The sequence below is a fragment of the Stenotrophomonas sp. FR012 genome (assembly GCF_047520565.2).
Lineage (GTDB): Bacteria > Pseudomonadota > Gammaproteobacteria > Xanthomonadales > Xanthomonadaceae > Stenotrophomonas > Stenotrophomonas sepilia.
This window is the reverse complement of the sequence record NZ_JAXBQL020000001.1, coordinates 464,828-521,140: the sequence shown is the minus strand read 5'-3', so window position 1 is coordinate 521,140 and position 56,313 is coordinate 464,828. Positions and strand designations below refer to the sequence as shown.

The 56,313-nt window shown below is 67.6% G+C and carries 50 protein-coding genes and 2 tRNA genes (2 of these 52 only partly in view); 23 read left to right on the top strand and 29 right to left on the bottom strand.

Going from position 1 to position 56,313, the window contains the following annotated elements:
• Window positions 1-824 carry the beginning of a thiol reductant ABC exporter subunit CydC gene (gene cydC, locus ACM0O9_RS02535; protein WP_065196625.1) on the bottom strand. The gene continues 850 nt to the left of window position 1, outside the view, so the window shows 824 of its 1,674 coding nt (coding positions 1-824); its start codon is at window positions 822-824; the stop codon falls past the left edge of the window.
• Complete coding sequence (gene cydD / locus ACM0O9_RS02530) at window positions 821-2,566, bottom strand: thiol reductant ABC exporter subunit CydD (protein WP_065178265.1); 1,746 nt, start codon at window positions 2,564-2,566, stop codon at window positions 821-823. Before cydD ends, cydC begins: the two co-directional genes overlap by 4 nt.
• A 228-nt stretch (window positions 2,567-2,794) precedes the next feature.
• Here cydD and ACM0O9_RS02525 point away from each other — a divergent pair, with 228 nt between their 5' ends.
• The 10 genes from ACM0O9_RS02525 (at window position 2,795) to pgaD (ending at window position 13,483) form a co-directional block, all read left to right on the top strand.
• Entirely contained in the window at window positions 2,795-4,384 is a 1,590-nt protein-coding gene (locus tag ACM0O9_RS02525) for a cytochrome ubiquinol oxidase subunit I (protein ID WP_053501033.1), read from the top strand.
• 15 nt (window positions 4,385-4,399) lie between these two features.
• Window positions 4,400-5,551, top strand: coding sequence for a cytochrome d ubiquinol oxidase subunit II (gene cydB, locus ACM0O9_RS02520; protein ID WP_069139781.1), 1,152 nt, complete (start codon window positions 4,400-4,402; stop codon window positions 5,549-5,551).
• Between the two features lie 53 nt (window positions 5,552-5,604).
• Complete coding sequence (cydX, locus tag ACM0O9_RS02515; protein WP_005410354.1) at window positions 5,605-5,721, top strand: cytochrome bd-I oxidase subunit CydX; 117 nt, start codon at window positions 5,605-5,607, stop codon at window positions 5,719-5,721.
• A gap of 55 nt (window positions 5,722-5,776) precedes the next feature.
• Window positions 5,777-5,853: transfer RNA gene (locus tag ACM0O9_RS02510), tRNA-Pro, on the top strand.
• A gap of 140 nt (window positions 5,854-5,993) precedes the next feature.
• A tRNA-Pro gene (locus ACM0O9_RS02505) sits at window positions 5,994-6,070 on the top strand.
• Between the two features lie 224 nt (window positions 6,071-6,294).
• Window positions 6,295-7,500, top strand: a complete 1,206-nt coding sequence (locus tag ACM0O9_RS02500) for a CynX/NimT family MFS transporter (RefSeq protein WP_235649384.1) — start codon at window positions 6,295-6,297, stop codon at window positions 7,498-7,500.
• A 342-nt stretch (window positions 7,501-7,842) separates the two neighbouring features.
• Entirely contained in the window at window positions 7,843-9,870 is a 2,028-nt protein-coding gene (gene pgaA, locus ACM0O9_RS02495) for a poly-beta-1,6 N-acetyl-D-glucosamine export porin PgaA (RefSeq protein WP_414604117.1), read from the top strand.
• A gap of 1 nt (window position 9,871) precedes the next feature.
• Window positions 9,872-11,758 (top strand): poly-beta-1,6-N-acetyl-D-glucosamine N-deacetylase PgaB, encoded by a 1,887-nt coding sequence (gene pgaB / locus ACM0O9_RS02490; protein WP_065186045.1) that lies wholly within the window; start codon window positions 9,872-9,874, stop codon window positions 11,756-11,758.
• Between the two features lies 1 nt (window position 11,759).
• On the top strand, window positions 11,760-13,016 hold the full coding sequence (pgaC, locus tag ACM0O9_RS02485) for a poly-beta-1,6-N-acetyl-D-glucosamine synthase (RefSeq protein WP_065178259.1): 1,257 nt from the start codon (window positions 11,760-11,762) through the stop codon (window positions 13,014-13,016).
• Complete coding sequence (gene pgaD / locus ACM0O9_RS02480) at window positions 13,013-13,483, top strand: poly-beta-1,6-N-acetyl-D-glucosamine biosynthesis protein PgaD (RefSeq protein ID WP_065186043.1); 471 nt, start codon at window positions 13,013-13,015, stop codon at window positions 13,481-13,483. Before pgaC ends, pgaD begins: the two co-directional genes overlap by 4 nt.
• A gap of 113 nt (window positions 13,484-13,596) precedes the next feature.
• On the opposite strand, the gene ACM0O9_RS02475 is transcribed toward pgaD, so the two are convergent.
• The 11 genes from ACM0O9_RS02475 to ACM0O9_RS02425 form a co-directional block, all read right to left on the bottom strand.
• Window positions 13,597-14,868: a glutamate-5-semialdehyde dehydrogenase gene (locus tag ACM0O9_RS02475; protein WP_065196623.1), complete on the bottom strand. Its 1,272-nt coding sequence runs from the start codon at window positions 14,866-14,868 to the stop codon at window positions 13,597-13,599.
• Window positions 14,865-16,022: a glutamate 5-kinase gene (gene proB, locus ACM0O9_RS02470; RefSeq protein WP_346607893.1), complete on the bottom strand. Its 1,158-nt coding sequence runs from the start codon at window positions 16,020-16,022 to the stop codon at window positions 14,865-14,867. Before proB ends, ACM0O9_RS02475 begins: the two co-directional genes overlap by 4 nt.
• 11 nt (window positions 16,023-16,033) lie before the next feature.
• The gene (locus ACM0O9_RS02465) at window positions 16,034-16,297 is read right to left on the bottom strand and encodes a YciI family protein (RefSeq protein WP_414604118.1); all 264 of its coding nucleotides are present in this window, start codon (window positions 16,295-16,297) and stop codon (window positions 16,034-16,036) included.
• A complete protein-coding gene (argH, locus tag ACM0O9_RS02460) occupies window positions 16,297-17,592 on the bottom strand; it encodes an argininosuccinate lyase (RefSeq protein ID WP_053499972.1) in 1,296 nt (431 codons plus the stop codon). The genes ACM0O9_RS02465 and argH overlap by 1 nt, the downstream gene beginning before the upstream one ends.
• A gap of 20 nt (window positions 17,593-17,612) precedes the next feature.
• Window positions 17,613-18,566, bottom strand: coding sequence for an N-acetyl-gamma-glutamyl-phosphate reductase (argC, locus tag ACM0O9_RS02455; protein ID WP_005417695.1), 954 nt, complete (start codon window positions 18,564-18,566; stop codon window positions 17,613-17,615).
• Complete coding sequence (locus ACM0O9_RS02450) at window positions 18,563-19,165, bottom strand: GNAT family N-acetyltransferase (RefSeq protein WP_065186041.1); 603 nt, start codon at window positions 19,163-19,165, stop codon at window positions 18,563-18,565. The genes argC and ACM0O9_RS02450 overlap by 4 nt, the downstream gene beginning before the upstream one ends.
• Window positions 19,166-19,168: 3 nt before the next feature.
• On the bottom strand, window positions 19,169-20,497 hold the full coding sequence (locus tag ACM0O9_RS02445; RefSeq protein WP_414604119.1) for an acetylglutamate kinase: 1,329 nt from the start codon (window positions 20,495-20,497) through the stop codon (window positions 19,169-19,171).
• A 76-nt stretch (window positions 20,498-20,573) separates the two neighbouring features.
• Window positions 20,574-21,662 carry an acetylornithine deacetylase gene (locus ACM0O9_RS02440; RefSeq protein ID WP_065186040.1) on the bottom strand — a complete coding sequence of 363 codons (1,089 nt, stop codon included), beginning with the start codon at window positions 21,660-21,662 and terminating at the stop codon, window positions 20,574-20,576.
• 160 nt (window positions 21,663-21,822) lie between these two features.
• Window positions 21,823-23,016: an argininosuccinate synthase gene (locus ACM0O9_RS02435; protein WP_414604120.1), complete on the bottom strand. Its 1,194-nt coding sequence runs from the start codon at window positions 23,014-23,016 to the stop codon at window positions 21,823-21,825.
• A gap of 67 nt (window positions 23,017-23,083) precedes the next feature.
• Window positions 23,084-24,094: an N-acetylornithine carbamoyltransferase gene (locus ACM0O9_RS02430; protein WP_005417714.1), complete on the bottom strand. Its 1,011-nt coding sequence runs from the start codon at window positions 24,092-24,094 to the stop codon at window positions 23,084-23,086.
• Between the two features lie 318 nt (window positions 24,095-24,412).
• The gene (locus tag ACM0O9_RS02425) at window positions 24,413-24,976 is read right to left on the bottom strand and encodes a glycine zipper 2TM domain-containing protein (RefSeq protein WP_053499984.1); all 564 of its coding nucleotides are present in this window, start codon (window positions 24,974-24,976) and stop codon (window positions 24,413-24,415) included.
• 186 nt (window positions 24,977-25,162) lie between these two features.
• Here ACM0O9_RS02425 and cysS point away from each other — a divergent pair, with 186 nt between their 5' ends.
• The 3 genes from cysS to ACM0O9_RS02410 are packed head-to-tail and all read left to right on the top strand — an operon-like array spanning window position 25,163 to window position 28,290.
• Complete coding sequence (cysS, locus tag ACM0O9_RS02420) at window positions 25,163-26,539, top strand: cysteine--tRNA ligase (RefSeq protein WP_005417716.1); 1,377 nt, start codon at window positions 25,163-25,165, stop codon at window positions 26,537-26,539.
• Between the two features lie 54 nt (window positions 26,540-26,593).
• Window positions 26,594-27,046: a SufE family protein gene (locus ACM0O9_RS02415; RefSeq protein WP_005417717.1), complete on the top strand. Its 453-nt coding sequence runs from the start codon at window positions 26,594-26,596 to the stop codon at window positions 27,044-27,046.
• Complete coding sequence (locus ACM0O9_RS02410) at window positions 27,043-28,290, top strand: MFS transporter (RefSeq protein WP_005417718.1); 1,248 nt, start codon at window positions 27,043-27,045, stop codon at window positions 28,288-28,290. The genes ACM0O9_RS02415 and ACM0O9_RS02410 overlap by 4 nt, the downstream gene beginning before the upstream one ends.
• 556 nt (window positions 28,291-28,846) lie before the next feature.
• On the opposite strand, the gene dksA is transcribed toward ACM0O9_RS02410, so the two are convergent.
• Window positions 28,847-30,073: an RNA polymerase-binding protein DksA gene (gene dksA / locus ACM0O9_RS02405; protein ID WP_065186037.1), complete on the bottom strand. Its 1,227-nt coding sequence runs from the start codon at window positions 30,071-30,073 to the stop codon at window positions 28,847-28,849.
• Window positions 30,074-30,344: 271 nt separating this feature from the next.
• Between dksA and yidD the strand changes: the two genes are divergently transcribed.
• Genes yidD through ACM0O9_RS02390 form a run of 3 tightly spaced genes read left to right on the top strand, consistent with a single transcriptional unit; the run spans window position 30,345 to window position 32,795 of the window.
• Window positions 30,345-30,599 carry a membrane protein insertion efficiency factor YidD gene (gene yidD / locus ACM0O9_RS02400; protein WP_005417723.1) on the top strand — a complete coding sequence of 85 codons (255 nt, stop codon included), beginning with the start codon at window positions 30,345-30,347 and terminating at the stop codon, window positions 30,597-30,599.
• 1 nt (window position 30,600) lies between these two features.
• On the top strand, window positions 30,601-31,947 hold the full coding sequence (locus ACM0O9_RS02395) for a dihydroorotase (RefSeq protein ID WP_065178246.1): 1,347 nt from the start codon (window positions 30,601-30,603) through the stop codon (window positions 31,945-31,947).
• Window positions 31,947-32,795 (top strand): M23 family metallopeptidase, encoded by an 849-nt coding sequence (locus ACM0O9_RS02390; protein WP_414604121.1) that lies wholly within the window; start codon window positions 31,947-31,949, stop codon window positions 32,793-32,795. The genes ACM0O9_RS02395 and ACM0O9_RS02390 overlap by 1 nt, the downstream gene beginning before the upstream one ends.
• 87 nt (window positions 32,796-32,882) lie before the next feature.
• On the opposite strand, the gene ACM0O9_RS02385 is transcribed toward ACM0O9_RS02390, so the two are convergent.
• The 5 genes from ACM0O9_RS02385 to efp all read right to left on the bottom strand — a co-directional run bounded on the left by ACM0O9_RS02385 (window position 32,883) and on the right by efp (window position 37,147).
• Complete coding sequence (locus ACM0O9_RS02385; RefSeq protein ID WP_065196619.1) at window positions 32,883-33,587, bottom strand: squalene/phytoene synthase family protein; 705 nt, start codon at window positions 33,585-33,587, stop codon at window positions 32,883-32,885.
• 11 nt (window positions 33,588-33,598) lie between these two features.
• Window positions 33,599-34,294 (bottom strand): phosphoglycolate phosphatase, encoded by a 696-nt coding sequence (locus ACM0O9_RS02380; RefSeq protein WP_005417733.1) that lies wholly within the window; start codon window positions 34,292-34,294, stop codon window positions 33,599-33,601.
• On the bottom strand, window positions 34,291-35,007 hold the full coding sequence (ubiG, locus tag ACM0O9_RS02375; RefSeq protein ID WP_005417734.1) for a bifunctional 2-polyprenyl-6-hydroxyphenol methylase/3-demethylubiquinol 3-O-methyltransferase UbiG: 717 nt from the start codon (window positions 35,005-35,007) through the stop codon (window positions 34,291-34,293). The genes ACM0O9_RS02380 and ubiG overlap by 4 nt, the downstream gene beginning before the upstream one ends.
• A gap of 24 nt (window positions 35,008-35,031) precedes the next feature.
• Window positions 35,032-36,375, bottom strand: coding sequence for a TRZ/ATZ family hydrolase (locus ACM0O9_RS02370; protein WP_171955566.1), 1,344 nt, complete (start codon window positions 36,373-36,375; stop codon window positions 35,032-35,034).
• A 205-nt stretch (window positions 36,376-36,580) separates the two neighbouring features.
• Entirely contained in the window at window positions 36,581-37,147 is a 567-nt protein-coding gene (efp, locus tag ACM0O9_RS02365; protein WP_005410381.1) for an elongation factor P, read from the bottom strand.
• Window positions 37,148-37,243: 96 nt separating this feature from the next.
• Here efp and epmB point away from each other — a divergent pair, with 96 nt between their 5' ends.
• Window positions 37,244-38,284, top strand: a complete 1,041-nt coding sequence (gene epmB, locus ACM0O9_RS02360; protein WP_155760286.1) for an EF-P beta-lysylation protein EpmB — start codon at window positions 37,244-37,246, stop codon at window positions 38,282-38,284.
• Window positions 38,285-38,352: 68 nt separating this feature from the next.
• Here the strand turns inward: epmB and ACM0O9_RS02355 are convergent, their stop codons facing one another.
• The 3 genes from ACM0O9_RS02355 to ACM0O9_RS02345 all read right to left on the bottom strand — a co-directional run bounded on the left by ACM0O9_RS02355 (window position 38,353) and on the right by ACM0O9_RS02345 (window position 42,225).
• A complete protein-coding gene (locus ACM0O9_RS02355; protein ID WP_005417742.1) occupies window positions 38,353-40,479 on the bottom strand; it encodes a putative bifunctional diguanylate cyclase/phosphodiesterase in 2,127 nt (708 codons plus the stop codon).
• Window positions 40,476-41,351: a phosphate/phosphite/phosphonate ABC transporter substrate-binding protein gene (locus tag ACM0O9_RS02350; RefSeq protein ID WP_005417743.1), complete on the bottom strand. Its 876-nt coding sequence runs from the start codon at window positions 41,349-41,351 to the stop codon at window positions 40,476-40,478. Before ACM0O9_RS02350 ends, ACM0O9_RS02355 begins: the two co-directional genes overlap by 4 nt.
• Window positions 41,352-41,454: 103 nt before the next feature.
• On the bottom strand, window positions 41,455-42,225 hold the full coding sequence (locus tag ACM0O9_RS02345; RefSeq protein WP_065178241.1) for an RNA methyltransferase: 771 nt from the start codon (window positions 42,223-42,225) through the stop codon (window positions 41,455-41,457).
• Between the two features lie 120 nt (window positions 42,226-42,345).
• Between ACM0O9_RS02345 and ACM0O9_RS02340 the strand changes: the two genes are divergently transcribed.
• Entirely contained in the window at window positions 42,346-43,173 is an 828-nt protein-coding gene (locus tag ACM0O9_RS02340) for an inositol monophosphatase family protein (RefSeq protein ID WP_005417749.1), read from the top strand.
• A 237-nt stretch (window positions 43,174-43,410) separates the two neighbouring features.
• Here ACM0O9_RS02340 and htpX read toward each other — a convergent pair whose 3' ends face one another.
• Window positions 43,411-44,277: a protease HtpX gene (htpX, locus tag ACM0O9_RS02335; protein ID WP_049415827.1), complete on the bottom strand. Its 867-nt coding sequence runs from the start codon at window positions 44,275-44,277 to the stop codon at window positions 43,411-43,413.
• 93 nt (window positions 44,278-44,370) lie between these two features.
• On the opposite strand from htpX, the gene gluQRS reads away from it, so the two are divergent.
• The 3 genes from gluQRS to phaR all read left to right on the top strand — a co-directional run bounded on the left by gluQRS (window position 44,371) and on the right by phaR (window position 46,765).
• The gene (gene gluQRS, locus ACM0O9_RS02330; protein WP_065178239.1) at window positions 44,371-45,291 is read left to right on the top strand and encodes a tRNA glutamyl-Q(34) synthetase GluQRS; all 921 of its coding nucleotides are present in this window, start codon (window positions 44,371-44,373) and stop codon (window positions 45,289-45,291) included.
• 17 nt (window positions 45,292-45,308) lie between these two features.
• The gene (gene phbB / locus ACM0O9_RS02325) at window positions 45,309-46,049 is read left to right on the top strand and encodes an acetoacetyl-CoA reductase (protein WP_005417754.1); all 741 of its coding nucleotides are present in this window, start codon (window positions 45,309-45,311) and stop codon (window positions 46,047-46,049) included.
• A gap of 182 nt (window positions 46,050-46,231) precedes the next feature.
• The gene (gene phaR / locus ACM0O9_RS02320; protein WP_005417756.1) at window positions 46,232-46,765 is read left to right on the top strand and encodes a polyhydroxyalkanoate synthesis repressor PhaR; all 534 of its coding nucleotides are present in this window, start codon (window positions 46,232-46,234) and stop codon (window positions 46,763-46,765) included.
• Between the two features lie 74 nt (window positions 46,766-46,839).
• Here phaR and ACM0O9_RS02315 read toward each other — a convergent pair whose 3' ends face one another.
• The 6 genes from ACM0O9_RS02315 to ACM0O9_RS02290 all read right to left on the bottom strand — a co-directional run bounded on the left by ACM0O9_RS02315 (window position 46,840) and on the right by ACM0O9_RS02290 (window position 54,383).
• Window positions 46,840-47,784 (bottom strand): TraB/GumN family protein, encoded by a 945-nt coding sequence (locus ACM0O9_RS02315; protein ID WP_414604122.1) that lies wholly within the window; start codon window positions 47,782-47,784, stop codon window positions 46,840-46,842.
• A gap of 2 nt (window positions 47,785-47,786) precedes the next feature.
• Window positions 47,787-48,716, bottom strand: coding sequence for a DUF1684 domain-containing protein (locus ACM0O9_RS02310; protein ID WP_065178237.1), 930 nt, complete (start codon window positions 48,714-48,716; stop codon window positions 47,787-47,789).
• 11 nt (window positions 48,717-48,727) lie between these two features.
• Window positions 48,728-50,629: a DNA mismatch repair endonuclease MutL gene (gene mutL, locus ACM0O9_RS02305; RefSeq protein WP_414604123.1), complete on the bottom strand. Its 1,902-nt coding sequence runs from the start codon at window positions 50,627-50,629 to the stop codon at window positions 48,728-48,730.
• Between the two features lie 139 nt (window positions 50,630-50,768).
• Window positions 50,769-52,337, bottom strand: coding sequence for an N-acetylmuramoyl-L-alanine amidase (locus ACM0O9_RS02300; protein ID WP_053500617.1), 1,569 nt, complete (start codon window positions 52,335-52,337; stop codon window positions 50,769-50,771).
• An 82-nt stretch (window positions 52,338-52,419) separates the two neighbouring features.
• Entirely contained in the window at window positions 52,420-52,902 is a 483-nt protein-coding gene (gene tsaE, locus ACM0O9_RS02295) for a tRNA (adenosine(37)-N6)-threonylcarbamoyltransferase complex ATPase subunit type 1 TsaE (RefSeq protein ID WP_053500618.1), read from the bottom strand.
• The gene (locus ACM0O9_RS02290) at window positions 52,899-54,383 is read right to left on the bottom strand and encodes a bifunctional ADP-dependent NAD(P)H-hydrate dehydratase/NAD(P)H-hydrate epimerase (protein ID WP_065186030.1); all 1,485 of its coding nucleotides are present in this window, start codon (window positions 54,381-54,383) and stop codon (window positions 52,899-52,901) included. Before ACM0O9_RS02290 ends, tsaE begins: the two co-directional genes overlap by 4 nt.
• A 23-nt stretch (window positions 54,384-54,406) precedes the next feature.
• Between ACM0O9_RS02290 and queG the strand changes: the two genes are divergently transcribed.
• Window positions 54,407-55,477: a tRNA epoxyqueuosine(34) reductase QueG gene (gene queG, locus ACM0O9_RS02285; RefSeq protein WP_005417785.1), complete on the top strand. Its 1,071-nt coding sequence runs from the start codon at window positions 54,407-54,409 to the stop codon at window positions 55,475-55,477.
• Between the two features lie 44 nt (window positions 55,478-55,521).
• Window positions 55,522-56,313, top strand: the 5' portion of a protein-coding gene (xseA, locus tag ACM0O9_RS02280; RefSeq protein ID WP_414604124.1) for an exodeoxyribonuclease VII large subunit. The gene runs 540 nt beyond the window's last position; the window shows 792 of its 1,332 coding nt (coding positions 1-792); its start codon is at window positions 55,522-55,524; its stop codon lies beyond the right edge, outside the window.

The window sequence follows — 56,313 nt, the reverse complement described above, 5'->3', positions numbered from 1 at the left end:
TGCCGTTCGGCGGCGTGCAGGGCCAACGCCAGCATCGCCACCAGGCCCAGCCCGGCCACCAGGCCGTGCAGGGTCGAGGCCGCGACCAGGCGCCAGCGACGGCGGCGGTCACGCGAGGCCAACTGCTTGGCTGCCACGCGCACCTTCAGCTGCCACGCGGCATCGGCATGCAGCGCGGCCAGATCTCCCGCCCCTTCCAACCCTTCAAAGGCCGCGGTGCGCAATGCGGCGCGATGCGCGGCGCGGTCGGCTTCTTCCTCATCGTGGCCACGCACGCCCAGCCACGGCACACCGAAGGCGATCAGCAGCGCCAGCACCGCCAGCAGCACTGCCGCCGACGGCAGGATCAGCGCCGCCGATGCAACCGCCACCACCGACAGCGCACCCAGTGCCACCAGCGGCCCGATCGCCCGTACCAGCAGGCCATCCACCTCGCCGATGTCGCCCAGCAGTCGCGCCAGCAGCTCGCCGGTGCGCGTAGCGCCCAGCCGTGCCGGCGCCAGTGGCAGCGCGCGGCGGAAGAACCAGACGCGCAGATCGCGGGCGATGCGCAGGGTGGCATCGTGGCCCACCAGCTTTTCGAAGTAGCGCGACACGATGCGCGCCAGGGTCAAGCCACGGATACCCGCAGACGGCGAGAAGAAATTGAATCCCTGCCCCAGGCCTGCGGCACCGGCCAGCGCGGCCGCGGTGAGGAAACCACCGGACAGGCCCAGCAATGCAGTGCCGGCCAGCATCGTGGTCCACAACAACAGGATCGTCAGCAACAGGCGCGGACGATGGCGCAGGAACACCGCGCGCAGCGAATCGGGCGAACGGCTCATGCGCGCACCGCCTGTGCCGGTTCCACCAGGCGGCCTTCCGGCAGCAGCAGGCAACGATCGGCCCAGGCGATCACCGCCGGGCTGTGGGTGGCGACCACCACGCTGCGGCCACGTGCATATGCGGCCAGGCTGCGCAGCAATGCCGCTTCGGTATCGGCATCCAGGAACGCGGTGGGTTCGTCCAGCAGCAGCACCTGCGGATCACGCAGCAGGAGGCGGGCCAGGCCGATGCGACGCGCCTCACCACCGGACAGGCCGAAGCCACGTTCGCCGATCACCGTATCCAGCCCCTGCGGCAGGCGCTGCGCAAACTGCAGTACCTGCGAAGCCTCGGCCACCGCGCGCAGGCGCGCATCGCTGGCGCCGGGATCGGCCAGGCGCAGGTTGTCGGCGATGCTGCCGTGGAACAGGTACGGACGCTGGCTGGCATAGGCCACCTGCACGCCGGGACGCACCTGCAGCTTGCCGGCACGCGGCGGCAGCCAACCGGCCAGCGCCTCCAGCAACGTACTCTTGCCGGACCCGCTGGGACCGACCAGGGCCAGGCGCTGGCCCGGTTCCAGCAGCACGTCCAGATCCTGCAGCACATCGTGCGGCGCGCCCAGCGGACGCAGCACCAGACCCTGTGCCCGCAGCGGCGGCAGCGCGGCCTCGGCCGGCTCCACCGCCAGCGGCGCGGCTTCGTTCTCGATCAGGCCCTGCTCACCGGGCAGCGACTGCAGCAGGCGCTCCACCTCAGCAGCGGCAGCCAGCGCATTGGCACGGTCGTGGTAGTGCGCGGCCAGCCGTCGCAGCGGCGCATAGAATTCCGGCGCCAGCAGCAGGCAGAACAGGCCCGCCCCCAGCGTCGGTACCGCTGCATGCAGCGACATCATGCCCAGATAGCTCAGCCCGAGGTACAGGGCGACCATCGCCACGCTGACCGAGGCGAAGAACTCCAGCACCGTGGACGAAAGGAAAGCGATGCGCAGAACCTTCAGGGTGCGCACGCGCACGCCTTCGGCAGCTGCCTCGATCCCCTCCAGCTCAGCCTCGCCGCGGCCATACAGGCGCAGCAGGCCCAGGCCCTTGATGCGGTCGGCGAAATGGCCGCTCATCCGCGCCAGCTCACCCAGCTGCGCGCGGCCGGCCGCTTCGGCCCCCCAGCCCACCAGCATCATGAAGAACGGTACCAACGGTGCAGTGAACAGCAGGATCAGCGCCACCACCCAGTCGACCCAGGCTACGGCGGCCAGGATCAGCAGCGGCACCACCACCACTTCGGTGCGTACCGGCAGGAAACCGCTGTAATAGCTCTCGATCGCATCAGCGTGATGCAGCATCAGTTCGCCCAGTTCGCCGGTGCGGCGCTGGCGCAGCCACAGCGGCCCCAGGCCAAGCAGGCGTCCGAACACGCGTTCACGCAGGGCCAACCGCGCGGCATCGGCCACATCACCGGCGGCGGCCTGGGTGGCGCTGCCCAGCAGCGTGCGCGCCACCAGGATCGCCGCCAGACCGCCCAGCACCGGCAACCCCGAGGCCAGCGGCGCGCGCTCTACCAGCACCTGCTGCACCAGCCAGGCGATGGCGGCCGCCTGGCCGATCAACAGGGCACCGGACAGGCTGATGCACAGTGCCGCCAGCCGCTGGCGGCCTCGAGCAGGCCGCGCCAGATCGGCCAGCCACGCGCTGCGGGCGCGCCGCTGGCGGGTCGTTTCGGCGTCCTGGGACAGGGCGACGGAGGAGGTTTCGGCAGCGCTCAAGGGGTCTTCACGGGCAACGGGGGAGACACGGCATTGTAGGCGCAGGCAATGGCCGGCCTCTGCGGCCAGCAGTCGCAGTCTTCATCAGGTTGGCATACGATCAACCGGGGCACCTGTTCATACATTGATCTGGATCAAGGCTGTTTGAAGTAGTCGGTCACATCATTCACGTCGTAGACCACCCTTCCCGCCACCTGCAACGGCACTATCCAACGAGGTAGCCAGGCCATGATTGATCAGACAGTCGTAGAACTGTCGCGGCTGCAATTCGCGCTGACCGCGATGTACCACTTCCTATTCGTACCGCTCACCCTCGGCCTGTCCTTCATGGTGGCCATCATGGAGAGCGTGTACGTGATGACCGGCAAGGAGATCTGGCGCAGGATGACCCTGTTCTGGGGCGTCCTGTTCGGCATCAACTTCGCCATGGGCGTCGCCACCGGCATCGTCATGGAATTCCAGTTCGGCATGAACTGGTCCTACTACAGCCACTACGTCGGTGACATCTTCGGTGCGCCGCTGGCCATCGAAGGCCTGATGGCCTTCTTCCTGGAAGCCACCTTCGTCGGCCTGTTCTTCTTCGGCTGGAACCGCCTGACCAAGGTCAAGCACCTGATGGTGACCTGGCTGATGGCGCTGGGTACCAACCTGTCGGCGATCTGGATCCTGGTCGCCAACGGCTGGATGCAGAACCCGACCGGTGCGGTGTTCAACCCGGAAACCATGCGCATGGAAGTGGTCGACTTCATGGCGGTGGTGTTCAACCCGGTGGCGCAGGCCAAGTTCGTGCACACCGTCAGCGCCGGTTATGTGACCGGTGCGGTGTTCGTGATGGCGATCAGCGCCCTGTTCCTGCTGCGCAACAAGCACAAGGACCTGGCCCGTCGTTCGTTCGCGGTGGCCGCAGCGTTCGGCCTGCTGTCATCGCTGTCGGTGGTGGTGCTGGGTGACGAGAGCGGTTACGCCGCCAGTGAACACCAGAAGATGAAGCTGGCCGCGATCGAAGCGATGTGGGAGACCGAGCGTGCGCCGGCCGACTTCACCGCCTTCGGCATCCCGAACCAGGACACCCACCAGAACGACTACGCGGTGAAGATCCCGTACCTGATGGGCCTGATCGCCACCCGTTCGTTGAACCAGCCGATTCCGGGCATCCTGGAACTGGTCGAGCGCGCCGAACACCGCGTGCGCGGTGGCCAGCTCGCCTACGGCGCGCTGGAACGCCTGCGTGCGAACAAGAACGACGTGGAAGCGCGCGAGATGTTCGACCGCCACTGGCAGGACCTGGGACACGGCCTGCTGCTCAAGCGCTATCGCGATGACATCCTCAACGCCACCCCGCAGGAAATCTCGCAGGCGGCGATGGACACGGTGCCGCGCGTGATGCCGCTGTTCTGGACCTTCCGCGTGATGGCCGGCCTGGGGTTCTACCTGATCGCCTTCTTCGCGCTGGCCTTCTACTACTCGTGCCGCAACAACTTCCAGGACAAGCGCTGGTTCCTCAAGCTGGCCCTGTGGACGCTGCCGGCACCGTGGATCGCGATCGAGTGCGGCTGGTTCGTCGCCGAATACGGCCGCCAGCCGTGGGCGGTCGATGGCGTGCTGCCGACCTTCTATGCGGCATCGGGCCTGGCCCTGCATGAAATCGTGCTGACCCTGGCCGGCTTCACCGCGATCTACACCGCGCTGATCGTGGTCGAGATCAAGCTGATGCTCAAGGCGATCCGCAAGGGGCCGGACGAACTGCTGCCGTCGCTGCAGTCGCCCCAGCCGCATGCTTCCCACAATGCCTCGGCGCCGGCCGCCGGCCAGGCCTGAGGCAGGAGAACCAAGATGGATTTCATTCTTCTGGACTACACCACGCTGCGCGTGATCTGGTGGCTGCTGCTCGGCATCCTGCTGATCGGCTTCGCCGTGATGGATGGTTTCGACCTGGGCGTGGGCACCCTGCTGCCCTTCGTCGCCCGCACTGATGCCGAGCGCCGCCGGGTGATCAACACCATCGGCCCGGTCTGGGAAGGCAACCAGGTGTGGCTGATCCTGGGTGGCGGCGCGATCTTCGCCGCCTGGCCGCCGCTGTATGCGGTCAGCTTCTCCGGGTTCTACCTGGCGATGTTCGTGATCCTGTTCGCCCTGATCCTGCGTCCGGTCGGCTTCAAGTTCCGCAGCAAGATGCCCAGCGAACGCTGGCGCAACACCTGGGACTGGGCGCTGTTCATTGGTGGCTTCATTCCCGCACTGATCATGGGCGTGGCCGTGGGCAACGTGCTGTTGGGCGTTCCGTTCCATTTCGATGACAGCATGCGCATCTTCTACACCGGCTCGTTCTTCGGCCTGCTGATGCCCTTCGCGCTGCTGGCCGGCCTGCTCAGCGTGTCGATGCTGGTCGCCCACGGTGCGGCCATGCTGGTGATCAAGACCGACGGCCCGGTGGCCGATCGTGCTGCCCGCTTCGGCAGCATCGCGGCAATCATCGCCTTCGTGCTGTTCGCAGTGGGTGGCGCCTGGGTGGCCTTCGGCCTGCCGGGTTACCAGATCACCTCGCAGGTGGTTACCGATGGCGCCACCAATCCGCTGCTGAAGACCGCCGAACTCGGCGCCGCCGGTGGCTGGATGCGCAACTACAGCGCGATGCCGGCCACGATCCTGGCCCCGCTGCTCGGCCTGGCGGGCCTGCTGGCCAGTGCGGTGCTGCTGCGTGCCCGTCGTGGTGGCCTGGCCTTCATCGCCTCCGGTGCGGCCATCGCCGGCATCATCCTGACCGTCGGCTTCGCCATCTTCCCGTTCCTGCTGCCGTCCTCGAGCCAGCCCACCTCCAGCCTGACCGTGTGGGATGCCTCGTCCAGCCACCTGACCCTGTGGATCATGCTGCTGGCCACGGCGGTGTTCCTGCCGATCATCCTCGCCTACACCACCTGGGTGTACCGCGTGCTGAAGGGCAAGACCACCACCGAAGAGATGGGCAACAACCCGAACGCCTACTGATTGCCGGTGTGCCGGCCGACGGTCGGCACACTCTTGAACAAAGGAGATTGACCATGTGGTACTTCGCCTGGATTCTCGGTGCCGGCCTCGCCTCGACGGTGGCCATCCTCAACGGCATGTGGTTCGAAGCCCGCGAGCAGAACCGCATCGAGAAAGAAAATCGTCGCTGAGCTGTAAAAAAACCTTGCCGCCCTGGCCTTCACACGGTATCTTAGGCGGCTCCTTCGGGGTGTAGCTCAGTCTGGTAGAGCGCTACGTTCGGGACGTAGAGGTCGCAGGTTCGAATCCTGTCTCCCCGACCACTCACGTGGTCGCATTGAAGCCTGGTGAAGTCATCCAGGCTTTTTTGTTCCCTGAGGTGGCACTGCTTCGGCAGTGTGAAGAAAACAGCATTCACCCCTTGCCGCCATCGGGGTGAATCGCTAGAATAGGCGGCTCCCTTCGGGGTGTAGCTCAGTCTGGTAGAGCGCTACGTTCGGGACGTAGAGGTCGCAGGTTCGAATCCTGTCTCCCCGACCACTTCGGTGGTCACCAAGAAGCCTGGAAGACATCACTGTCCTCCGGGTTTTTTTGTACCCGGCGCCAGGCCGCCCGCATGACGGGACCTTGCCGGAGCGCACACGTACAATGGCCGCGCTGCCGGCCCACCTGCAGCCACCACTCCCCCACCTGCCGCTTCGGCGTAGACCGATGCCGGCGCTGCATGCCATTGCCGCGGCGTGCGACACCTGCAAGGACCACCGATGAGTTCCTCCACTTCCGATTCGCCGTCGCTGCTGCACGGGCGCGTGCTGGCTTTCGCCGCCATCCTGCTGGCAGCGATCAACCTGCGCACCGCAGTAACGTCGATCACGCCCCTGCTGGACGTGCTCGGCCAGCAGTTCGGCTTCGGTACCACCATGACCGGCGTACTGGGCATGCTGCCGACCGCCTCGTTCGCGCTGTTCGGCGTGGCCACGCCGGCACTGGCGCGGCGCCTGGGCCTGGAACGCACTACGCTGCTGGCAATGCTGATGGCGATGGCCGGCCTGCTGCTGCGCTCCAGCGCCGGCAACGTCGGCACGCTGCTGCTGGGCTCGGTAATCGCGCTGGCCGGCATGGGCATCGGCAACGTGGTGGTGCCGCCGCTGGTGAAGCGTTACTTCGCCAACAAGGTCGGCACCATGAGCACGCTCTACATCAGCGTGCTGCAGCTGGGCACGATGCTGCCGGCGCTACTGGCAGTACCGGTGGCCAACGCTGCAGGCTGGCGCGTGTCGCTGGGCATGTGGGCGCTGCTTGCACTGGCCGCCGCGCTGCCGTGGCTGGTGCTGGCCAGGCGCGCACCGAAGCCGCTGGCCGACGCCGCCGATCCCACCGCGCAGCCGCACGGAAAGGTCTGGCGCACGTCGCTGGGCTGGAGCATGACGCTGATGTTCGGCATGACCTCACTGATGACCTATTCGATGTTCACCTGGCTGCCGCGCATCGTGGTCGAGGCCGGTGGCACGCCTGCATTCGGTGGCGTGATGGTAGCGGTGTTCTCGGCACTGGGCCTGCTGCCGTCACTGGTCATTCCGTCGATGGCGGTACGCATGCAGAACCCGTTCCCGCTGGTGCTGATCGGCTTCTTCTCGTTCGTGATCGCCTTCACCGGGCTGCTGCTGGCGCCGATGAAGGCTACCCTGCTGTGGGCCTGCCTGCTCGGCGTCGGCCCGTCCACCTTCCCGCTGGCGCTGACCCTGATCAACCTGCGCACCCGCACCCCGGCCGGCTCGGCCGCGCTGTCGGGCTTCATGCAGGGCGTGGGCTACAGCTTCAGCTGCCTGGGCCCGTTCCTGGTCGGCTGGCTGCATACCGTCAGCAATGGCTGGACGCTCCCGTTCAGCTTCCTGTTCGGCTGCGCCACCCTGATGCTGTGCGCCTCGTGGGTCGCCTGCAAGCCCCGCAAGCTGGAAGATCTCTGGTAGCCCGGCCGGGGCCGCCAGACGGCCCCGCCTACCGCTCGTCAGACACCGGGCAATCTTGACGCCGAACTGACAATTCCGGGCGGATAGTGCCCACGAATGCCCTTCCTTGCCGCGTGCCGGCATCGGGCATGGGGGCGGCAGCGCCGCCCAGGCCACCACTCGGTGTGCGGGGGACTCTCGTTTCAGACAAGACATTGCAGGTCGCTGTCCGGGTTGTATCCGTCTTCAATGGGCGGGAACGCACGAAGGGAGTGACGCGGGCCACGACCACGCCAAATACTGGCATGTGACTTGCGTCACATTTTCGCAGGTTGTCTGGTTCGGAAGCCAAGGGGGTCCCCAATGGTTGTCCACCGCCGGCTGGCGCTCTGCGTCGGCCTCGCATGCACCGCTCTGGCCTGGACCAGCGGCGCGGCTCCGTCCGACCGCGACGCGGCCCTGGCCGAGATCGGCCGCTACCGCGACCAGGCCCGCTGGCTGGATGCGCTCGGCGCAATCGAGCGCGCCAGCCAGCAGCAGCCCAACGACGATCTGCTGTTCAAGCTGCGCGTGCTGACCCTGGGCGACATCGGCAATGCCTGGCGCGCCTGGGAGCTGTACCAGCAGCGGCCGCAGCTGTTCGACGACGCCCAGAAGCAGCGCCTGGAAGGCGACTACCTGGCCAAACTCGTGGTCTGGAGCCTGGCCTACAGCAGCAGCGAGGACAGCCGCCTGGAAGAAGCCGAGTCGACCCTGGCGCGCATGCAGCGCTACGTCGGCGGCGAAGGCACCCCACCCTCGCAGGCCCCACTGCGCATCCGCATGGACCGGCTGATCCTGCTCAACCGGCTGGGCCGCCATGTACAGGTGCGTGAGGAAGCACGAGCCCTGCAGGCCGAAGGCCACACCCTGCCCGACTACGTGCTGCCTGCCGTGGGCGATTCGTTGATGGGCACCCTGCACCCGGAAGAAGCCATTCCGGTACTGCAGGCGGCCGTCGCTGGCGATCCGGCGCGCGACGCCTCGCATTCGGAACTGGCCTACGCCTACCTGGAAAGCGAGCAGCAGGAAAAGGCGATCGACCTGCTGCAGGCATGGCGCGACAAGGAGCCGGCGTGGCGCTGGAGCAACGGCAAATCACCGTACGCGAACTGGTCACGCTACGAGGCCGATCTCAACCTGGCAATGGTGCGCGCTTACAGCGGCGACCTGGTCACCGCGCAGCACGACCTGGAGTCGATGGTGGACATCGCACCCGGCAACGGAGGCCTGCAGAGTGCGCTGGGCAGCGTCTACATGATGCGCGGCTGGCCACGCAGGGCGCTGCAGCGGCAGCAGATGGCACACGCGCTGGACCCGCGTGACATCGAACCGCGGCTGGGCATGGAAGAGGCCTACGTCGCCCTGCAGCGCGACGACCTGGCGCGGCCGCTGCACGATGACCTGGTCGCACGCTATCCCACCCAACCGGCTGTCGAACGCATGGACCAGGCCTGGCGTGCGCATCGCGGCTGGCAGCTGAAGGCATGGACCGACATCGGCCGCAGCTCCGGTGGCGGTGGCACCTCGCCACTGGGCAACAACGATCGCCGCTATGGTGTGGAAGTGGAGACACCGATCCTTGATGACCGCTGGCGTTTGTTCGCCCTGGCCGACCGGCGCTCGACCGATTTCCAGGACCAGCGCATCGATCCCCTGTGGCTGGGTGCGGGCGTGCGCTACCGCTTCGGGCAGCTGGATGCGGAAGCGGCCGTCCTGCGCGCCAACGACCACATCGGCGATACCGGCCTGCGGGTCGGCGTCGGCTGGCAGTTCAACGATTACTGGCACGCCGGCCTGGTGGCCGCGCGCAATGATCCAGACGCCTCGATGCAGGCACGCGCGGCCGGCATCAGCGCCGACAGCGTGAGCGCACAGGTGGACTACCGGCGCAGCGAGCTCACCCATTGGATGCTCGGTGCCAGCCGCTTCCGCTACGACGACGGCAACCATCGCGAACTGTTCAGCACCAGCATTGAACAGCGCCTGTTGACCCGCCCGCGCTGGCTGCTCGATGGCCTGGCCAGTGCCTATACCAGCCGCGGCAGCCGCGACGACGCGCCCTACTTCAATCCGAAGCGCGACCGCATGGTCGAGATCGGCCTGCGCATCGACCAGCAGCTGTGGCGCCACTACGAGCGCCACTTCCGGCACCGGCTGACCGTCTCGCTGGGTGACTACTGGCAGGACGGGTTCGGCAGTGCGCTGGTGCCGACGGTGTCCTACATGCACGAGTGGCAGCTGGGCCCGGGCCGCGTGCTCGAATACGGCGTGCGCTGGTCGCGGCCGGTCTACGACGGCCACCGCGAGCGTCATATCGGCTTCGAAGCCGCACTGCGCTGGGGAGACTGACATGGCCTGCTTCCTGCGACTGATCGTGCTCCTGCTGCTGGCCGCCATGCCGCCGGCGTTCGCGCAGCAGGCCGCGCATCTCGATGCGATCGACAATGGCCTGCTGATCCTCAGCTACCACGACATCCGCGACCAGGTCGCGGCCAAGGGCGATGCCGATACCTATGCGGTGAGCACGCAGAACTTCGCCGCACACCTGGACTGGCTCGGCGCGCATGGTTATCACCCGGTCTCGCTGTCGCAGGTGATCGATGCCTCGCAGGGGCGGGCCACGCTGCCGCCCAAGCCTGTGCTGCTGACCTTCGATGACGGCCTGCGCAGCGTCTACGACAAGGCCTTCCCATTGCTGCAGGCCTACCGCTACCCGGCACTGGTGGCGGTAATCACCGACTACGTGGACATGGCTCCGGGACGCACCATCGACTACGGGTACCGGCCGTTCGGCCGCGATGACTTCGTCACCTGGGCGCAGCTGAAGCAGATGCACGACAGTGGCCTGATCGAAGTGGCCAGCCACACCGACGACCTGCACCACGGCGTGCTCGCCAATCCACAGGGCAATTCCACGCCCGCCGTGGTCACCCGCATCTACAGCCCGGCCACGCACAGCTACGAGACTGAAGCGCAGTATGGGCAGCGCCTGCGCACCGACCTCGCGCGCAGCGTGCAGCGCATCGAGCAGCACCTGGGCGTGCGCCCGCGCGCCATCGTCTGGCCGTACGCGGCCTACAACCAGTTGAGCAATGACATCGCCGAACAGCTGGGCATGCCGGTGTCCTTCGATCTGGAGGGCCGCAGCACGCCGGTGGCCAGCGACCTGCATGGCCTGGCGCGCTTCCTGGTCAGCGACAACCCGACCGTGGAAGGCCTGGCCTACGAGCTGCGCCGCGATGTCGCGCTCGATGGCATCCGTGCCCTGCAGATCGACCTGGATGATGTCTACGACGCTGACCCGGCGCAGCAGGCACGCAACCTCGATGCGCTGGTCGAACGGGTCAAGCGCATCGCGCCGACGCACGTCTACCTGCAGGCGTTCGCCGATCCGGACGGCAACAACACGGCCGATGCGCTGTACTTCCCCAACCGTCACATGCCGATGCGGGCGGACCTGTTCAGCCGCGTCGCCTGGCAACTGAAATCCCGCGCCGGCGTGAAGGTCTACGCATGGCTGCCGGTGCTTGGCTTCGAGCTGCCCGACCCGGCGCAGCGCAAGGCGCTGGCGATCCGCAACGGCGATGCCGACGGCATGTACCGGCTCGACTTCACCAACCCGAAGGCCCGCCAGATCATGCTCGACATCTACGAGGATCTGGCGGTCAATTCCTACTTTGAAGGCCTGCTGTTCCATGACGACGGCTACCTGCGCGACACCGAGCTGCCGGCACTGGCAGCCGGCGGCGATGGCAGTGCGCGCACGCAGGCGCTGATCAGCTTCACCCTGGCGCTGCGCGACAGCGCGCAACGCTGGCGCCCGAAACTGGCCACCGTGCGCAACCTGTACGCTGAGCCGGTACTCCGCCCGCAGAGCGAGGCCTGGTTCGCGCAGCGCCTGGACCTGTTCAACAAGGCCTATGACCAGACCGCGCTGATGGCGATGCCGTGGATGGAAGGCAGCAAGCACCCCGAGCGCTGGCTGGACCAGCTGCTGGCCGCAGTACGCGCACACGACCCGCAGCTGCAGCACACCCTGTTCGAGCTGCAGACCGTCGATTGGCGCAACGGGCAACCGATTCCCGCCGAGCGCCTGCGCGCACAGATCCGCCAGTTGCAGGCACAGGGCGTGCACCACTTCGCCTGGTACCCGGACGATTTCATCGCCGACCAGCCCTCCACCCGCGATGCCCGCGCGGCGATGTCCGCCGGCACCTTCCCGTACCCGGAGAAGTGACATGGACATGCATCCGCTGCTGCAGGTCCTGTTCCAGTTCGCTTTCTACTACCCGATGGTGATGGCGTTCTTCTGGATGTCCGGCGGCCTCTACTACTACTACCGGCGCGAACGCCACTCGCGCCCGCGCAACGACCCTCCATTGATGGTCGAGCCCCCCTTCGCGAGCCTGCTGGTGCCCTGCCACAACGAGGCAGAGAATCTGGATGACACACTCACTGCGGCGCTGGCCCAGCGTTACCCCGCCGACTACGAAGTGATCGCCATCGATGATGGCAGCAGCGATGACACCGGCGCGCGGCTGGATGTGCTGGCGGCAAGGCACCCGCGGCTGCGCGTATTGCACCTGGATCGTAACCTGGGCAAGGCCAATGCGCTGCGCATGGGCGCACTGGCCGCTCGCTCGGAGTACCTGGTGTGCATCGACGGCGATGCAATGCTGGAGGAACATGCGCTGCACTGGATGATCTGGCACCTGGTCAGCGGCAACCGGGTCGGTGCGGTCACCGGCAACCCGCGCATCCGCAACCGCTCCACCCTGCTCGGCCGCCTGCAGGTGGCCGAGTTTTCCTCGATCATCGGCATGATCAAGCGCGCGCAGCGCGTATACGGGCGCATCTTCACCATCTCCGGGGTGATCGCCGGCTTCCGCCGTACCGCCCTGCATCAGGTCGGCTGGTGGTCGGATGACATGGTGACCGAGGACATCGACATCAGCTGGCGCCTGCAGCGCGCGCACTGGGACATCCGCTACGAACCCAATGCGCTGTGCTTCATCCTGATGCCGGAGACCCTCAAGGGCCTGTGGCGGCAGCGCCTGCGCTGGGCCCAGGGCGGCGTGGAGGTGATGCTGCGTCACGCGCGCTCGCTGCTGCACTGGAAAGAGCGGCGCATGTGGGGCGTGCTGCTGGAGTACGTGCTGAGCGTGATCTGGGCCTACACCATGTTGTTCATCGTGCTGCTGTGGGCACTGGGCAAGTTCATCGAGCTGCCGCCGCAGCTGCATATCGCCAGCCTGCTGCCGCAGTGGCATGGCGTGATCCTGGCGCTGGTCTGCCTGCTGCAGTTCGCCAGCAGCCTGATCATCGACCGACGTTACGAAACACAGATTGGACGCAACTATTTCTGGGTCATCTGGTACCCGATGGCGTACTGGCTGATCAGCCTTTCCACCACCCTGGTGGCGTTGCCGAAGACACTGCTGCGCCGTCGCAGCAAGCGCGCCACCTGGACCAGCCCTGACCGGGGGATCCGATGAACGCGCAACGCCCGTCCAACCGCTTCGACTCACGGATGATCCGCAAGCCACACCGCCAGCCGCGCTTCCAGCGCACCGCCTGGGGATTCGTCACGCTGGCGTTCTGGGGCTTCTACTTCTACCTGTGGGCGCCCCTGGTGACCCTGTTCTCGTGGTTGGTTGGCGGCCAGCTGGCCTGGCAGCAGCTGTACGAACGGCAAAGCCAGTTCGATCCCTACGTGCTGGTGGCATTGCCGCTGATGCTGCTGGGCGCCAGCGTGCTGCTGATCGGCTGGGCCGAGTACAACCGCGCCCGCTTCCGTGGCCACGAACGCCGCCTGCCGCGGCCACTGGCCAGCCTCAACGAAGTGGCCGCCGATCTGGGTGCCAGCACGGGGCTGGCCGAACGCCTGATGGGCTGCAAGGCCGCCACGTTGCACATGGATGATCACGCACGTCCGGTCGGCATCCGCCGCGAGGTGGTGTAGCCCGACAACCCGGTGGGGTGCCGACCCTGGTCGGCGCTTGTGCCTGGTGGGTGCCGATCATGGTCGGCACCGGGGTCTGCCGCGAAGAACACCCACGCATGGCGTGGTTCCACTTATGTGCGCGTCTGCCCTTCGCCACGCACCACGAAACGTTCGACGGTGAGCGCTTCCAGACCCATCGGGCCATAGGCATGCAGGCGCGTGGTGGAAATGCCGATTTCGCTGCCCAGGCCCAGCTGGCCACCATCGGAGAAGCGCGATGAGGCATTGACCATCACCACCGCCGAGCGCAGCGCAGTGACGAAGCGCTCGGCATGGTCGGCGTCTGCGGTCGCGATCACTTCGGTGTGGTCGGAGGTATAGCGGCGGATGTGCGCGATGGCCGCATCGAGGTCGTCCACCACGCGCACGGCCAGCACAAGGTCGAGGAACTCGGCGGCGTAGTCCTCCTCGGTCGCCGCCGTGCTGCCCGGCAGCAGCGGCTGCGCCTGCGCATCGGCGCGCAGCTGAACGCCACGCTGGCCAAGCGCCTGCGCCACGCGCGGCAGGAAGGAATCGGCTACGTCACGGTGTACCAGCAGTGTCTCCAGAGAATTGCAGGCGGCTGGCCGGCTGCACTTGCCATCCACCAGCAGGTCGATAGCCTTGCCCAGGTCGGCGCTGGCATCCACGAACAGATGACAGACACCCTTGTAGTGCTTGATCACCGGTACCCGCGCATGCTCGGCAACGAAACGGATCAGGCCTTCGCCACCCCGTGGAATCGCCAGGTCGATCAGCTCATGCAGCTGCAGCAGTTCCAGCATCGCCTCGCGGCGCAGGTCGGTCAGCACGGTCACGGCGGCCGGCGGCACGCCATTGGCCTTCAATGCACCGGCGAGTGCCTGCGCGATCGCGGTGTTGGAGTGAATTGCCTCGGAACCACCGCGCAGGATCACGCCGTTACCCGCCTTCAGGCACAGCGCCGCGGCTTCGGCGGTCACGTTCGGGCGCGCCTCGTAGATCATCGCGATCACGCCCAGCGGCACGCGCACCTTCTGCACACGGATGCCATTCGGGCGCACGTCATCGCGGGTGACCTCGCCGACAGGATCTGGCAATCCGGCCACTTCGCGCACGGCTTCGGCCATCGCGAACAGGCGCGGCGGGTCCAGTGCCAGACGATCGAGCATGGCGCTGCCCACGCCCTTCTCGCGCGCGGCGGCGAGGTCACGTGCATTGCCGGCCAGGATCAACCCTGCATTCACTTCCAGCGCCTGCGCCATCGCCAGCAGCAGCGTGCGTCGTGCCGCGCCGTCGAGGCCGGCAACGATCTGCGCCGCATCACGGCAGGCACGCGCCTGCGCTTCGATCTCGCTCATCGGTGTCTCCTTCAATCCGGTCATGGCAGCACCAGGTCGTCGCGATGGACGACGCTGCCGCCGTAGTTGTAGCCGAGCACGGCCTGGATGTCGCGCGAATGGTGGCCGGCAATCCGGCGTACGTCGTCGGCAGCATACTGACTGACGCCACGGGCCACGCAGACTCGGCCCTGCGGCGCGTTCCAGCACACCTGTACCATATCGCCGCGGCGGAACACGCCCTCTGCACCGGTGATGCCACCGGGCAGCAGCGAGGCGCCCTTCTCGCGCATCGCCTGTGCCGCACCGGCATCGATGACGATCACACCCTCGGCCAGCGGTGCATGCCGCAGCCAGTGCTTGCGGGCGGCCTCGCGGCTGCGTGCGGCATGGATGCGGGTGCCGAACAGGCGGTCCTGCGCCAGCGCGCGCACCACGTCACCGCTGCGGCCATTGAACAGATAGGTTTCGATGCCCAGGCGTCCGGCCTTCGCCGCCGCCTCCAGCTTGGTGCGCATGCCGCCGGTACCGGCGCGCGAGCCGGCGCCGCCCGCCATCGCCAGCACCTCGTCACCCAGCTCCGGCACGTCGTGCAACGGCCGCGCATCGGCCACGGTGCGCGGGTCGGCGCTGTACAGGCCATCGATGTCGGTGGCGATGAACAGCGCATCGGCGTCGACCAGCGCCGCCACGGTGGCAGCGAGGTTGTCGTTGTCGCCGAGCTTGAGCTCATCCACCGACACGGTGTCGTTCTCGTTGACCACCGGCAACGCGCCCAGGCGCAACAGTTCACTCAACGTGGCGCGTGCATTGAGGTAGCGGCGGCGGTTGCGCAGGTCGTCATGGGTCAGCAGCACCTGCGCCACCGGGCGCTCGAAGAAGCGCTGCCAGAGCCCGATCAGCTGGGCCTGGCCAAGCGCCGCCAGGGCCTGCCGCGCCGCCATCGCTGCGCCCGGTTCATCGGCGCGCGGCAGGATCGCGCGCCCGGCAGCGACCGCGCCGGAAGACACGATCACCACCTCGCGCCCGGCCAGGAGATTGGCCGAGACGAACTGCGCCAGGCCCAGCGCGTGGCGTGGCGACAGGCCGCCGCCATCGGCTGCCAGCAGGCTGCTGCCGACCTTGAGCACCGCACGCCGCCACGGCGGCAGCACCTGTTCGGGGAACGGCGAGGCGACATGGGCAGCGTGCTGGATCATCGGTCAGGCTCTCAGCGGGTGTTCCATTCGTGCACGGTCAGGTCGGAGGCCTGCATCGTCACCAGTGGATCGGTGGCGACGATGGCCCGCGCCTGCGCCAGGCTGTCCACGTTGCACAGCACGTAGGCGCCACCGCTGCCATCGGCGAAGCCACTGGTCAGCTGCAGCTTGCCCTGCGCCTGCAACGCATCGAGGAAATCGCAGTGCGGCTGCACCGCTGCATCGTTGAAGTCCGGCCGGCGCATCGCCAGGACCAGGTAGACAGTGCCCGCCATCAGGACAGCGCCTGCCAGCGCGCGCGCAGTTCGTCCAGGCGCAGGTCAGCGGCTGCGCCCGGCGATACACGCGCGGCCAGGCTGCCTTCCGGCGTGCGTCCCTGCCCTGCACTGTCGGCACCGGCCGCAGCGGCCTTGTAGGCCTCGCGGAACGGTACGCCAGCCACGGCCGCCTCCACGGCGACGTCGGTGGCATACATGCCCGAATCAATCGCCGCGCGCAGCCTGTCCTCACGCCATTCCAGATTGGCCAGCAGCGCCGGCAGCAGTTCCAGCGCGGCCAGGCCACGGCCGAAGCCGTGGAAGATGGCACCCTTGGACGACTGCAGGTCGCGATGGTAGCCGGACGGCAGCGACAGCAGCTGCTCGATCTCGGTGCGCGCAGCGGCGACGCTGGCGTGGGTGGCGCGCATCAGCTCGATCACATCCGGATTGCGCTTGTTGGGCATGATCGAACTGCCGGTGGTGTACTGCGCCGGCAGCGCGACGAAGCCGAACTCGGCGCTGGTGAACAGCGACAGGTCCCACGCAATGCGGCGCAGGTCCAGCGTGGCGCCACCGAGCGCTTCCAGTGCAGCCAGCTCGAACTTGCCACGCGACAGCTGCGCGTAGATCGGCGAGATCTGCATGCGCGCGAAGCCCAGCGCGGCGGTGGTGTGCTTGCGGTCCAGCGGCAGGTTCACGCCGTAGCCGGCGGCGGTGCCGAGCGGATTGGCATCGACCAGTGCATGGGTGTCACGGGCGCGGATGGCGTTGTCGATGAAGGCCTCGGCCCAGCCCGCCCACCACATGCCGGCCGAGGACACCACGGCACGCTGGATGTGGGTGTAGCCGGGAATCGGCAGATCCTTCTCAGCCTGCGCGCGGTCCAGCGCGACCTTGGCCACGTCGGCGCTGAGCTGGGCCACGCGCAGCAGCTTCTCCTTCAGCCACAGGCGCGTGGCGACCAGGATCTGGTCATTGCGGCTGCGGCCGGTGTGGATCTTGCGACCCGCATCGCCAAGGCGTTCGGTCAGGCGCGCTTCGATCGCCGAGTGGCCATCCTCGTACTGCGTATCCAGCACGAAGCGGCCTTCGCGGAAGTCCTGCGCCAGGATCTCCAGTTCGCGCAGAAGTCCGGCAAGCTCATCGGCACTGAGGATGCCGATGTGCTGCAGGCCCTGCGCATGCGCGGCGCTGGCAGCGATGTCATGCAGGAAGAACTCGCGGTCAAGGATCACGTCGTCGCCGGCGAGGAAGGTCTGGATCTGGGCGTCGACGGCGACGCCGGGCTTCTGCCAAAGAAGGTCTGCCATGGGGGCTCCGGAATGCGTGTTCAGTGCGGGATCGACGTCAGTTCGTCGATGCCCAGCGCGAGGTTGAGGTTCTGCATGGCCTGGGTGGCCGCGCCCTTCAGCAGGTTGTCCAGCGTCGCCACCACGACCACGCGCTTGCCGCCCGGCGCGAGCGTGAAGCCACCGACCTGGGCACCGTGGCGGCCGGCGATGCGGCTGACCCACGGCGCTTCGTCCAGCACTTCGATCAAGGGTTCACCGGCATAGGCCTGCTGGAAGCGCTCGACGATCTGCTCACGGGTCTGCACGCGGTTCAGCCACAGGTTGGCGGTCAGCGTGATGCCACGGAAGTGCGGCGCGACGTGTGGCATGAACTCGACGGCCACGCCCAGCTGCACGGACACTTCGCGCTCGTGCACATGGTTGGTCAGCGCATACGGCATCAGGTTGTCGGCCAGCAGTTCGACGTTGTTCTTGTCCGACGGCGTAGTGCCGGCACCGGAGTAGCCGGACACACCGAAGCACTGCGGCGGGCCGGCCAGCAGGTCCAGCAGCGGATGCACCGCCAGCTGCATCGCCGTGGCATAGCAGCCCGGGTTGCTGATGTGCTTCTGGCCGTTGTACCGGCCGCGGGTCAGCTCCGGCAGGCCGTAGTACCAGCTGTTGTCGAAGCGGTAGTCGGCCGACAGGTCGACGATGACGGTGTCGGGCTTCGCCGCTTCCAATGCGGCCACGAACGGAGCGGCCAGGCCGTTGGGCAGGGCCAGGATCACCGCGTCCACCCCCTTGGCCGCCACTGCGTCGGCGTCCAGGTTTTCGTACTGCAGCTCGCCCTGGAATTCCGGGTGGTGGTCGGACAGGCGCTGCCCGGCGCGCTCGCGCGAGGAGACGAAGGCCAGTTCCAGCCGTGGGTGGGCGGCCACCAGCTTGATCAGCTCGGCGCCGGTATGGCCGCGGGCACCGACGATGCCCAGGGTGAAGGTCGAATCGTTCATGCGTGGCTGTCCAGACGGTATTGCAGGTGGCGCTTCACGCCCTGCCATTCGGCATCGATGATGGAAAAGATGACGGTGTCGCGCGGCGTGCCGTCGGCGTGCCGCTTGTGGTTGCGCAGCACGCCATCCTGCTTGGCGCCCAGGCGGGCGATGGCGGTGCGCGAGGTGACGTTGAACCAACTGGTTTCCAGCACCACACTGATGCAGCCCATGGCCTCGAAGGCGTGCTGCAGCAGCAACAGCTTGGCTTCGGTGTTGGCGCCGGTGCGCTGCACGCGCGGCGTGTACCAGGTGTAGCCGAGGCTGAGCTTGGGCACGCTGGCATCCATGTCGTAGAAGCGCGTGCTGCCGATGATGTCACCGGCGGCGTCGCGGATCACGAACGGCAGCACCTTGCCTTCGGCGTGCGCCTGCAGCGCGGCCTGTACATAGTGCTCGACCTGCTGCGGTGACGGCACCTGGGTGTACCAGAGCTGGTCCAGGCCGCTGCCTTCGAGGGCAGCGCGCAGGCCGGGGACATGCTCAAGCTGCAGCGGCTGCAGCGCCACGTGCTGGCCGCGCAGGGTAGGCACCGTGTTCCAAACGTCAGGATTGGTCATCGCTCAGCCCTGCAGGCTCGGTGCGCGCTGCGCGCAATGATCGACATAGGTCTTGATCCGGTCGATGCCATCGACGCCGAACCAGAACACTTTCCAATGGTCCTGCTTGTAGCAGCCATCGGACTCGGCGTAGTAGAAGTGGTTGATCGGGTTGCCGTGGCGCGAGCGCCAGAACAGCTGCGGGGTCTCCTCCAGCATCACGTTCCAGACCGCGCGGCCCAGGCCTTCGCCCTGCGCGTCGTCGAGCACGGCGAACTTGTCCAGGTACACGCCTTCGGCCTCGTCGGTGAGGATCACCGCAGTGCGGTAGTTCTCGCTGACATAGGCACGCAGCAGCCTGGTCTTTTCGAAGTAGTCCGGCACCAGGGTGCGGCCGAAGCTGGATTCGATCAGGCCCTTCAGCCGCGGCAGGTCGAGCTCGCTCCAGGCGGTGGCGCGCAGTACTTTCTCACCCTTGCGCACCAGCGTGCCCGAGCCCTTGTGGGTGAACAGTTCCTTGGCCAGGTCGGCCGGACGCGTGATCGACACCGACGATTCCAGCGGCAGGCGGTCGAGCAGGTCCTTGATCTGTTCGATCTTCACCTTCATGCCACCGTGGATCCACGGCTGCGCGATCAGGTGGTCGTATTCGGTGGACAGGTTGATCGAATCGATCACGTTGCCCGCCTCGTCCAGCAGGCCACCGGTGCCGGTCAGGAAGATGATCTTGTACGGCTGCAGCTCCTGCACCAGCTCGTTGGCGGCGAAGTCGGCGTTGACGTTGAGGATCTGGCCACCGGCGGTTTCACCCAGGCTGGTGATGACCGGGATCGAGCCGGCACGCAGGCTGGCCTCGATCGGTGCCAGGTTGACCTTCTTCACCTCGCCGACCAGGCCGTAGGTGTCCACGTCCAGGTACTCGGCCTCGAACACGCCACCGGTGATCGAGGTGGCACGTGCGCCGTTCTGCTGCAGCGCCTCGACCAGGCGCAGGTTGGACTGCTGGAACACCCGGCGCACGATCGCCAATGCTTCCGGCGAAGTCACGCGCAGGCCGTTCACGGTCTGCTTCTCGATGCCGGCCGCCGACAGCTCGGCATCCAGCTGCGGGCCGGCGCCGTGCAGCACGATCGGGGTCAGCCCGACTTCCTGCAGGAACGACAGCGAAGAGGTCAGCGCGTCGAGATCGTCGCGCAGCACCGCGCCGCCGACCTTGACCACGGCGAAGCGCTTGGCGTCCAGCTGCGAGAAACGCTTGAGGTACTGGCTGATCTCCTTCGCGCTGGCCATGCTGGAAAGCAGGCGCACGATGGTCTGGCGGGTCTGGCGGTGGGGCTGGAGGGCAGGAGACATTTCGGTTTCGTCACAGGCGGCGGTCGCCGCGTTGCAGTTCCGCCATGCCCGGGGCATGGCGGCGTTGTAGGGTCGATCAGGCGCCGGCGGCGATGATCCGGTGCACGGCGTGGGTATAGCGCTGCAATTGGTCCAGCGTCACGAACTCATCGGCGGTGTGTGCCTGGGCGATGTCACCCGGGCCGAATACCAGTGTGGTATAGCCAGCGGCCGAGAACAGCGACGCCTCGGTCCAGAAATCCACGGCATTGCCGATCGGCAGCTCAAGCGCGTCGGCCACATCGCGCGCCAGCAGGCGGCGGTTCTCGGCCTCGGCGATGTCACCGGCGGGCAGGCTGGGACCACGGAACGTCTCGGTGAACACGGCGGCTTCCGGCTCGGCGAAACCGGCGAAGGTCGCCAGAAGGCCATCGATGTCCATCGACGGCAGCGGGCGGAACCCGAAGCGCACCTCAGCAGCCGGTGCGATCATGTTGGCCTTGATGCCGCCTTCGACGCGGCCGATATTGAAGCGCAGGCCGGTCAGTCCGCCAAAGCGCGCCGAAGCCAGCGATTCCACATGATCCAGCGCGCGGTTTCCCCAGCGCATGGCCTGGTGCAATGCGCTGGCGGCCGCATCCTGCTTGCCCGAGGCGTGCCCTGCCCGCCCGGCGAACTGCATCAGCACCGAGCTGATGCCACGATGCGCCAGCACCGCTTCGCTCATGGTCGGTTCGGCCACGAGTACGGCTTCATACGGCAGGCCACGGGCCAGGAATGCAGCGATGCAGCGCGGGTCGTTGGCTTCCTCGTCGCTGGAGAACAGGAACGCGGCGTCGCCATCGCTGGCGTTGGCCGCCGCCACCAGTGCAGCGGCGGCGCCCTTGATGTCACACACGCCCAGGCCGACCACACGGTCGTCCAGGCGCCGCATCACGTGCGGGTCGGCACTCCAGTGCGGCGAATCCGGCACGGTATCCAGGTGCACGTTGAACAGGTACTTCGGCGTCCCACGCACGGCATACAGGCTCACCGCACCGGCGCCATGGTCGATCACCTCGACGTTGAAGCCGGGCAGGTTGTCGCGCAGGTAATCGAAGATGCCACCGGTGGTGATCGCACGCGGCGGGTTGCGGGTGTCGAACGACACCAGGGCCTGCAGGTGATCGAGCGTCTGTTCAAGCATGTGTCTGAATATCCGTAGGGTTTGAGATCGGTAGTGCCGGCCGCTGGCCGGCTGCGCAATGATCCAGCCGTGCCACGAGCCGGCCAGCGGCCGGCACTACCCTCCATTGACGCTGCGAAGCGCCGGCCAGCGGCCGGCGCCCCCGTCACAGGTGAACCGCTCAGCGGTTCACCTGTGCGAACAGCGTCGAACTCATGCCGAACAGCTTGATGAAGCCCTCAGCCTCCTCCACGCCCCAGTCGGCCGATTGCGCGTAGGTGGCGCCCTTGGCGTTGAGCAGGTGCGGCGACTTCACCGCCACTGCATCGACGCGGCCGCCGCGGGTTTCCAGCACCACTTCGCCGTTGACCTTGGCCTGCGAGGACTTCAGGAAGGCCTCGATGTCGGTCTTCAGCGGGTCGTGGTAGAAGCCTTCGTACACCAACTCCACCCACTTGCGTGCGACGTCCGGCTTGAAGCGGTTCTGCTGCTTGGTCAGCACGGCATCTTCCAGCGCGCGGTGCGCGGCCAGCAGCGAAACCAGGCCCGGGGCCTCGAACACGATGCGACCCTTCAGGCCGATCACGGTGTCGCCGGTGTAGACGCCGCGGCCAACGCCGTACGGGGCGAACAGCTTGTTGAGCTGGGCCAGGATCTGGTCGCCCGGCAGCGCCTTGCCGTCCAGTTCCACGGCTTCGCCTTCAACGAACTTCAGGGTCACGGTCAGCGCCTGTTCCGGCCATTCGCTGCGCGGCGAGCACCAGCCACGCGCGCCTTCACCCGGGGCTTCCCAACGGTCGATCTCACCGCCGGACATGGTCACGCCCAGCAGGTTCTCGTTGATGGTGTAGGCCTGCTGCTTGGCGCGCACGCCGAAGCCGCGCTCTTCCAGGTACTTCTGCTCGTAGGCGCGGGTCTGGGTGTGTTCCTTCTGGATCTCGCGGATCGGCGCGATGATCTGGTAGTCGCCCAGTGCCTTCACAGCCAGGTCGAAGCGGACCTGGTCGTTGCCCATGCCGGTGCAGCCGTGGGCGATGATGTGGGTACCCAGCTCGGCAGCACGCTTCAGCGCGGCATCGACGATCAGGTAGCGGTCCGAAACCAGCAGCGGGTACTGGCCCTGGTAGCCTTCGCCGGCCCACACGAACGGCTTGACGAAGCCTTCCCAGATGGCCGGGCCACCATTGACGGTGACGTGGCTGGTCACGCCCAGTTCGGCGGCGCGCTTCTCGATGAAATCGCGCTCTTCATCATCCACGCCACCGGTGTCGGCGAACACGGTGTGCACGTTGTAGCCACGCTCCTGCAGGTACGGCACGCAGAAGCTGGTATCCAGGCCGCCGGAGAAGGCGAGAACGACGTCTTTGTTGCTCATGGGGGTCAGGTCCACTTGGGGGATGGGAATTCGGTAGAGCCGACCGCTGGTCGGCTGAAGTGTTGGATCAGCGCCCGGCAACCGCGGCCATGATCGCCTTCTGCACGTGCAGGCGGTTCTCGGCTTCGTTGATGGCGATGCACTGCGGCGAATCCATCACCGCATCGGTGGCCTTCACGTTGCGGCGCAACGGCAGGCAGTGGCTGAACACCCCGTTGTTGGTCAGCGCCATCTTCCGCTCGTCCACGATGAAGTGCTTGAACTGGTCGCGGATCGGCTTTTCCGGTTCCCAGTTGCCGAAGAACGGCAGCGCGCCCCAGCTCTTGGCGTAGACCACGTCGGCGCCTGCGTAGGCGCTGTCGATGTCATGGCTGATCTTCAGCGAACCGCCGCTCTCGGCCACGTTCTGCTCGGCCCAGCCCATGTAGCGGTCGTCGAGGATGTAGTCGGCGGTCGGGCACAGCAGGGTCACGTCCATGCCCATGCGGGTGGCGATGGTCAGCGCCGAATTGGCAACGGCAGTGTTCAGCGGCTTGGGGTGGTAGGTCCAGGTCAGCACGTACTTCTTGCCGCGCAGGTCCTGGGTGCCGAAGTGCTCCTGCAGCGCCATGATGTGGGCCAGCTCCTGGCACGGATGGGTGATGGTCTCCATGTTGATGACCGGCACCGGCGAGTACTTGGCGAAGCTGTTGAGGACGATGTCCTGGCGGTCGTAGGCCCAGTCGACGAACTTGGGGAACGCACGCACCGCGATGATGTCGCAGTAACGGCCCAGCACCTTGGCCACTTCAGCGATGTGCTCTTCGGTATCGCCGTCCATCACCGTGCCGAGGTTGAACTCGATCGGCCACGCATCCTTGCCCGGCTGCAGCACCACCGCGTGGGCACCGAGCTGGAATGCGCCCAGTTCGAAGCTGGTGCGGGTACGCATGGAAGGGTTGAAGAACACCAGCGCGATCGACTTGCCCTTGAGCTGGTCGCCGAGCTTGTTGCGCTTGAACAGCGCGGCCTGGGTCAGCAGCGCGTCGAGATCGCTGCGGCTCCAGTCCTGGGTGTTCAGGAAGTGCTTGGGGGACATCATCTTTCCTTGCGTGGCGGCGCCGGGTTCGACGCGGTGGAAGGGAAAACAGGAAGCAAAGGTGAAACGAAAAGGTTGCAGTTGCAGCTTTCAGAACGCGGAAACGAAAAAACCCAGCCGGCGGGCTGGGTTTTTTTCGGACGAACAGCAAAAAGCTCCGGTTACCCAGCGAGAATGTGGGGTTCCGGTCGACGTGCACGCGAGGTCATGCCCGACGCCTGTCGGGCTGCGCTGCTGTCGTGCTGGAAGTCGGCGAGCTTCATGGTCAGCCATCTTTGCATGCGGCCGGGGCCGGCGCAAGGGGCCGCGGTCGCAGAATCAGGGATTGCCGGCCGCACCCTGCTCGGGGCCGACCCAGGGGGTGATCGACACCCGGATCTTGAGCCGGTTGCCGGGGTCTTCCGGTAGCCGCGAGCGGTACTTGGTGCCCTTGTAGACGTAATCCACGTCGTAGGCGATGGGCCGGCGGAATTCACGCCCCACCGGCACGATGCGGCAGTCGCGGGTCAGCATCGGACCGGTGTTGGCCGGCGCCGGGGCCGGCGACTCGGTTCCGACCTCCTCAACGGCCTCCTCGTCACTGCGCTTGAACATCGAGCGCACCGAGTCCCAGAAGCGGCTGATCCGGCCCTTGTCCTCGACCGGCTCCTCGCCGGTCACGTTCACCGGGGCCAGGGTCCGGGTCGACACCGGCTCGCAGTGCTCTTCGGTGCGGGTCGCACGCAGGGTCTGGAACACGGGTTCGACGTTCAGCACCTGCGCGTAGTCGAACTTCACGTTCTCCACGATCACCACCCGGTTGCGGGGCTCGGCCTCCTGGGCCAGCACCACGGCGGGCAGCGCCGACAGGTAGGCCAGGGTCAGCAACGCGGTGGATTTCATTGGCGACGGGAGCAAGGACACGGCAATAGTGTAGGCAGTGGCGAGCGCAAGGGGCTGAACATTACCCGTCCACGCTGCTCCTGCCCACCCCACCCGGAGGAACCGGCGTCCACCGGTGGCAGCCAGTGCCCCCAAAGGGGGCCGACACGTTCTAAAATCACAGGCTTGTCCCCCAGCCACAGCCCCATGACCCTGCGCCTGCACAACAACCTGACTCGCCAGCTCGAACCGTTCACTCCGCTCGACCCGGCCTGTCCGACCCTGTATGTGTGCGGCCCCACGGTCTACAACTACGTGCACATCGGCAACGCCCGTGGCCCGGTGGTGTTCGGGGTGCTGGCCGATCTGCTGCGGCGCCGTTTCGGCGCGCTGCGCTACGCCCGCAACATCACCGACGTGGACGACAAGATCAACACCGCCGCGCGCGAGCAGGGCGTGCCGATCAGCACGATCACCGGCAAGTTCGCCGCCGCATACCGTGAAGACATGGCCGCGCTGGGCGTGGTACCGCCGGACATCGAACCGGAGGTGACCGCGCACATTCCGCAGATCATCACCATGATCGAGCAGCTGATCGCCAGCGGGCATGCCTATGCCGCCGAGGGCCACGTACTGTTCGCAGTGGCCAGCTTCGACGGCTACGGCAAGCTCTCGCGCCGCGATCCCGACGAAATGCTGGCCGGCGCCCGCGTCGACGTGGCCCCGTACAAGCGCGACCCGGGTGATTTCGTGCTGTGGAAGCCGTCCAGCGACGACCTGCCCGGCTGGGCGTCGCCCTGGGGCCGTGGCCGCCCGGGCTGGCACATCGAGTGCTCGGCGATGGCCGCGGCTCACCTGGGTGAGACCATCGACATCCATGCCGGCGGCGTCGACCTGCAGTTCCCGCACCACGAGAACGAGCTTGCGCAGAGCGAATGCGCCCACGGCGGCAAGATCTTCGCCCGCTTCTGGCTGCACAACGGCATGCTCAACTTCGGCGGCGCCAAGATGAGCAAGTCGCTGGGCAACATCGAGCGCGTGCATGATCTGGTGCGCCAGCATCCGCCAGAAGCGCTGCGCCTGGCCCTGCTGTCGGCCCACTACCGGCAGCCGCTGGACTGGTCCGATGCGCTGATCGAACAATCGGTGCGCACCCTGGACCGCCTGTACGGCACCCTGCGCGAACTGGCGTCGATCGAGGCCACGGCAGTGATTCCGGCCACGGTCGAGGCGACCCTGGACGACGATCTCAACACCCCACAGGCGCTGGCCGAAGTGGCCCGCATCGCCGCCGATGCGCGTCGTGCCACCGACCCGGCCGAGCAGGCGCGCCTGAAGGGTGAACTGCTCGGCGCCGGCCTGGCACTGGGCCTGCTGCAGGCCGATCCGGCGCAGTGGTTCGGCACCGCGGCCAGCGATGACGGCGACGATGCCCGCATCCAGGGCCTGATCGACGAGCGCGCCGCGGCCAAGAAGGCACGCGACTTCGCCCGTGCCGACTCCATCCGCGACCAGCTGGCCGCCGAAGGCATCGTGCTGGATGACACCCCGCAGGGCGTTCGCTGGTCGCGCAAGCGCAGCTGACCTGCCCTGCCCCGTGGCCGGTCCGCCGGCCAGGCCCCCACCGTAGAGACTGTTGTGACCGACTCCCCGTTCCCGCTTGAATCCACCGCCGCCGAGGCCCAGACCGCCATCGCCGAGGAATTCGGCTTCTTCGGCGACTGGTCCGAGCGCTACCAGTACCTGATCGACCTCGGCCGCAAGCTGCCGGCCTTCCCGGAAGAATGGAAGACCGAAGAGCATCGCCTGCTCGGCTGCCAGTCGATGGTCTGGATCGTGCCGGAAGGCAACGCGCAGTCGCTGCGCTTCCATGCCATCAGCGATTCGGCGATTGTCTCCGGCCTGATCTTCCTGGCCCTGCGCGTGTACTCCGGGCGCTCGGCGCAGGAGATCCTGGCCACCGAACCGAGCTACATCCAGGACATCGGCCTGGCCCGCCACCTCTCGCCCACCCGCAGCAACGGCGTGGCGGCGATGCTGGCGTTCATCCGTGAGACGGCGCAGGCGCAGCTGCAGCGCGACCCGTCGTGAGCGAGCCCGCCACGGCCGAAGACAGTGCACTGGGCCTGCTGTCCCGGCCCGGTTTCGCCAGGCTGCTGGCCTACCGCATCTTTGCGATGCTGTCCTACCAGGTGGTCGCGGTCACTGTCGGCTGGCACATCTACGAAGTCACCCGCAATCCGTTCTCGCTGGGCCTGATCGGCCTGGCCGAGGTCGTGCCGTTCTTCTGCGTGGCTCCGTTCGCCGGTTACCTGGTGGATCACCTGCCGCGCCGTCGGCTGGGCATGGTCGCCTGTTGCGGGCTGATCGCCACTGCACTGGTATTGACCAGCGTGGCCATGGGCTGGTTGCCGATTGACGGCGTGTGGCCGATCTACGCGGCCATCGCGCTGACCGGCATGGTCCGCGCCTTCCTGTCGCCGATCTACAACGCCTTGTTCGCCCGCGTGCTGGCCCGTGACCAGTTCGCGCGTGGCGCCGGCCTGGGCGCGGTGGTGTTCCAGGCCGGCATGATCGCCGGCCCGGCACTGGGTGGCGTGCTGGTCGGCTTCGGTGGCAAGGGCCTGTCCTACGCAGTGGCCACCGCTTTTGCGCTGGTGGCGATGGCCTGCCTGGCCACGCTGAAGGTGGAAGAACCGGTGCATACCGGTCCGGCCGCCCCGATCTTCAAGAGCATCGCTGAAGGCGCGCGCTTCGTGGTCGGCAACCGGATCATGGTCGGCGCGATGGCGCTGGACATGTTCTCGGTGCTGCTGGGCGGCGTGGTGGCGATGCTGCCGGCGTTCCTGCACGAGATCCTGCACCACGGCCCGGAAGGCCTGGGCATCCTGCGCGCGATGCCTGCGCTGGGCTCGGTGTGCGTAGGCCTGTGGCTGGCGCGCCACCCGCTGCACCGCAATGCTGGCCGCGTGCTGTTGTTCGCGGTGGCCGGCTTCGGCCTGTGCGTGATCAGCTTCGGGTTGTCGCAGCACTTCTGGCTGTCGGCGCTGATCCTGCTGTTCTACGGCGCGTTCGATGGTGTCTCGGTGGTGATCCGCTCGACCATCCTGCAGTTGGCTACGCCGGAAGAGATGCGCGGTCGCGTATCGTCGATCAACGGCATCTTCATCAGTTCGTCCAACGAGCTGGGCGCGTTCTATGCCGGCACGATGGCGAAGCTGCTCGGCCTGGTGCCGGCGGTGGTGCTGGGCGGATTCGCGGTGCTGAGCGTGGCCGGGATCACCGCGTGGAAGAACCCAACGCTGCGGAAACTGAATCTTCGCGACCTGCAGTGACGCTGCTAACAGCGGATTCGGCGGCGCCGGGTGTTTGGCTGGGGCCGTTGCTCTCCCTCGATGATTGGGCTTGTCACTTTCTTTTCGCGAAAAGAAAGTAACCAAAGAAACGCTCCGCCATCCGCGAGCCGGCGCTGCGCGCCGGTGCCCTGTGCTCCTCGGTGAATCAGGGGACGGCGCCGAACTCGCTGCGCTCAAACAGCGGCGCCTCTTCGCCCCGGATTCCCCTGCGGTGCTCGGCTCGCTACAAGGCGGACTCAACAGCCGCGAGCACGCATGACCGCTCCTGTCGGCCTGAGCAGAGCGTGGACTCGGCTCTACATCGGCCGCGCACGCAGGAAACCGTCGAGAGCCTGGGGGTGGGTCCGGGCGGGACCGTCCGCGGCATGGATGCCGCGGCCGAGCTTACAGGGATGTACTTGCAGCGTGTCCTGCCCGGACCCACCCGCAGGCTCCACCCGATACCCGGAAGGCGCTGCTCTACACAGCCAACTCGAACCCAACAAAAAACCCGGCCAAGGCCGGGTTTTTCGCATGACCAGACAACGAACTGGAATCAGTCGCCCTGCTGCTTCTGCAGGTGCTCCCAACGCTCCTGGGCGTCGATGGTACGCTCGGCGGTCAGGCGCGCTTCCAGGCGCTCCAGGCCGATTTCTTCGCCGGTGTCGACGCAGTACCCGTAGTCGCCGGCTTCCAGGCGCTTCAGGGTGCTGTCGATCTTGCCGATCAGCTTGCGGTAGCGGTCGCGGGTACGCAGTTCCAGCGAGTTCTCGGTCTCGCGGGTCGCACGCTCGGCTTCGTCGCCGATGTCACGCACTTCCTCGCGCAGGTTCTCGATGGTCTGCTTGGACTCTTCCACCAGGTCCGCGCGCCAGTTCTGCAGGCGCTGGCGGAAATACTCCTGCTGCAGCGAGCTCATGTATTCCTCTTCCGAGGACGGCTTGTAGCCAGCCGGCAGGATCGGGCGGCCAGTGGCCTCGTCGGTCTTGTACTCGACGACCTTGTACTTGCTGCGCGGGGCCGGTGCTGCCGAGCGGGCGGCGACGGCCACGGCAACCTTGCCGACAGGGCGCGACACGGTCTTCGGGGCGGAATCGGATTTCACGGCGGTTTTGGCAGGCGATTTCGAAACGGGCACGGGATTCTTGGATTGCGGGGCCTTCGAAGCGACAGGAGCGGCGGCCGGGGCCGGCGTTGAGGCCGGCTGGGCTGCCGCCACTGCCACGGTCTTGGCCGGGACAGGCTTGGCCGGAGCCGGCTTGGCAGCAGGCTTCGGTGCGGACTTCACTACTGGGGCCGGGGTCGGCTTTGTGGCCGGCGCGGCAACGTTCTTGGCAACCTTCTTTACAGCGGCGGGCGTGGCGGCCGGTTTGGCCGCAGCGACCTTCTTTGCTACGGGCTTGGCGACCGGCTTGGCTGCAGCCTTCTTCACCACCGCCTTCGGCGCTGGCTTGGCGGCTGCCTTCCTGGCCACCGGCTTGGCGGCGGCCTTCTTCACCGGCGCAGCCTTGCTGACGGTCTTCTTCACCGGCGCCTTCTTGCTGGCAGCGGCTGGCTTGGCCTTGGCGGGCGCAGCGGCCTTCTTCGCCACCGGCTTGGTTGCCTTGACCGGCGTTTTCTTTGCGGTGGCCTTCCTGGCCGCCGGTTGCGAGGACGCTGCCTTGGTCGCCGGCTTGCTGGCCGGCTTCTTGGCAACGGGCTTTGCCGCCAACTTCTTCACAACAGGCTTGGCGGTTTTCTTGGCGGCCGTTGCGGCCTTCTTTGCAGTTTTTTTAGCAGCCACGAAACGCTCTTCCTTGGATTCCCCGGGGCCCGGGAAAGCGGGCCTTTATAGCCTACCCGACCCGCAGCAGCAACCTTGGCACCCTGCTCCATTCAGTCCTGGAGTCAAGGTGCCCAAGTGGCAGTCCGACGAACACGGACCGCCTTGCGCGGTACGGAACCTGGCCAACACCCGCGGGTGCTGGTACCGGTCGCAGGCCATCGGCGACATGCGACCAACGGCCCATCCTGCACAAATGCGGCCTTCATGCCAACTGGCATAAGATGACTGGGTGATCTCGCGCCTGCTCATTGCCCTGCTGCGCTTCTACAAGCGCTTCATCAGCCCCCTGCTGGGGCCGCGCTGCCGTTTCGTGCCGAGCTGTTCTGAATACGCGATGGATGCCATCTCCCGGCACGGGCCGCTGCGCGGCAGCTGGCTGGCTGCGCGCAGGCTGGGCCGCTGCCATCCGTTCCACCCCGGCGGCTTCGATCCGGTGCCCGAATCCACCCACGCCCCCTCTTGCCGTTGCACAGGAAAACACTGACATGTCCTCCACCCTCATCACCAACGCCCGGATGGTCAACGAAGGCCGCACCTTCGACGGCGACCTGCGCATCGAGAACGGCCGCATTGCGCAGATCGGCAACGGGCTGGCGCCGCGCGACGGCGAGCAGGTGGTGGACGCCGCCGGGCGCTGGCTGCTGCCCGGCATGATCGACGACCAGGTGCATTTCCGCGAACCGGGCCTGACCCACAAGGGCGACATCGCCAGCGAATCGGCCGCGGCCGTGGCCGGTGGCCTGACCAGCTTCATGGACATGCCCAACACCAACCCGCCGACGCTGGATTCAACCATCCTGGAAGCCAAGTACGAGCTCGCGCGCGGCCGCGCCTGGGCCAACTACGGCTTCTACCACGGTGCCAGCAATGACAACCTGGACGCGATCCGTGCGCTGGACCCGAAGAAAGCGCCGGGCGTGAAGGTGTTCATGGGTGCTTCGACCGGCAACATGCTGGTCGACAACCCGGAAACGCTGGACGCGATCTTCCGCGAATGCCCGACCCCGATCATCACGCACTGCGAAGACACGCCGATGATCGATGCCAACCTCAAGGCCTTCCAGGAAAAGTACGGCGATGCGCTGACCCCGGACATGCACCCGGACATCCGTTCGCGCGAAGCCTGCATCAAGTCGACGCGCCTGGCGATGTCGCTGGCACGCAAGCACGGCACCCGCCTGCATGTGCTGCACATCTCCACCGCCGATGAGCTGGCGCTGTTCGAGAAGGGCCCGCTGATCCGCGCCGATGGCAGCCGCAAGCAGATCACCGCCGAAACCTGCGTGCACTTCCTGCACTTCGCGCGTCCGGACTACGCGACCAAGGGCAACCTGATCAAGTGCAACCCGGCGATCAAGGAAGTGTCCGACCGCGAGGCAATCACCGCTGCGTTGGCCGATGACGTGCTGGACGTGCTGGCCACCGACCACGCGCCGCACACCTGGGAAGAGAAGCAGAAGCCCTACGCGCAGGCACCGTCGGGCCTGCCGCTGGTGCAGTACGCGCTGGTGGCCGCGCTGGAGCGGGTGCACGAAGGCAAGCTGACCCGCGAGCAGGTGGTGCAGAAATTCGCACATGCGCCGGCGCAGCTGTTCGACGTGGAAGAACGCGGCTTCCTGCGCGAAGGCTACTTTGCCGACCTGGTGCTGGTGGAGGACGTGCCGTTCACCGTCAAGCGCGAGGACGTGCTGTCCAAGTGCGGCTGGTCGCCGTTCGAGGGCACCACTTTCCGCTCGCGCATCGCCTCCACCTGGGTCAACGGCCAGCAGGTGTGGGACGGCAGCAAGCTGGTGGGTGAACCCGCCGGCCAGCGCATGACCTACGACCGCTGATGCGTTCGGCACTGATGCTCGGGGCGCTGTTGCTGGCCGCGCCCCTGTTTTCCACTTCCGGGGCGCAGGCGCAGGATGGCATCGGCAGCCTGATCGACAGCCGCGTGGTGTTCCCGGCCAGTGCGTCGCAGGGCGCGCTGGTGATCGGCAAGGTACCCGCCGGCAGTCGCGTGCAGTATGCCGGCCGCCAGCTGCGGGTAAGCGGCTACGGCAGCGTGGTGTTCGGCATCGGCCGCGACGAGAAGGGTCCGCTGCGCGTACAGGTGCAACGCCCCGATGGTGGCAGCGAGACCGCGACCATTGCGGTGACGCCGCGCGACTGGCCCACCGAGCGGGTCAACGGGGTGCCACCGAAGACGGTCAATCCGCCGGCGGCGATCGCCGAGCGGATCAAGCGCGAACAGGCGCAGGTGACCGCCGCACGTGCCCGCGATGACGACCGCACCGACTTCACCCAGACCTTCATCTGGCCGGTACAGGGCCGCATCAGCGGCCGCTTCGGCAATGCACGCGTCTACAACGGGCAGCCGGGGGCCGGTCACTCCGGCATGGACATCGCGGTGCCGACCGGCACCCCGGTGAAGGCGCCGGCGGCCGGCATCGTGACCTTCGCCGGTCCGGACCTGTACCTGACCGGTGGCACGCTGCTGCTCGACCACGGCTTCGGGATCAGCTCCAACTTCCTGCACCTTTCGCGCATCGACGTAAAAGTTGGCGACCGTGTGGAGCAGGGCCAGGTGATCGCTGCCGTCGGCGCCACCGGCCGTGCCACCGGCCCGCACCTGCACTGGGGCATGAACTGGTTCGACACCCGCATCGACCCGTTGCTGGTGCTGGAACGCAAATAACGGTAGTGCCGGCCGCTGGCCGGCAACCGCATGAATTCTGCAGTGCCCGAGCTGCCGGCCAGCGGCCGGCACTACCAGACAGTTGGATCAACCGCGCGCGGCCCACCACACGCGCAGCAACGTGCGCACCGGGGTGGCTTCGATTGGCTTGCCTGCGGCCTGCGCGGCAACGCGGGCGCGCGCCAGGCTCGACCACACGCGCCGCGGGCGCGGACCCGGCACGCGGCTGCCCCATCCTTTCAACAGGTACTGGGCCCAGCGCTGCGCGGCCGTGCTGGAATCCTCATCCAACAGGCTGCGCGGCACACCGGCCACGCCGGCGTCCTGCAGGCGCTGGGCCAGGGTCTGCAGCTGCACCGCACGACCGGCGCCGGTGCGCGGCTTGTCGGCAAACAAGGCCGCTTCCACTGCGGCCACGGCGTCGGCGTAATTGGCCAGCGCACGCTCGGCACCGGCTGCATCCAGCGCAACGGTACGCGCTTCAACGAGGTCCGGCAGTGCTTCGGCCAGTTGCACCCACGGCGCACGCACCGGCTCCAGCAGACGGCCCAGCGGATGGCGCGAACGATGCCCTGCCCAGCTGCGCAGCTCCTCGCCCCACCACGCCAGCTTGGCATCGGCGGGCAGCGGATCGCCGCTGGTGTTGAGCATGTCGTCGAACTCCTGCAGCAGCGCAAACCACGCCACTGCGAGCTCGCGTTGCGGTTCGGCCACGAACGGGGCGGCCACCGACCATTCCGGCCAACGGCTGCGCCACTTGTCGAGGAAACTGTCCAGCGCGGTACTGCTCACTACGGGATTCCTTACGGCTGGGCCGGGGCTGCCGGCCGGGTCGGCCAGAGACTGGCCAGTTGCAGAAGTTCAGCGTTCTCGACCAGCACGTCGGCCTGCCAGGCCAGCGGATCGTCGCTGTGCAGGCGGTAGCCCCACAGCGCCGCCACCGATGGCATCGCGGCAGCACGTGCAGCGATGATGTCGCGCTCGTCATCACCCACGTACACGCAGTCTTCGGCGGCCATGCCGATGGCCTGCGCAGCGTGCAGCAGTGGAAGCGGGTGCGGCTTGCGCTCGGCCAGGCTGTCACCGCCGACCAGCACCGCGCAGCGCTGCTGCCAACCATGCTGCGGCAGGATCAGGCGCGCCAGGTACTCCGGCTTGTTGGTGACGATGCCCCATACCGTACCGGCCTCATCCAGCGCGGCGAGCATGCCGGCCACGCCGTCGAACAGCACCGCGTACTGGCCGATCAGCGCTTCGTAGCGCTGCAGGAATTCCGGGATCAATGCATCGCGCGCAGCGGCATCCAGGTCCGGGAAAGCGGCCCCGACCATCGCGCGCGAGCCCTTGGAGACCACCGGCCGCAGCTGCGCCGGATCGACCGCTGCCCGGCCCCGCTCGGCCAGCATCGCATTGCAGGTGGCGACGAAGTCCGGCGCGCTGTCCAGCAACGTGCCATCCAGGTCGAACAGCACCGCACGCGGGAAGCGGGCGGAGGTCATGCCGGCTTGACCGCGTAGGCCAGGTAGTTGATGTCGGTGCGGCTGCTCAGGCGGGCATGGTTGCGCCACGGCTCGTAGGCCATGCCGCTGACATCCACCAGCTGCAGGTCGGCCTCGCGCAGCCAGCGCGCCAGCTCGGCCGGCTTGATGAATTCCTGGTAGTGGTGGGTGCCCCTGGGCAGCAGCCGCGCCACGTACTCGGCGCCGACAATCGCCACCGCGAAGGCGGCCGCGGTGCGGTTGATGGTCGACAGGAACAGGTGGCCGCCCGGCTTCAGCAGGCGCTTGCAGGCGTCGATGATCGCGCCCGGGTCTGGCACGTGCTCGAGCATTTCCATGCAGGTGACCACATCGAAACTGCCCGGTTGCTCGGCGGCCAGATCCTCGGCGGCCTGCACGCGGTAGTCGACCTTGGCGCCGCTTTCCAGCGCATGCAGGCGCGCGACCTTCACCAGTTCCGTGGCCAGGTCGATGGCGGTGACGTCGGCGCCGGCCTGCGCCAGTGCTTCGCTCAGCAGCCCGCCACCGCAGCCGATGTCGAGCACGCGCGCGCCACGCAACGGCACGCGGTCGGCGACGTACTTCAGGCGTACCGGGTTCAGCGCATGCAGCGGCTTCTGCGGGCCGTCAGCATCCCACCAGCGGTTGGCCAGCGCGGCGAACTTGTCCAGCTCGGCCTGATCGAAATTGGAGGAAGCGTGGGGGGCAGTCATGAGGGGTCCTTGCGGCGCCAGGGGTCAGGCGCGGATATGACGGATACGCTCGCGCCACTGGCGCGCGTTGGCGATGATGCCCGGCAGGTCCATGCCGACCAGCTCGCGCTGCAACAGCTTCGGCTTGCCGGCGATCCAGACGTCGCTGACCTGCTGGCGGCCGGTGGCATACACCAGCTGCGACAGCACGTTGTGCAGCGGCTGGGTTTCCAGCGCCGACAGTTCGACACAGACCAGGTCGGCCTGCTTGCCGACTTCGATCGAACCGATGCGGTCAGCAAAGCCTAGCGCACGGGCACCGCCCAGCGTCGCTGCGCGCAGCGTGGTGGCCGCGTCCAGCGCGGTGGCATCATCGGCCACGGCCTTGGCCAGGATCGCTGCAGTACGGTTCTCGCTGAACATGTCCAGATCGTTGTTGCTGGCGCAGCCATCGGTGCCGATCGCCAGGTTCACACCGGCGCGCTGCAGGGCGCAGGCCGGGCAGAAGCCGGAGGCCAGCTTCAGGTTCGATTCGGGGCAATGCACGACGCTGACGCCGCGTTCGGCGCACAGGTGGATTTCCGCATCGGTCAGCTGGGTCATGTGCACCGCGATCAGGCGGTCGTTGACCAGGCCAAGGCGATCCAGCCGCGCCAGCGGGCGCTGGCCGTGCAGCTTGATCGAATCGTTGATCTCCTGCGCGGTTTCGTGGGTGTGCAGGTGCACCTGCATGTCGAGCTGGTCGGACAGCATACGCACCCGCTCGAAGTTGGCATCGTTGACCGTGTACGGCGCATGCGGCGCGAACGCGGTCCCGATCAGCGGATCGGTGCGCCACTGGTCGTGCAGTTCACCAGCCTTGGCGAAGTATTCGTCATCGGTCCTGGCCCAGGCGGTGGGGAAATCGATGATGACCGCGCCGACCAGCGCGCGGAAACCGTGCTTCTTGTAGACCGCGGCCTGCACGTCGCCGAAGAAGTAGTTCTCGTTGGCGCAGGTGGTGCCGCCGCGCAGCATCTCGGCGATGGCCAGGGTGGTGCCGTCGGCCACGAATTCCGGCCCGATCACGGCCGCTTCCACCGGCCAGATGTGCTGCTGCAGCCAGGTCATCAGCGGCAGGTCGTCGGCGACGCCGCGCAGCAGGGTCATCGGGTTGTGCGTGTGCGCGTTGACCAGGCCCGGCATCAGCGCCGACTCGGGGCGGCTGACCACCTGCGCGGCACGGAAGCGTGCGCGCGCCTCGGCACGCGGCAGGATGGCCACGATCTCGCTGCCACGCACGGCAACGGCATGGTCTTCCAGCACCACCGCATGCGGCTCGATCGGAACGACATGACCAGCTTCGATGAGCAGGTCGCAGGCTTCGGGGAGGTGCGGGCTATCGCTCATGCGGGCTCACTGGCTGGGGGGCGGCGAGATACTTCTGGGGACACGCCCCTGGGTCAGGGGCTGCCGCGAAGCGGCGGGGTCTGGAGACCCGTGAAGCGGGGCCCATGATCTGCCGAAGCAGATCATGGGAGCGCCAGCGCGAATGCGCTGGCGCGTGTCCGAGCACGGCTCGGCTCTACAGCAAGGTCGGCCTGCGGCCGGAACCTTATTTGACGCGTGCGGAGTATTCGCCCGAACGGGTGTCGACACGGATCACTTCGTCCTGGTTGACGAACAGCGGCACGCGGACCACGGCACCGGTTTCCAGGGTGGCCGGCTTGCCGCCGCCGCCCGAGGTGTCGCCACGGACGCCCGGATCGGTTTCGGTGATCTTCAGTTCGACGAAGTTCGGCGGCTGAACGAAGATCGGCTCGCCGTTCCACAGGGTGACCACGCAGGACTCTTCGCCCTTCAGCCACTTCTCGGCGCCGCCCATGCCGGCCTTGGTGGCCTGGACCTGTTCGAAGGACTCCGGGTCCATGAAGTGCCAGTACTCGCCGTCGCTGTACATGAAGTTCATGTCGGTATCGACGACGTCGGCTGCATCCAGCGAGTCGGTCGACTTCATGGTCACTTCCTGGGTACGGCCGTCCTTGATCAGGCGGTACTTCACGCGGGTGAAGGCCTGGCCCTTGCCCGGCTTGACGTATTCGGTGTCGATGATGACGGCCGGTTGGTTGTTGACCAGGATCTTCATCCCGTTCTTGACGTCGTTCATGCCGTAGCTGGCCATGCGTAAACTCCTGAGTGGCAGAAACGCCGCGGGTGCGGCGAGCCGTTAGAATGGAAAGCCCACCGGATGCCGGTGGGCGACTGTTTTTCTGCCCCCATGATAACCGCAGGCCCCCTCTCCATGCAGCTTTCCGCCTTCCCCCGGCCCCAGTCGCCAGGCGCGCCCGCGCGCTGGCAGCAGCTCTGGCGCCAGGCGCTGCGCGACCCGCACGCCCTGCTGGCCCGGCTGCAGCTGGACCCGGCGGCGCTGGGTGTCTCGGAGGCGGCCATGGACCAGTTCGCATTGCGCGTGCCCGAGGGCTTCGTGGCCCGCATGCGCGTGGGCGATGCGGCCGACCCGCTGCTGCGCCAGGTGCTGCCGATCGACGAGGAAATGCGCCCGGCGCCCGGGTTCAGCTTCGACGCGGTGGGTGATGGTGCCGCCAGGAAGGCTACCGGGGTGATCCAGAAGTACCGTGGCCGTGCCCTGCTGGTCGCCACCGGCAGCTGCGCGATCAACTGCCGCTACTGCTTCCGCCGCCACTTCGACTATGCCGCGGAAAACGCTGCCAAGGGCGGCTGGCAGGAGGCCGTAGCCGCCATCGCGGCCGACCCGGACATCGATGAGGTGATCCTGTCCGGCGGTGACCCGTTGTCACTGGCCACGCACAAGCTGGTCGAGCTGACCGACGCCCTGCGCGCGATTCCGCATATCCGCCGCCTGCGCATCCATACCCGGCTGCCGATCGTGCTACCGGAACGCGTGGACGATGAACTGGTGTGCTGGCTGGGCAGCCTGCCATGGCCGCTGGCGATCGTGGTCCACGCCAATCACGCCAATGAATTCGACGCCAGCGTGGACGCGGCGATGGCCCGCCTGCGCGGCGTCGGCGCCCAGCTGCTGAACCAGGCGGTACTGCTGCGCGGGGTCAACGACAGCGTGCAGGCCCTGCAGGACCTGAGCGAGCGCAGCTTCGCCGCTGGCGTGCTGCCCTACTACCTGCACCAGCTGGACCGGGTCGAAGGCGTGGCCCACTTCGAAGTGGATGATGCCCAGGCCAAGGCGCTGATTGCCGGCCTGACCGCACGCCTGTCCGGCTATCTGATTCCGAAACTGGTGCGCGAACTGCCCGGCGACCCGAGCAAGCGCCCGGTGTAGGAGCACTGCCGGGGTCAGATCCCTTTTCCGACGGAAAAGGGATCTGACCCCAGCACAACGTCAGTCGGTCAGAGGCCCGATTCGATCATCCGCACCACTTCGGTGGCGGTCACCGGGTGGCTCAGCCAGTAGCCCTGGCCAAGATCGCAGCCGCGCTGCACCAGCAGTTCGAACTGCGCCTGCTGCTCGATGCCCTCGGCCACCACGGTGATGCCCAGTGCGTGGGCCATGGCGATGATCGCCGTGGTCAGCGCCAGATCGTCGGGATCGCGCTGCATGTCGGCCACGAAGCTCTTGTCGATCTTCACGCCGTCCACCGGTACCTGGCGAAGATGGCTGAGACCGGAGAAGCCGGTGCCGAAATCGTCCAGCCAGACCTTCACGCCGGTGCGGTGCAGCTTGTCCAGCAGCTGCGCGGCAACCATTTCGTCGCCGATCACCGCGGTTTCGGTCAACTCCAGGTGCAGGCGCGACGCCGGCAGCCCGGACTCGTGCAGGCACTGCGCGACCAATGCCGGCAGTTCACCGCCGCGCAGCTGCCGCGGCGACACATTCACCGACACGAACAGATCATCGCCGCCCGCCCCACGTGGCCACTGCGAGGCTTCCATGCAGGCCGCACGCAGCACCTTCGGGCCGATGAGCTCGATCAGCCCGCTCTGCTCGGCCACTTCGATGAACACCGACGGCGGAATCGTACCCAAGGTCGGATGCTGCCAGCGCAGCAGCACTTCCACGCCGACCATGCGGCGATCGCGCATGCGGAAGATCGGCTGGTAGGCCAGGCGCAGCTCGCCGCGCTCCCAGGCCCCGCGCAGCTCCTGCTCCATGTGCACGCGGCGCTCGACCGCGTGGTCCATCGCACGGCTGTAATAGCGGTAGCAGTTCTTGCCGGCCATCTTGGCCTGGTACATGGCGATGTCGCCGTTCTTCAGCAGCGTGGTCGCATCGGCGGCATCATCCGGGAACAGGGTCACGCCGATCGAAGTGCCCAGGAACAGTTCCCGGCCCTGCACCACCAGCGGCTTGCCCAGCTCGCGCACCAGCACTTCGGCCAGCAGCCGTGCGTTGGCCGCCACGTCGCCATCACCGACCAGGATCACGAACTCGTCGCCGCCAAAGCGGGCCAGCAGGGCTTCATCGCCACCGGCCTCGGTAACCGCACTGCCGATGCGCTGCGCGAACTGCAACAGCGCTTCGTCACCGGCCTCATGGCCCAGGGTGTCGTTGACGCGCTTGAAATCGTCGATATCGGCAAACAGCAGGCCCAGCCGATGATTGGATGCGCGCGCGGCCATCAGGCGATGGTCCAGCGCCTCCCTGAATGCCAACCGGTTGGTCAGCCCGGTCAGTGCATCGGTATAGGCCATGCGCCGCACCTCGCGGTCATGGCGGGCGATGGCATCGCGCATGCGGGCGAAGCCGCGCACCAGCTCGCCGACTTCGTCGTCGCGGGTGTTCTCGGCCAGCGGCGCCTGGTAGTCGCCAGCCTCGATGCGGCGCGCCGCAGCGGCCAGGTCCCGGATCGGCGCCACCAGGGTGCGCTGCACGTACAGGATCACCACCACGCCGATCACCACCAGCAGGCCCAGCATCAGCAGCAGCCAGCCCAGGTGGCGGCTGCCGACCTGCTGCAGGCGCTCGCCGAGCGTGGCATTGGCGGCCTGTTCGCGCTGCTGCACCTCGTCCAGCGCCATGCCGACGCGGACGCCGCCGATGCGCTGGTTGCCGACCATGATCGGCATGGTGTTGTCGAGTACCTTGGGCGATTCCTGCACCACCAGCGCCTGCGCCACCGCGGCCTTGGGGGCCAGCGGGTCGGTCATCGGCTGGCCGAAGCCGGACACCTCGATCGAGCCGTCATGCACCAGCCGGCCACGTTCGTCGAACACCAGCACATAGCGCACGACCGGCTGCCGTGCGGTGCTGCGCACCAGCGCACCGACCTGGTCCAGGTCGCGGTAGTACAGCGGGTTGGCCAGCGCGTCGGACAGCTCGCGCGCCATCGCTTCGCCGCGGCTGCGCACGCTGCGGTCGAACAGTTCATGGATGACGCCACCACTGAGGTTGCGCACCTCGCCCTGCATCGCCGCCTGCCGCCCCAGCAACACCGCCAGGATCGCCACCACCACGACCATCGCCCCGCCCATCGCGAGCAGGAACCGGGCCTGCATTCCCGAGCCGAGCCACTTCATTCCACTTCCATCCGCACGCGCGTCAATCCTTGTTTCAATTCATCCAGCCGCTGCTGCGCATGCGCATCGACGCGGTGGAAACCGGAAGTGCCGAAAAACCGATGCAGCGCCCCCTGTGCCTGCGGGTCGCTGGCCGCCTGCAGCAGGACGTCCTGCAGCCTGTCACGTACCCGCGGGTCAAGGTCGGCGCGAACCATTTCCACCGCCCGTGGGTAGGGTTCGGTGCGCAGCAGTTCGCGGAAGTCGCGCCGGAATGCCGTCGGCATCCGTCGCTCGTCATTCCAGTCCACGCTGCTCACCGCCCCCACTTCGACCATGCCCTTGTGCACGAACGTGGCGATGTTCAACTCGCTACGTGCGAACACGTACCCCACGCTGTCCCGGCCCGGCACGTCCCACACACCGGCCAGGATCTGCGGCGCCAGCCCCTCCTGCAGCAGCGTCATCACCGGCACCAGGTAGGCACTGGTGGACGCCGTGTTCTGCAGCGCCAGGCGATGCCCGCGCAGGTCCTGGATCCGCTGGATCGGACTGTCGCGACGCACGAAGAACACGGTCTGGTACTCACGCACGCCATTGCGCTCGGTCAGCAGCAGCGGCCGCGCGCCACTGCGCTGGCCCAGTGCCACCGCCGTACCCGACGTTTCCGTGACCCAGTCGACCCGCCCCCGCCGCAGATAGCTGGCCATCTGCTGCGGGTCGCGTGCCATCAGGATCCGCCCTTCGGTGATGCCGACGTCGTGCATGCGTGCCACCACATAGTCCAGCAACGGTTGCAGCTGCTCGTAATGGGCCTTGGGATCATCGCTGATCCGGCCCAGCACCAGCACCCGGTCCGCTGCTGCATGTACCGTCCCGGCCAGCAGGATCATGACCAGGCTCAGCAGTCCCCTCTGCACTGCCCTTCGCAGACCCGACACAGGCTTCATCCCCCCTGGGTATCCGGACAGACTACCCGAAAAAATGAGAACGTCGTCAGCCGTCCTTGTTGCCCGCCTGTGCCAGCCGCGCCATCCGCTGGGTGTCGGCAAGGATGCCGCGCAACAGGCGCACTTCCTGCTCGCTCGGCTCGCTGCGCAGGAACAGCCGGCGCAGCTTGCGCATCGCCGATTCCGGCGCGCGGCCCTTGTGGAAATCGATCTCGTCCAGGGTGTCGCCAAGCTGGGCGAAGAAGCTCTCCATCTGCTCATGGCTTGCTGCCTGTTCGCGGAAACCGGGCTCGGCGTCCGCGGCCGGCTGCGCGCCCAGCAGCTGCATGCGTGTCTCATAGGCCAGCACCTGCACGGCGGCAGCCAGGTTGAGCGAGCTGAACGCCGGATCGGACGGGATGTGCACCGCCGCGTGGCAGAGCTGCAGTTCTTCGTTGGTCAGGCCAGTGCGCTCACGGCCGAACACCAGCGCCACCTCGGCGCCCTCGCCCGCCTTGGCCACCGCACGAGCGGCGGCATCGGCCGGCAGGTACTCCTCCAGCTGCACGCGGCGGGCACGCGCGGTGCAGCCCAGCACCAGGCGGCAATCGGCCACGGCCTCGGCCAGGGTGGCGACCACCGGGGCGTCCCCCAGCACATCTTCGGCACCGGCAGAGCGGCGGAAGGCCTCCTCGTCCAGCGGTTTCTCGGGGGCGACCAGTACCAGGCGGGCCAGGCCCATGGTCTTCAGGGCACGGGCGGCGGCGCCCATGTTGCCGGGGTGCTGGGTACCGACCAGGACGAATCGGAGGCGGGTGGCGGCGGGAAACTGGGACATGAACAGGGAAAAGGTCGAGCTGGACGATGACCAATGGTAAACTGTGGGGCCGGCCACTGCGCCGGACCCGCTCTTTTCCCCCGCCAGTCCATCTCTTCTGCCTTTCCGGGAGCCCACGCCATGCAGAAACCCGCCGTCACCGTCATGGTCAAGGCCGCCCGCCTCGCCGGCAACGTCCTGTTGCGCAACATCAACAAGCTCGAGGCACTGAACGTGGTGCAGAAGGGCCGGATGGACTACGCCAGCGAAGTGGATGCGGACGCGGAAAAGGTCATCGTCAAGGAACTCAAGCGCGCTTATCCGGACTACGGCATCTTCGGTGAAGAAGGTGGCGTGCAGGGCGAGCGCCGCCAGATGTGGGTCATCGACCCGCTGGACGGCACCAGCAACTACCTGCGTGGCGTGCCGCACTACTGCGTGTCGATCGCGCTGGTCGAGAACGGCGAGCCGACCGACGCGGTCATCTTCGACCCGCTGCGCAATGAACTGTTCACCGCCAGCCGGGGTGCCGGCGCCGTGCTGAACGACCGCCGCATCCGCGTGGCCGACCGCAAGGATCTGGAAGGCACGATGATCCACACCGGTTTCGCCCCGCGCGAGCGCAGCCGCGCCAGCGCCCAGCTGAAGGCGGTCGACGCCCTGCTGGTGCACGGCGAGGACATCCGCCGCACCGGTTCGGCGGCACTGGACCTGGCCTACGTGGCCTGCGGCCGTGCCGACGCCTACTTCGAAGCCGGCGTGAAGGCGTGGGACATCGCTGCCGGCCTGCTGCTGGTGCGCGAGGCGGGCGGCAAGGTCTGTGACTTCAAGGGCGCGACCCTGGGCCGCATGGACAACCGTGGCCCGGAGACCCACCAGATCGTGGCCGGCAACCTGAAGGTGGCCGAGTCACTGCAGAAGGTACTGGTCAACACCGGTTACGCGGCGGAGTTTGACGCGAAGTTCTGAGATTCCGGGTAAAGCGGTTCATGGAGACGGCGCCTGCGAGGGTGCCGTTTTCGTTTGCGCGCACGGAGATTCGTTTCCGCGACCGCGGAGGGGTGTCACTTTCTTTGCTCGTGCAAAGAAAGTGACACCCCTCCGCGGTCGCGGAAATGATCCCGGCGCCACCAATGCATCGGCGCGCAAACAAAAACGCCCGGCGCGCGGCCAGGCGTTCCTGCACTACCGCGGAAGCACGGAGGCTTACGCCACCGTCGACGCCCGCAGCGCGGCGATGCGCTCTTCCAGCGGCGGGTGGCTCATGAACAGCTTCTTCGCCGTCGAACCGGAAATGCCGAAGGCGGCAATCTGGGTCGGCAACGTGCTCTGGCCGTGGTTGAGCTGCAGGCGCTCCAGCGCAGCGATCATCTTCTGGCGACCAGCCAGCGAGGCACCGCCGGCGTCGGCGCGGAACTCGCGGTGGCGTGAGAACCACATCGAGATCATCGTGGCGAACAGGCCGAACACCATCTCCAGCACGAACACGATGATGTAGTAAGCGAAGCCACGGCCGCCGCCTTCGCGGTTGCCCGACAGCGCGCTGTCGATGATGCCGCCGACCACGCGGGCCAGCACGATCACGAAGGTGTTCAGCACGCCCTGCAGCAGCGCCATGGTGATCATGTCACCATTGGCGACGTGGGCGATCTCGTGGCCCAGCACCGCTTCAGCCTCGTCCTCGCTCATGTTGTGCAGCAGGCCGGTGGACACCGCCACCAGCGCGTTGTTGCGGTTGGCGCCGGTGGCGAAGGCATTGATCTCCGGGCCGTCATAGACCGCCACTTCCGGCATGCCGATGCCGGCGGCCTTGGCCTGGCGCTCGACCGTGGCCAGCAGCCAGCGCTCGGTCTGGTTGCGCGGCTCAGTGATCACCACCGCACCGGTGGAGCGCTTGGCCATCCACTTGGACAGCAGCAGCGAGATGAAGGAGCCACCGAAACCGAAGATGCCGGCCATCACCAGCAGGCCGCTCATCGAACGCGCGTCCACGCCCAGGATCGACATGACGATGCCGGCCAGGATCAGGACCGCGAGGTTGGTCGCCAGGAACAGGGCAATACGGGTGAACATGGGAAAATCCGGCTCGGAAGGGGTCGATATCTGTCAATTTGCGGTGCGCTCAGCTTGAATTCAAGCGCCAACCTGACCGACGATTCAGCCTGCATGACCGCCATTGTTCCCTGCGGCCGCTTCGCGCCCTCGCCGACCGGCCTGCTCCACCCCGGATCCCTGCTTGCCGCCTTCGGCAGCTGGCTGCTGGCCCGCCACCACGGCGGCCTGTGGCGGCTGCGCATCGAAGACGTTGACCCGCCGCGTACCGTACCCGGCGCCGCACAGTCACAGCTGCAGGCACTGGCTGCGTTCGGCCTGGTCCACGACGGCCCGGTCCTGTGGCAGAGCGCTCGAGGCGAGGCCTACCAGGCCGCGCTGGACGTGTTGCTGGCCAGCGACCAGGCGTTCATCTGCCACTGCAGCCGCAGCGAACTGGCTGCCAGCGGCGGCATCCACCACCGCTGCGTTGCGCGGCAGCCGCGACCGGATCCTGCCGTCCGCTTCCGCGTACCGCCCGGCAACCTGGTCCGCTTCGACGATGGCCTGCGTGGCCCGCAGCAGCAGGACGTGCATGCCGAAGTCGGCGACTTCGTGCTGCGCCGTGCCGACGGCTGCTGGGCCTACCAGCTCGCGGTGGTGGTCGATGACGCCGCGCAGGGGGTGACCGAAGTGGTGCGCGGCGCCGATCTGCTCGATTCCACCGCGCGGCAGATCCTGCTGCAGCAGGCGCTGGGCCTGGCCGTGCCGCGCTACTGGCACCTGCCGCTGCTGCTAGACGCCCCCGGCCACAAGCTGTCCAAGTCGCTGGCGTCGCTGCCGGTGGACAGTACACGGCCGGTGCCGGTACTGCGCGCGCTCTGGCAGCTGCTGGGCCAGGCCCCTGCCGCACTGGACGGCGCCGATGACCGGGATGCGCTGCTGCACACTGCGCAACGGGCATTCGACCCGGCTCGACTGCCGCGGACTGACATCCTGTTGCCGGCCGGCGCACTTTCCGCGCCGATGTTGCAGAATCCCCCTTCCCCCACCTGATTCCCGGACAGCATTCCATGACATCTCGCGTCGCACTGGTCACCGGCGGAACCGGCGGCATCGGTACCGCCATCTGCCAACGCCTGGCCGACCAGGGCCACCGGGTCGCCACCAATTACCGCGACGAGGACAAGGCCCGCGCATGGCAGCAGGCGATGACCGAGCGCGGCTACAGCGTGTCGATCTTCCCGGGCGATGTCTCCGATCCAGGCAGCGCCGAGGCGCTGGTGCGTGCGGTCGAGGCCGAGCTGGGCCCGGTCGAGATCCTGGTCAACAATGCCGGCATCACCCGCGACACGACGTTCCACCGCATGCGCGCGGACCAGTGGCACGATGTGATCAACACCAACCTCAATTCGGTGTTCAACGTCACCCGTCCGGTGATCGAAGGCATGCGGCGCCGCGGCTGGGGCCGGGTCATCCAGATCAGCTCGATCAACGGCCTGAAGGGCCAGTACGGCCAGGCCAACTACGCCGCGGCCAAGGCCGGCATGCATGGCTTCACCATTTCGCTGGCCCGCGAGAACGCCGGCTTCGGCATCACCGTGAACACCATTTCGCCCGGCTACGTCGCCACTGACATGGTGATGGCGGTTCCGGAGGACGTGCGCGCCAAGATCATCGCCGACATCCCCACCGGGCGCCTCGGCAAGCCGGAGGAAATCGCCTATGGCGTGTCCTTCCTGGTGGCCGAGGAAGCCTCGTGGATCACCGGCAGCAACCTGGACATCAACGGCGGCCACCACATGGGCTGGTAAGCCGCGCAGGGGCCGCTGCGGCATGCGCTGACGGCCCCTGCCGATGGTCATGCTGCGCAGCACGCAAACCCTTGCTGCGCAACATGATCGCCCCTGAAAGCCAAGCCTGGCGGGGGCTGGGGCGGTTGCAACCGCTGCTGCACTGCGCCATGCTGCGCGTCTACTGTGACGAGTACCGCTTCATGGCTGCGACCCGCATCATCAAGAAGTATCCGAACCGCCGTCTCTACGACACCGAGATCTCCAGCTACATCACCATCGAGGACGTGCGCCAGCTGATCCTGGACGGTGAAGACTTCGAAGTCCGCGACGCCAAGAGCGGCGACGACCTCACCCGTTCGGTCCTGCTGCAGATCATCGCCGACCAGGAACAGGACGGCGAACCGATGCTGTCGACCCAGCTGCTGAGCCAGCTGATCCGCTTCTACGGCGATTCCCTGCAGGGCTTCATGGGCAACTACCTGGAGCGCAGCATGCAGGTCTTCCTCGACCAGCAGCAGCAGTTCCGCCAGCAGATGGGCAACCTGCTGGGCCAGACCCCGTGGGCGATGATGAACCAGCTGACCGAGCGCAACCTGGAGCTGTGGCAGGAATTCCAGCGCAGCATGGGCAGCGGCTTCGGTGGCCCGCGCCCGGGCGGCACCGGAACGGGAACCGGCAACAAGCCCGGCGAACCCGGCACCGGTACCGGCACCGGTGGCAAGACCCGCCGCTGAGCTGCAGCAACGGCTGATACGAAAACGGCGCGCCCCTGGCGCGCCGTCTTGTTTGGCATCGCTCCAGCGGTGCGTCAGCGTTTGGCCTTGCACCCCGTGCACACGCGCTCGACCTTGTAGCCCTTCGCCCTCAGCTTCTCGACCACGCCATCACTGCCCAGCAGATGCAGCGTGCCGACCACCACCAGCGTACCGCCCTGCCCGGCCTGCAGGTACGGCTGCAGCTTCGGCACCCAGGCATCGTTGCGACCGGTGTTGATGCGCTGGTACAGCTGCGGATACTGCTGGCGCATCTCTGCCGCCATCTTGGTCCACAGCAGGCGCTCGTCGCCGCGACGCCATGCATCATGCAGCAGCCGCGCCTGCTCATCGGCCTTGCCGGCCTGGTCCAGTGCTTCGGCCAGCATCTGCCGCTGCTCCTGCACCGTCATCCCGTCCAGCATGCCGATCTGGGTATCGATATCTTCCAGTCCCGCGGTCTTCCGGCCGGTCTTCTGCGCGCGTTCCATGAAGTGGCGGTCCAGGCCCAGCGCCGGGTCCAGGCCCAGCTTCTGCATCTGCCCGATCGAAATGCTCAGACCGACGAACCAGGGCTTCATGCCCTGCATCTGCGCCAGCGGCAACTGGTTCTGGGCAGCAAAAGCCTGCAGCTTCTGCCAGGTGGCCGCATCCAGATCACGCTTCAGCTCGCTGCCATCGGTGCGGGTCGCAGCCTGCACCATGCGGCTGGCCAGCTGGGGCGATTGCATGTCTTCCGGCGACAGTTCGAACACCACCCGCTGCGAGGCTTCGAACGCCTGCTCGACATCGGGCGACAGTGGGTAGTCCTGTGGCTTCAGCAGATGGAACGATCCCAGCAGGTACACGCGTGCATCGCCCGGGCCGGTGACTTTCCACAACAGGGGTACCGGCGGCTTGGCCGCGGCAGGGCTGGCCTGGCCATCGCGGGCCGTGGCCAGTGGCGCCACTGCGCAGGCCGCCAGCAACAGCGCGGTACGGAACAGGTGTTTGATCGGCATGGTCAGCCTTCTCCTTCAGGCAGGTGGTAGGCCTTCTCGCCCGCTTCCACGCGCAGGTCCAACCGGTTTTCCGGCGGCGCCAGCGGACAGGTCGCGTAGGCGGTGAACGCGCACGGTGGGTTGTAGGCATGGTTGAAATCGATGCGCACCGTGCCGTCTGCAGCGGGGGCATCGGTATCCAGATAGCGCCCGGCCGGATAGCTGCCGCGGCCGCTGGTGCGGTCGGCAAAGATCAGGAACAGTGGCTGCCCGGGCGCACCGATGGCCTCCAGGCGCCAGCTGCGGCCATCACGTTCGAACTCCACCGCACCGGCATTGGGCATCTCGGTGGTCAAGCCAGTGATGTCGACGATCGGCAAGGTCTTGCCCGGCGGATGCGCGATGAAGCGCGCCTGCACCTGCCAGTCCGCGCCGCCCGGCCAGTACTGCAGGCCGGCGAAATCACGCCGCGCAGGTGCCTCGGCATGCTTGACCCGCAGCGCGTCCCGTGGCCCCCGGCGGATGATGCTGAGCTGGCCCTTGCCGCCATCGAAGGCCAGCAGCGTCGGCTGCGCGTCCTTGTCGGTGTCGACGCGGATGCGGCCACGCACCGGCTGGCCGTCGTGGCTGACATCGGCACCGGCTTCAGGCGTGAACCACCACTGCGTCCCTTCGCGACGCAGCAGGCCCAGCCTGTCCGGGCCAACCGTCAGGCGGATGCCGTTGGTGGCGCCGCTGCCAACGAAATGGGATTTGTTCTGCAGCCAGTGCAGGCCGACCAGGGCCGTCCAGCCATCGGGCCGGGTCAGGTCCTGGTAGCGCGCTACACGCCATTGCTGCTGCGCGGCCGCGTAGGCCGGATCTTCAGCGGCCGTCGGCGCCGGCGGTGTTGCCGGGCTGCAGGCGGCCAACACCACGGCGGCCAGCAGGCCCGCCATTCCCCGATAACGCATCGATGCTCCCCTCAACGTCCGCGCAGGAACCAGCGGTCGATCTCCGCCAGCGAAAAACGGGCCCAGGTCGGTCGGCCGTGGTTGCACTGGCCGGACCGTTCGGTGATTTCCATGTCGCGCAGCAGCGCGTTCATTTCCGGCACGGTCAGGCGCCGGTTGGCACGCACCGCGCCGTGGCAGGCCATGGTCGACAGCAGTTCGTCGCGTGCACTGGCCACGCGGCGGCTCTGGCCATGCTCGCGCAGATCGGTCAGCACGTCGCGCAGCAGTCCTTCCGGTTCTGCATGCGCCAGCAGTGCCGGAATGCTGCGCACGTGCAGCGAACCGGGGCCGGCCCGGGTCACCTCGAAGCCGAGCACCGCCAGTGTCTCGGCTTCGCTTTCGGCGGTGTCGGCCTCGCGCTCGCCCACCGCCAGCGTGATCGGCACCAGCAACGGCTGCGACTGCAGGCCGATGCCATCGTGCGCATTCTTCAGGCGCTCGTAGCCGATGCGTTCGTGGGCCGCATGCATGTCGACCACGATCAGGCCTTCAGCGTTCTCGGCCAGGATGTAGATGCCATGCAGCTGCGCGATCGCGTAGCCCAGTGGCGGTACACCCGCGTCGGCACTGGTCACCGGCAACCCGTTCTCGCTCGGCATCGGCGGCAACGCCGCTGCGCGTTCGACGCCGGCGGGCGCGACGTACAGCGCGGCGTAGGCGGCCGGTGCATCGGCCACCTGCAGGCCCAGCGGCTGCTGCGGACGCCAGCCTGAAAACCCGCCACCACCACCTCCCGAGCCGGGCGCAGCCCCGCGCACCAGCCCGAACCCCGACGCGCCGGCGCTCGATGCGGTCGGGACGGCGGCGGCGTCCACCGGATGTGCGGGGCCGGCACCGATCTCCTGCGCCGACATGCCGGCACGGGTATCGGCCAGCGCATCCTTCAACGTGCGATAGACGAAATCGTGGACCAGCCGCGAATCGCGGAAGCGCACCTCGTGCTTGGCCGGATGCACGTTGACGTCGACGCGGGTCGGATCCAGTTCGAGGAACAGCACATAGGCCGGCTGGCGGCCGTGATACAGCACGTCGCCGTAGGCCATCTTCACTGCGTGGGCGACGCTGCGGTCACGCACTGAGCGACCGTTGACGTACAGGTACTGCTGGTCGGCGCTCGCGCGCGAATAATGCGGCTGCGCAATCCAGCCATGCAGGCGCAGGCCGGCGCCGCTGTGGTCCACGCGCACGGCCTGGTTGGCGAAATCCTCGCCCAGCGTTTCGGCAAGGCGCGCATCGGAGTACAGATCGCCCGGCTTGTAGCGCCGCGAGGCCTTGCCGTTGTGCGACACGCGCAGCTCGACATCCGGCCGTGCCAGTGCCAGCGAACGCAGCCACTCTTCGATATGGCCCAGTTCGGTACGCTCGGCGCGCAGGAACTTGCGCCGCGCCGGCACGTTGTAGAACAACTCGCGCACTTCCACCGTGGTGCCCGGCGCATGCGCGCGCGGGGTCACCTCGCCGATCTTGCCGCCTTCGATCTGCAGTGCCGAACCGTGCTCGTCGTGCGCGCGCCGCGAGCACAGGGTGAAGCGGCTGACCGATGCGATCGACGGCAGCGCTTCTCCACGGAAACCGAGCGTGGCCACCGATTCGAGATCGTCAAGATCGGCGATCTTGCTGGTGGCATGGCGCGACACCGCCAGGGGCAACTGCTCGGGCGCGATGCCACTGCCGTTGTCGCGGATGCGGATCAGGCGCACGCCGCCCTCTTCAAGATCGATATCAACGCGGCTGGCGCCGGCGTCGATCGCGTTCTCGACCAGCTCCTTGACCACCGACGCGGGTCGTTCGACCACTTCGCCCGCGGCAATCTGGTTGATGAGGATCTCCGGCAACGGCCGGATCGGGCGCGGATGGGTAGCAGACGTCATGCGGGGATGATAACGGAGGCTGCGCATGTAGAGTCGACTGTCAGTCGACTGCTCTTCGCCGGCCACCGAAACCCCCATACTGCGCGCGCAGTCGACTGACAGTCGACTCTACGGAAAGCAGTAATCCGCCTTCGGCGGCTTACTTGCTGCCGCCTGCCATCGTGGCTGCGGCGTCGATCTCAGCCTGCGCGCGGGCGGCATACAACGTGCCCGGCGGCGGTTGGCGGCTGAAGAAGGTGTGCACGCCATCCAGCACGGCGCCCGCCACCTTGCGCTGGTATGCCGGGTCCGTCAGGCGGCGCTCTTCATCCGGATTGGAAATGAATGCCGTTTCCACCAGCATCGCCGGCATGTCCGACGTGCGCAGCACCGCGAAGTTGGCGCGCTCGATGTTCGGCTTGTGGTTGTTGCCGATCCGCTTCAGACCGCCCAGCACGTGGCCGGCCGCATCTTCGGACGCCTTCATGTAGCCGCTCTGGGCCAGGTCCAGCAGCACGTTGGCCAGGGTGCCTTCGGTCTGCTGCAGGCGCACCCCACCGACCAGGTCGGCCGCGTTTTCCTTGTCCGCCAGCCAGCGGGCGCGCTGCGAAGAGGCACCCTTGGTCGACAGAACGTACACCGACGAACCCGTGGCCGAACGGTTTTCAGCCGCATCGGCGTGGATCGAGATGAAAATGTCCGCCTTGTTCGCACGCGCCTTCTGCGCGCGCATCGGCAGCGGAATGAACACGTCGCTGTCGCGCGTCAGGTAGGCCTTCAGGCCCGGCGTGGCATTGACCTGGCGGGCCAGCTCACGCGCCACCGCCAGGGTGACATCCTTCTCGCGCTTGCCGGTCGGGCCGATCGCGCCCGGGTCCTGGCCACCATGACCGGGATCGATCGCCACCACCAGGTGGCGCATGCCGGGCTGCATGCGGATGCGCGATGCATCGCTGGGCATCGCCGGACGCGGCGGCTCGGCCGGCGTCGGCGCGGGTGTGGGGGCCGTTGCCGGCGGCGTGGTCACCACCGCAGCAGTGCGCTGGCCGGCAAGGATTGCAGCCGGCGAGGATGAAGGCGTGCTGCTGGCCGCGACGCCTGCCGCAGCAACCTGGGCTGGCGCGCTGGTCGGTGCGGGGGTCGGCGTGGCGGGTGCGGCGGCGCTGGCGCTGGCCTGCTGCTGCACCTGTGCGGTCAGCAGGGCGGTGGCCCGCGCAGCATCGGTGCGCGACTGCGCGTTCTCGGCCGGCGCGGGCGCGACTGAGCCCCCCACAGCGGCCGCCTGCGACTGCACCGCCGGCGGCGTCGCCGGGCGGCTGGTGGCCACGGCAGGGCCATCACCCGGCCATTCGATCACCAGCTTGGATTCATTGCCCTCGCGCTGCATCTGCGGACGGAACGGCGCCACCGATTCGGCAAGGTCGAAGACGACACGGAAAGTGCCCGGGACCGGCTGTCCGGTACGCACCGCCGTGACCACGCCCTGCGCGGCCGGCATCTTCAGGTTGCGTACGGCGCTGGAGTCGGGGAAATCCACCACCAGGCGGTTCGGGCCGGCCAGCGACAGGGTCTTGTAGCCGCCACTGCCGACCAGCGAGATCTCGGCACGGGTGCCGGTCGCGCCGGTGTTCAGCAGGACCTGGCGGACTTCACCCGCCCACGCACTGACGCTCGCCAGACCCAGTCCGACGGCGGCACAGATGGCGATGAGACGGTTCCCCGGGCGCATGGCTCAGGATTCAATCACCGCGCTGAACGGAATGCAACACCTTTTTCCTTAATAATCCGTAACCTGCCGGTGTTTGTTCTCGTCAGCCGACAGAAATGGCCTGCAAGTCGCCCCCTTGAGGCAGCCGTTTCAGCCATTCATGCCCAACGTCGCTGCTCGCGGTGAGACTGGCGCGTCGCCCCTGTCCTTCGATCTCCAGTGCTACCACCAGGTCGGTCGGCGGCAGCGCGCCGGCGCCCCGTTCCGGCCATTCGACCAGCCACAAGACCGCGCTGCCCTCGTCCAGGCCGAGGAAATCCAGCTCACCGGCCTGGCCGATGCGATACAGGTCCAGGTGCCACGCCTCACCGCCACTGGCCAGCGGATAGCGCTCGACCAGGGTGTAGGTGGGACTGCGGATCGCGCCCTGCACGCCCAGCGCCCGCAGCAGCGCGCGGGCCGTGGTGGACTTGCCGGCGCCCAAGTCGCCGCGCAGTTCGATCAGCGCCTGCGGCGGCCGGGTGGTCGCCAGCCACTGCCCGAGCAGTTCGGTGGCGTCGCTGTCGGCAAGGAAGAAATCGGTCATGGGAAGCGTTCCGGGTTGGCCAGTCGCCGCAACGGCGCCAGCAGATCAGTAGGAAGCAGGCCGCGTGCGCCGTCAGCGGCAGCCGCGTCGCCGGCCAGCGCATGCAGCAACGCGCCCGCCGCGCCGGCATCGAAGGCGGACAGGCCCTGCGCGCGCAGGCCGGCGATGATGCCGGTGAGCAGGTCGCCCATGCCCCCCACGGCCATGCCGGGATTGCCGGCGGCGATCAACCGGGGCGTTTGCCCGGGCGCCGCCACGATGCTGCCGGCGCCCTTCAACACCACCACCGCGTGGAAACGCTCGGCGAGCGTCTGCGCACAGGCGTAGCGATCGGCCTGGATGTCGCTGGTGCTGCAGCCGAGCAGGCGTGCGGCCTCGCCCGGGTGCGGTGTGAGGACGGCGCCAGGCAAGGCACGCGGATCCTGCGCCAGCAGGTTCAGCGCGTCAGCATCGACCACCAGTGGTTTGGCGCTGGCCAGCACCCGCGCAAACAGTGCGCGCGCCCATTCGTCCTGGCCCAGACCGGGCCCGATCGCCACCACCTTTGCCCTGTCAAGCAATGCCGGCAGCGCCTCGCCGTCTTCCAGCGCGTGGGTCATCGCCTCGGGCAGGCGAGCCAGCAGTGGAGCGACGTGGTCGCGGCGGGTACCCAGGCTCAACAGCCCCGCCCCTGCGCGCAAGGCGGCCTCGGCTGCCATGGCGATGGCACCGCCGCTGCCATGGTTGCCGCCGACGCACAGCACGTGGCCGGATTCACCCTTGTGGGTATTTGCGCGGCGCGGCGGCAACAGGGCCGGCAACCGTGCCTGCGCCCAGTACTCCACGGCAGGCGACACGCTTTGCCATGCGGCAGCGGGCAACTGCAGGGGTGCCAGGGCCTTGTGCCCGCAATGATCCAGCGCGTCGCCGGTGTACAGCCCGCGATGGGCCACGATGAACTGTAGGGTCAGCGCCGCGCGCACTGCCGCGCCAGGTATCGCACCGCGGTCGGCATCGACGCCACTGGGCACATCCACGGCCAGCACAGGTGCCGCCTGCGCATTGATCGCAACGATCAGCGCCTGCGCCGCACCCTCCGGCGCGCGATCGAAGCCCAGCCCGAACAGGGCATCGACCCAGAGGTCGGCCTCGGGCAGCGAGCCGTCGAACTCGGTGATGGCGCCGCCGTCGGACCTGAACTCCGATGTTGCACGCTGCGCCAGCGCGGTCGATGGCGCCCTGCCCGGCAGGGCGATCACCCTCACCTCGCGTCCGGCCTGCAACGCGTGGCGAGCCAGCACAAGGCCGTCGCCGCCATTGTTGCCCGCACCGACCACCACGCCGATGCGCTGCACCTGCGGCCAATGCTGCAGCAGGCACTGCCAGGCGGCCTGGCCGGCCTGCGCCATCAGTCCCCAGCCAGCATCCCCCGCCAGGGTGGACGCCTGGGCATCAAGCGCACGCGCGGCAGCGGAATCGAACAGATCGGCGAGGTTGGCCATGCAGGGATTTTATACTGGTGCGCATGTCCCTCGCCCCCACCCCCGTCGATCCGGCCCAGGCCGTGCAGCGCATCCGCGAACTGGCCCGCGCGCATGGCTTCCAGCGCTGCGGCATCGCCGGTATCGAGCTGGGCGAGGATGAGGCGCACCTGGCCGACTGGCTGGGTCAGGGCCTGTACGGCACGATGGACTGGATGGCGCGCCACGGCACCCTGCGCGCACGACCGGCCGAGCTGTTGCCCGGCACTGTGCGCGTGATCTCGGTGGGCATGGACTACAGCCACAAGGATGACACCGAAGCCTGGGCGACGCTGGCCGACCCGGGCCGCGCCTATGTGGCGCGCTATGCGCTGGGCCGCGACTACCACAAGCTGATGCGCAACCGCCTGCAGAAGCTGGCCACGCAGATCAACGACGAAGTCGCGCCACTGGGCTACCGCGTGTTCGTCGATTCCGCCCCCGTCCTGGAGCGCGCACTGGCCCGCAACGCCGGGCTCGGCTGGATCGGCAAGCACACCTGCCTGATCGACCGCCATGGCGGTTCCTGGTTCTTCATCGGCGAGATCTACATCGACATCCCGCTGCCGATTGATACGCCGGCCACGGCGCACTGCGGCACCTGCACGCGCTGCATCGATGTCTGCCCGACCCAGGCCATCACCGGGCCGCAGCGGCTGGACGCGCGGCGCTGCATTTCCTACCTGACCATCGAACACGACGGCGCCATTCCCGAACAGATGCGCCCGCTGATCGGCAACCGCATCTATGGCTGCGACGACTGCCAGCTGGTCTGCCCCTGGAACAAGTTCGCCAAGCGCACCGACGAAGCCGATTTCCGCGCGCGCAACAACCTCGATACCGCGCGCCTGGACCAGCTGTTCACCTGGGACGAAGCCGAGTTCCTGCGCCGCACCGAAGGCAGCCCGATCAGGCGCAGCGGCCATGAGCGCTGGCTACGCAACATCGCCGTGGCGCTGGGCAATGCGCCGTCCTCGGCCGAAGCGCTGGCTGCCCTGCAGACCCGCATCGACGATCCTTCGCCGCTGGTGCGTGAACACGTGCAGTGGGCACTGGGCCAGCATACGGCGCGCTGACGTGCGATCCTGAGCCCCCGTTCCGCCCGCAGCACGCCGTTTCCATGCAGCCACGCAACAACGACATCCTCACCCCCAGCCAGCTCAACACCCTGGCCCGCGACCTGCTGGAAGGCAGCTTCCCGGCGATCTGGGTCGAGGCCGAACTGGGCAGCGTGGCGCGTCCTGCCTCCGGACACCTCTACTTCACCCTGAAGGACGCGCGCGCGCAGCTGCGTGCGGCGATGTTCCGGATGAAGGCGCAGTACCTGAAGTTCGTGCCGCGCGAAGGCATGCGCGTGCTGGTGCGCGGCAAGGTGACCCTGTACGACGCCCGTGGCGAGTACCAGATGGTGCTGGACCACATGGAGGAAGCCGGCGAAGGCGCGCTGCGCCGCGCCTTCGAGGAGCTGAAGGCACGGCTGGAGGCCGAAGGCCTGTTCGCCCCGGCACGCAAGCGGCCGCTGCCGGCGCACGTGCGACGCCTGGCCGTGATCACCTCGCCCACCGGCGCTGCCGTGCGCGATGTGCTGAGCGTGCTCGGCCGGCGCTTCCCACTGCTGGAAGTTGACCTGCTGCCGACCCTGGTACAGGGCAGCAGTGCCGCCGCGCAGATCACCCGGCTGCTGCAGGCCGCCGATGCCAGCGGCCGCTACGACGTGATCCTGCTGACCCGCGGTGGTGGTTCGCTGGAAGACCTGTGGGCCTTCAATGATGAAGCCCTGGCCCGTGCGATCGCCGCCAGCCGCATCCCGGTGGTGTCTGCGGTTGGCCACGAAACCGACTTCAGCCTGAGCGACTTCGCCGCCGACCTGCGTGCACCGACGCCATCGGTGGCGGCTGAGCTGCTGGTACCG

What these genes read in the sequence shown, in the direction of transcription:
- ACM0O9_RS02525 (WP_053501033.1), top strand. Translation starts at nt 2,795, where the DNA reads ATGATTGATCAGACAGTCGTAGAACTGTCGCGGCTGCAATTCGCGCTG.
- cydB (WP_069139781.1), top strand. Translation starts at nt 4,400, where the DNA reads ATGGATTTCATTCTTCTGGACTACACCACGCTGCGCGTGATCTGGTGG.
- cydX (WP_005410354.1), top strand. Translation starts at nt 5,605, where the DNA reads ATGTGGTACTTCGCCTGGATTCTCGGTGCCGGCCTCGCCTCGACGGTG.
- ACM0O9_RS02500 (WP_235649384.1), top strand. Translation starts at nt 6,295, where the DNA reads ATGAGTTCCTCCACTTCCGATTCGCCGTCGCTGCTGCACGGGCGCGTG.
- pgaA (WP_414604117.1), top strand. Translation starts at nt 7,843, where the DNA reads ATGGTTGTCCACCGCCGGCTGGCGCTCTGCGTCGGCCTCGCATGCACC.
- pgaB (WP_065186045.1), top strand. Translation starts at nt 9,872, where the DNA reads ATGGCCTGCTTCCTGCGACTGATCGTGCTCCTGCTGCTGGCCGCCATG.
- pgaC (WP_065178259.1), top strand. Translation starts at nt 11,760, where the DNA reads ATGGACATGCATCCGCTGCTGCAGGTCCTGTTCCAGTTCGCTTTCTAC.
- pgaD (WP_065186043.1), top strand. Translation starts at nt 13,013, where the DNA reads ATGAACGCGCAACGCCCGTCCAACCGCTTCGACTCACGGATGATCCGC.
- ACM0O9_RS02475 (WP_065196623.1), bottom strand. Translation starts at nt 14,868, where the DNA reads ATGACCGGATTGAAGGAGACACCGATGAGCGAGATCGAAGCGCAGGCG.
- proB (WP_346607893.1), bottom strand. Translation starts at nt 16,022, where the DNA reads ATGATCCAGCACGCTGCCCATGTCGCCTCGCCGTTCCCCGAACAGGTG.
- ACM0O9_RS02465 (WP_414604118.1), bottom strand. Translation starts at nt 16,297, where the DNA reads ATGGCGGGCACTGTCTACCTGGTCCTGGCGATGCGCCGGCCGGACTTC.
- argH (WP_053499972.1), bottom strand. Translation starts at nt 17,592, where the DNA reads ATGGCAGACCTTCTTTGGCAGAAGCCCGGCGTCGCCGTCGACGCCCAG.
- argC (WP_005417695.1), bottom strand. Translation starts at nt 18,566, where the DNA reads ATGAACGATTCGACCTTCACCCTGGGCATCGTCGGTGCCCGCGGCCAT.
- ACM0O9_RS02450 (WP_065186041.1), bottom strand. Translation starts at nt 19,165, where the DNA reads ATGACCAATCCTGACGTTTGGAACACGGTGCCTACCCTGCGCGGCCAG.
- ACM0O9_RS02445 (WP_414604119.1), bottom strand. Translation starts at nt 20,497, where the DNA reads ATGTCTCCTGCCCTCCAGCCCCACCGCCAGACCCGCCAGACCATCGTG.
- ACM0O9_RS02440 (WP_065186040.1), bottom strand. Translation starts at nt 21,662, where the DNA reads ATGCTTGAACAGACGCTCGATCACCTGCAGGCCCTGGTGTCGTTCGAC.
- ACM0O9_RS02435 (WP_414604120.1), bottom strand. Translation starts at nt 23,016, where the DNA reads ATGAGCAACAAAGACGTCGTTCTCGCCTTCTCCGGCGGCCTGGATACC.
- ACM0O9_RS02430 (WP_005417714.1), bottom strand. Translation starts at nt 24,094, where the DNA reads ATGTCCCCCAAGCACTTCCTGAACACCCAGGACTGGAGCCGCAGCGAT.
- ACM0O9_RS02425 (WP_053499984.1), bottom strand. Translation starts at nt 24,976, where the DNA reads ATGAAATCCACCGCGTTGCTGACCCTGGCCTACCTGTCGGCGCTGCCC.
- cysS (WP_005417716.1), top strand. Translation starts at nt 25,163, where the DNA reads ATGACCCTGCGCCTGCACAACAACCTGACTCGCCAGCTCGAACCGTTC.
- ACM0O9_RS02395 (WP_065178246.1), top strand. Translation starts at nt 30,601, where the DNA reads ATGTCCTCCACCCTCATCACCAACGCCCGGATGGTCAACGAAGGCCGC.
- ACM0O9_RS02390 (WP_414604121.1), top strand. Translation starts at nt 31,947, where the DNA reads ATGCGTTCGGCACTGATGCTCGGGGCGCTGTTGCTGGCCGCGCCCCTG.
- ACM0O9_RS02380 (WP_005417733.1), bottom strand. Translation starts at nt 34,294, where the DNA reads ATGACCTCCGCCCGCTTCCCGCGTGCGGTGCTGTTCGACCTGGATGGC.
- ubiG (WP_005417734.1), bottom strand. Translation starts at nt 35,007, where the DNA reads ATGACTGCCCCCCACGCTTCCTCCAATTTCGATCAGGCCGAGCTGGAC.
- ACM0O9_RS02370 (WP_171955566.1), bottom strand. Translation starts at nt 36,375, where the DNA reads ATGAGCGATAGCCCGCACCTCCCCGAAGCCTGCGACCTGCTCATCGAA.
- efp (WP_005410381.1), bottom strand. Translation starts at nt 37,147, where the DNA reads ATGGCCAGCTACGGCATGAACGACGTCAAGAACGGGATGAAGATCCTG.
- epmB (WP_155760286.1), top strand. Translation starts at nt 37,244, where the DNA reads ATGATAACCGCAGGCCCCCTCTCCATGCAGCTTTCCGCCTTCCCCCGG.
- ACM0O9_RS02355 (WP_005417742.1), bottom strand. Translation starts at nt 40,479, where the DNA reads ATGAAGTGGCTCGGCTCGGGAATGCAGGCCCGGTTCCTGCTCGCGATG.
- ACM0O9_RS02350 (WP_005417743.1), bottom strand. Translation starts at nt 41,351, where the DNA reads ATGATCCTGCTGGCCGGGACGGTACATGCAGCAGCGGACCGGGTGCTG.
- ACM0O9_RS02345 (WP_065178241.1), bottom strand. Translation starts at nt 42,225, where the DNA reads ATGTCCCAGTTTCCCGCCGCCACCCGCCTCCGATTCGTCCTGGTCGGT.
- ACM0O9_RS02340 (WP_005417749.1), top strand. Translation starts at nt 42,346, where the DNA reads ATGCAGAAACCCGCCGTCACCGTCATGGTCAAGGCCGCCCGCCTCGCC.
- htpX (WP_049415827.1), bottom strand. Translation starts at nt 44,277, where the DNA reads ATGTTCACCCGTATTGCCCTGTTCCTGGCGACCAACCTCGCGGTCCTG.
- gluQRS (WP_065178239.1), top strand. Translation starts at nt 44,371, where the DNA reads ATGACCGCCATTGTTCCCTGCGGCCGCTTCGCGCCCTCGCCGACCGGC.
- phbB (WP_005417754.1), top strand. Translation starts at nt 45,309, where the DNA reads ATGACATCTCGCGTCGCACTGGTCACCGGCGGAACCGGCGGCATCGGT.
- phaR (WP_005417756.1), top strand. Translation starts at nt 46,232, where the DNA reads ATGGCTGCGACCCGCATCATCAAGAAGTATCCGAACCGCCGTCTCTAC.
- ACM0O9_RS02315 (WP_414604122.1), bottom strand. Translation starts at nt 47,784, where the DNA reads ATGCCGATCAAACACCTGTTCCGTACCGCGCTGTTGCTGGCGGCCTGC.
- ACM0O9_RS02310 (WP_065178237.1), bottom strand. Translation starts at nt 48,716, where the DNA reads ATGCGTTATCGGGGAATGGCGGGCCTGCTGGCCGCCGTGGTGTTGGCC.
- mutL (WP_414604123.1), bottom strand. Translation starts at nt 50,629, where the DNA reads ATGACGTCTGCTACCCATCCGCGCCCGATCCGGCCGTTGCCGGAGATC.
- ACM0O9_RS02300 (WP_053500617.1), bottom strand. Translation starts at nt 52,337, where the DNA reads ATGCGCCCGGGGAACCGTCTCATCGCCATCTGTGCCGCCGTCGGACTG.
- tsaE (WP_053500618.1), bottom strand. Translation starts at nt 52,902, where the DNA reads ATGACCGATTTCTTCCTTGCCGACAGCGACGCCACCGAACTGCTCGGG.
- ACM0O9_RS02290 (WP_065186030.1), bottom strand. Translation starts at nt 54,383, where the DNA reads ATGGCCAACCTCGCCGATCTGTTCGATTCCGCTGCCGCGCGTGCGCTT.
- queG (WP_005417785.1), top strand. Translation starts at nt 54,407, where the DNA reads ATGTCCCTCGCCCCCACCCCCGTCGATCCGGCCCAGGCCGTGCAGCGC.